At 63.3% G+C, this 55,474-nt stretch carries 54 protein-coding genes and 2 pseudogenes (1 of these 56 cut by a window edge); 30 read left to right on the forward strand and 26 right to left on the reverse strand.

Features of this window, described 5'->3' with window-relative positions:
• A pseudogene (locus BLR77_RS22615) lies at positions 1–242 on the reverse strand (IS110 family transposase); the annotation flags it as partial.
• 142 nt (positions 243–384) lie between these two features.
• On the opposite strand from BLR77_RS22615, the gene BLR77_RS22620 reads away from it, so the two are divergent.
• From BLR77_RS22620 to BLR77_RS25330, 4 genes are all read left to right on the forward strand, one after another.
• A complete protein-coding gene (locus BLR77_RS22620) occupies positions 385–804 on the forward strand; it encodes a hypothetical protein (protein WP_074682111.1) in 420 nt (139 codons plus the stop codon).
• A gap of 133 nt (positions 805–937) precedes the next feature.
• Positions 938–1,369 (forward strand): hypothetical protein, encoded by a 432-nt coding sequence (locus tag BLR77_RS22625; protein WP_074682113.1) that lies wholly within the window; start codon positions 938–940, stop codon positions 1,367–1,369.
• 80 nt (positions 1,370–1,449) lie between these two features.
• The gene (locus BLR77_RS25325; RefSeq protein ID WP_074682115.1) at positions 1,450–2,010 is read left to right on the forward strand and encodes a hypothetical protein; all 561 of its coding nucleotides are present in this window, start codon (positions 1,450–1,452) and stop codon (positions 2,008–2,010) included.
• A gap of 108 nt (positions 2,011–2,118) precedes the next feature.
• Entirely contained in the window at positions 2,119–2,850 is a 732-nt protein-coding gene (locus tag BLR77_RS25330) for an SEL1-like repeat protein (protein WP_139203079.1), read from the forward strand.
• 184 nt (positions 2,851–3,034) lie between these two features.
• Here BLR77_RS25330 and BLR77_RS22640 read toward each other — a convergent pair whose 3' ends face one another.
• The gene (locus BLR77_RS22640; protein ID WP_074682119.1) at positions 3,035–3,904 is read right to left on the reverse strand and encodes a LysR family transcriptional regulator; all 870 of its coding nucleotides are present in this window, start codon (positions 3,902–3,904) and stop codon (positions 3,035–3,037) included.
• A gap of 150 nt (positions 3,905–4,054) precedes the next feature.
• Here BLR77_RS22640 and BLR77_RS22645 point away from each other — a divergent pair, with 150 nt between their 5' ends.
• Both BLR77_RS22645 and BLR77_RS22650 read left to right on the forward strand, forming a co-directional pair.
• Positions 4,055–5,032, forward strand: a complete 978-nt coding sequence (locus tag BLR77_RS22645; protein WP_074682121.1) for a hypothetical protein — start codon at positions 4,055–4,057, stop codon at positions 5,030–5,032.
• 128 nt (positions 5,033–5,160) lie between these two features.
• On the forward strand, positions 5,161–5,928 hold the full coding sequence (locus BLR77_RS22650) for a sulfite exporter TauE/SafE family protein (RefSeq protein ID WP_074682123.1): 768 nt from the start codon (positions 5,161–5,163) through the stop codon (positions 5,926–5,928).
• 166 nt (positions 5,929–6,094) lie between these two features.
• Here the strand turns inward: BLR77_RS22650 and BLR77_RS22655 are convergent, their stop codons facing one another.
• Together BLR77_RS22655 and BLR77_RS22660 are read right to left on the reverse strand one after the other, a co-directional pair.
• Positions 6,095–7,336: an MFS transporter gene (locus BLR77_RS22655; protein ID WP_074682125.1), complete on the reverse strand. Its 1,242-nt coding sequence runs from the start codon at positions 7,334–7,336 to the stop codon at positions 6,095–6,097.
• Positions 7,337–7,690: 354 nt separating this feature from the next.
• Positions 7,691–7,975, reverse strand: a complete 285-nt coding sequence (locus tag BLR77_RS22660; protein WP_074682127.1) for a hypothetical protein — start codon at positions 7,973–7,975, stop codon at positions 7,691–7,693.
• A 173-nt stretch (positions 7,976–8,148) separates the two neighbouring features.
• Here BLR77_RS22660 and BLR77_RS22665 point away from each other — a divergent pair, with 173 nt between their 5' ends.
• A complete protein-coding gene (locus BLR77_RS22665; RefSeq protein ID WP_074682129.1) occupies positions 8,149–8,778 on the forward strand; it encodes a class I SAM-dependent methyltransferase in 630 nt (209 codons plus the stop codon).
• 85 nt (positions 8,779–8,863) lie between these two features.
• Here BLR77_RS22665 and BLR77_RS22670 read toward each other — a convergent pair whose 3' ends face one another.
• The 6 genes from BLR77_RS22670 to BLR77_RS22695 all read right to left on the reverse strand — a co-directional run bounded on the left by BLR77_RS22670 (position 8,864) and on the right by BLR77_RS22695 (position 14,418).
• Positions 8,864–9,169, reverse strand: coding sequence for an NIPSNAP family protein (locus BLR77_RS22670; protein WP_074682131.1), 306 nt, complete (start codon positions 9,167–9,169; stop codon positions 8,864–8,866).
• Between the two features lie 200 nt (positions 9,170–9,369).
• Positions 9,370–10,452, reverse strand: coding sequence for a DmpA family aminopeptidase (locus BLR77_RS22675; protein WP_074682134.1), 1,083 nt, complete (start codon positions 10,450–10,452; stop codon positions 9,370–9,372).
• Positions 10,445–11,305, reverse strand: coding sequence for an ABC transporter permease (locus tag BLR77_RS22680; protein WP_074682136.1), 861 nt, complete (start codon positions 11,303–11,305; stop codon positions 10,445–10,447). The genes BLR77_RS22675 and BLR77_RS22680 overlap by 8 nt, the downstream gene beginning before the upstream one ends.
• Positions 11,302–12,189, reverse strand: coding sequence for an ABC transporter permease (locus BLR77_RS22685; RefSeq protein WP_074682138.1), 888 nt, complete (start codon positions 12,187–12,189; stop codon positions 11,302–11,304). Before BLR77_RS22685 ends, BLR77_RS22680 begins: the two co-directional genes overlap by 4 nt.
• Positions 12,189–13,304, reverse strand: coding sequence for an ABC transporter ATP-binding protein (locus tag BLR77_RS22690; protein ID WP_074682140.1), 1,116 nt, complete (start codon positions 13,302–13,304; stop codon positions 12,189–12,191). Before BLR77_RS22690 ends, BLR77_RS22685 begins: the two co-directional genes overlap by 1 nt.
• Before the next feature lie 76 nt (positions 13,305–13,380).
• A complete protein-coding gene (locus tag BLR77_RS22695) occupies positions 13,381–14,418 on the reverse strand; it encodes a polyamine ABC transporter substrate-binding protein (RefSeq protein ID WP_074682142.1) in 1,038 nt (345 codons plus the stop codon).
• A 212-nt stretch (positions 14,419–14,630) separates the two neighbouring features.
• On the opposite strand from BLR77_RS22695, the gene BLR77_RS22700 reads away from it, so the two are divergent.
• Complete coding sequence (locus BLR77_RS22700) at positions 14,631–15,482, forward strand: MurR/RpiR family transcriptional regulator (RefSeq protein WP_238380612.1); 852 nt, start codon at positions 14,631–14,633, stop codon at positions 15,480–15,482.
• Here BLR77_RS22700 and BLR77_RS22705 read toward each other — a convergent pair.
• Both BLR77_RS22705 and BLR77_RS22710 read right to left on the reverse strand, forming a co-directional pair.
• On the reverse strand, positions 15,463–16,110 hold the full coding sequence (locus BLR77_RS22705; RefSeq protein WP_074682146.1) for a DUF998 domain-containing protein: 648 nt from the start codon (positions 16,108–16,110) through the stop codon (positions 15,463–15,465). The genes BLR77_RS22700 and BLR77_RS22705 overlap by 20 nt on opposite strands.
• A 29-nt stretch (positions 16,111–16,139) precedes the next feature.
• Positions 16,140–17,357, reverse strand: a complete 1,218-nt coding sequence (locus BLR77_RS22710; RefSeq protein WP_074682148.1) for an MFS transporter — start codon at positions 17,355–17,357, stop codon at positions 16,140–16,142.
• A 104-nt stretch (positions 17,358–17,461) separates the two neighbouring features.
• Here BLR77_RS22710 and BLR77_RS22715 point away from each other — a divergent pair, with 104 nt between their 5' ends.
• The 4 genes from BLR77_RS22715 to modC all read left to right on the forward strand — a co-directional run bounded on the left by BLR77_RS22715 (position 17,462) and on the right by modC (position 20,985).
• A complete protein-coding gene (locus BLR77_RS22715) occupies positions 17,462–18,235 on the forward strand; it encodes an AraC family transcriptional regulator (RefSeq protein ID WP_074682150.1) in 774 nt (257 codons plus the stop codon).
• Between the two features lie 110 nt (positions 18,236–18,345).
• Complete coding sequence (modA, locus tag BLR77_RS22720; protein ID WP_074682152.1) at positions 18,346–19,101, forward strand: molybdate ABC transporter substrate-binding protein; 756 nt, start codon at positions 18,346–18,348, stop codon at positions 19,099–19,101.
• 79 nt (positions 19,102–19,180) lie between these two features.
• The gene (gene modB, locus BLR77_RS22725; protein WP_074682154.1) at positions 19,181–19,861 is read left to right on the forward strand and encodes a molybdate ABC transporter permease subunit; all 681 of its coding nucleotides are present in this window, start codon (positions 19,181–19,183) and stop codon (positions 19,859–19,861) included.
• Positions 19,861–20,985 (forward strand): molybdenum ABC transporter ATP-binding protein, encoded by a 1,125-nt coding sequence (gene modC, locus BLR77_RS22730; RefSeq protein WP_074682156.1) that lies wholly within the window; start codon positions 19,861–19,863, stop codon positions 20,983–20,985. The genes modB and modC overlap by 1 nt, the downstream gene beginning before the upstream one ends.
• Before the next feature lie 150 nt (positions 20,986–21,135).
• On the opposite strand, the gene BLR77_RS22735 is transcribed toward modC, so the two are convergent.
• Both BLR77_RS22735 and BLR77_RS22740 read right to left on the reverse strand, forming a co-directional pair.
• Positions 21,136–21,960, reverse strand: a complete 825-nt coding sequence (locus BLR77_RS22735) for a sigma 54-interacting transcriptional regulator (RefSeq protein ID WP_074682158.1) — start codon at positions 21,958–21,960, stop codon at positions 21,136–21,138.
• 189 nt (positions 21,961–22,149) lie between these two features.
• On the reverse strand, positions 22,150–22,731 hold the full coding sequence (locus tag BLR77_RS22740) for an RBBP9/YdeN family alpha/beta hydrolase (RefSeq protein ID WP_074682160.1): 582 nt from the start codon (positions 22,729–22,731) through the stop codon (positions 22,150–22,152).
• Positions 22,732–22,976: 245 nt separating this feature from the next.
• On the opposite strand from BLR77_RS22740, the gene oscA reads away from it, so the two are divergent.
• The 5 genes from oscA (at position 22,977) to BLR77_RS22765 (ending at position 27,084) form a co-directional block, all read left to right on the forward strand.
• Positions 22,977–23,159 (forward strand): sulfur starvation response protein OscA, encoded by a 183-nt coding sequence (gene oscA, locus BLR77_RS22745; protein WP_074682162.1) that lies wholly within the window; start codon positions 22,977–22,979, stop codon positions 23,157–23,159.
• 102 nt (positions 23,160–23,261) lie between these two features.
• A complete protein-coding gene (locus BLR77_RS22750; protein WP_074682164.1) occupies positions 23,262–24,260 on the forward strand; it encodes a sulfate ABC transporter substrate-binding protein in 999 nt (332 codons plus the stop codon).
• A 126-nt stretch (positions 24,261–24,386) separates the two neighbouring features.
• On the forward strand, positions 24,387–25,205 hold the full coding sequence (cysT, locus tag BLR77_RS22755) for a sulfate ABC transporter permease subunit CysT (RefSeq protein WP_074682166.1): 819 nt from the start codon (positions 24,387–24,389) through the stop codon (positions 25,203–25,205).
• 10 nt (positions 25,206–25,215) lie between these two features.
• Positions 25,216–26,088, forward strand: a complete 873-nt coding sequence (gene cysW, locus BLR77_RS22760; protein WP_074682168.1) for a sulfate ABC transporter permease subunit CysW — start codon at positions 25,216–25,218, stop codon at positions 26,086–26,088.
• Positions 26,089–26,091: 3 nt separating this feature from the next.
• Complete coding sequence (locus BLR77_RS22765) at positions 26,092–27,084, forward strand: sulfate/molybdate ABC transporter ATP-binding protein (RefSeq protein WP_074682170.1); 993 nt, start codon at positions 26,092–26,094, stop codon at positions 27,082–27,084.
• A gap of 146 nt (positions 27,085–27,230) precedes the next feature.
• On the opposite strand, the gene BLR77_RS22770 is transcribed toward BLR77_RS22765, so the two are convergent.
• Complete coding sequence (locus BLR77_RS22770; RefSeq protein WP_074682172.1) at positions 27,231–27,923, reverse strand: ArsR/SmtB family transcription factor; 693 nt, start codon at positions 27,921–27,923, stop codon at positions 27,231–27,233.
• 81 nt (positions 27,924–28,004) lie between these two features.
• Here BLR77_RS22770 and BLR77_RS22775 point away from each other — a divergent pair, with 81 nt between their 5' ends.
• Together BLR77_RS22775 and BLR77_RS22780 are read left to right on the forward strand one after the other, a co-directional pair.
• Complete coding sequence (locus BLR77_RS22775; RefSeq protein ID WP_074682174.1) at positions 28,005–28,364, forward strand: antibiotic biosynthesis monooxygenase family protein; 360 nt, start codon at positions 28,005–28,007, stop codon at positions 28,362–28,364.
• Entirely contained in the window at positions 28,361–29,098 is a 738-nt protein-coding gene (locus tag BLR77_RS22780) for a sulfite exporter TauE/SafE family protein (protein WP_074682176.1), read from the forward strand. The genes BLR77_RS22775 and BLR77_RS22780 overlap by 4 nt, the downstream gene beginning before the upstream one ends.
• Before the next feature lie 9 nt (positions 29,099–29,107).
• On the opposite strand, the gene BLR77_RS22785 is transcribed toward BLR77_RS22780, so the two are convergent.
• Positions 29,108–29,509 carry a hypothetical protein gene (locus BLR77_RS22785; protein WP_074682178.1) on the reverse strand — a complete coding sequence of 134 codons (402 nt, stop codon included), beginning with the start codon at positions 29,507–29,509 and terminating at the stop codon, positions 29,108–29,110.
• A gap of 122 nt (positions 29,510–29,631) precedes the next feature.
• Here BLR77_RS22785 and BLR77_RS22790 point away from each other — a divergent pair, with 122 nt between their 5' ends.
• A complete protein-coding gene (locus BLR77_RS22790) occupies positions 29,632–30,426 on the forward strand; it encodes an MmyB family transcriptional regulator (protein ID WP_074682180.1) in 795 nt (264 codons plus the stop codon).
• Between the two features lie 123 nt (positions 30,427–30,549).
• Complete coding sequence (locus BLR77_RS22795) at positions 30,550–31,296, forward strand: hypothetical protein (protein ID WP_074682182.1); 747 nt, start codon at positions 30,550–30,552, stop codon at positions 31,294–31,296.
• A gap of 81 nt (positions 31,297–31,377) precedes the next feature.
• Here the strand turns inward: BLR77_RS22795 and BLR77_RS22800 are convergent, their stop codons facing one another.
• Entirely contained in the window at positions 31,378–31,902 is a 525-nt protein-coding gene (locus BLR77_RS22800) for an Mpo1 family 2-hydroxy fatty acid dioxygenase (protein ID WP_074682184.1), read from the reverse strand.
• A 123-nt stretch (positions 31,903–32,025) separates the two neighbouring features.
• Between BLR77_RS22800 and BLR77_RS22805 the strand changes: the two genes are divergently transcribed.
• From BLR77_RS22805 to BLR77_RS22815, 3 genes are all read left to right on the forward strand, one after another.
• The gene (locus BLR77_RS22805; RefSeq protein WP_074682186.1) at positions 32,026–32,709 is read left to right on the forward strand and encodes a Crp/Fnr family transcriptional regulator; all 684 of its coding nucleotides are present in this window, start codon (positions 32,026–32,028) and stop codon (positions 32,707–32,709) included.
• Positions 32,710–32,770: 61 nt separating this feature from the next.
• Complete coding sequence (locus tag BLR77_RS22810) at positions 32,771–34,765, forward strand: metallophosphoesterase family protein (RefSeq protein ID WP_074682188.1); 1,995 nt, start codon at positions 32,771–32,773, stop codon at positions 34,763–34,765.
• A 187-nt stretch (positions 34,766–34,952) separates the two neighbouring features.
• Positions 34,953–35,378, forward strand: coding sequence for a GNAT family N-acetyltransferase (locus BLR77_RS22815; RefSeq protein WP_074682190.1), 426 nt, complete (start codon positions 34,953–34,955; stop codon positions 35,376–35,378).
• Between the two features lie 106 nt (positions 35,379–35,484).
• Here the strand turns inward: BLR77_RS22815 and BLR77_RS22820 are convergent, their stop codons facing one another.
• From BLR77_RS22820 to BLR77_RS22845, 5 genes are all read right to left on the reverse strand, one after another.
• Entirely contained in the window at positions 35,485–36,798 is a 1,314-nt protein-coding gene (locus BLR77_RS22820; protein WP_074682192.1) for an NAD(P)/FAD-dependent oxidoreductase, read from the reverse strand.
• Positions 36,799–36,950: 152 nt separating this feature from the next.
• Entirely contained in the window at positions 36,951–38,318 is a 1,368-nt protein-coding gene (locus tag BLR77_RS22825; protein WP_074682194.1) for a glutamine synthetase family protein, read from the reverse strand.
• 376 nt (positions 38,319–38,694) lie between these two features.
• Positions 38,695–40,266, reverse strand: coding sequence for a methyl-accepting chemotaxis protein (locus BLR77_RS22835; RefSeq protein ID WP_074682198.1), 1,572 nt, complete (start codon positions 40,264–40,266; stop codon positions 38,695–38,697).
• A gap of 372 nt (positions 40,267–40,638) precedes the next feature.
• The gene (locus BLR77_RS22840) at positions 40,639–41,715 is read right to left on the reverse strand and encodes an FAD-dependent oxidoreductase (RefSeq protein WP_074682200.1); all 1,077 of its coding nucleotides are present in this window, start codon (positions 41,713–41,715) and stop codon (positions 40,639–40,641) included.
• Entirely contained in the window at positions 41,712–42,725 is a 1,014-nt protein-coding gene (locus tag BLR77_RS22845) for an AraC family transcriptional regulator (protein WP_074682202.1), read from the reverse strand. Before BLR77_RS22845 ends, BLR77_RS22840 begins: the two co-directional genes overlap by 4 nt.
• 103 nt (positions 42,726–42,828) lie before the next feature.
• Between BLR77_RS22845 and BLR77_RS22850 the strand changes: the two genes are divergently transcribed.
• Both BLR77_RS22850 and BLR77_RS22855 read left to right on the forward strand, forming a co-directional pair.
• The gene (locus BLR77_RS22850) at positions 42,829–43,887 is read left to right on the forward strand and encodes a fatty acid desaturase (RefSeq protein WP_074682204.1); all 1,059 of its coding nucleotides are present in this window, start codon (positions 42,829–42,831) and stop codon (positions 43,885–43,887) included.
• 172 nt (positions 43,888–44,059) lie between these two features.
• Complete coding sequence (locus BLR77_RS22855; protein WP_074682206.1) at positions 44,060–46,942, forward strand: EAL domain-containing protein; 2,883 nt, start codon at positions 44,060–44,062, stop codon at positions 46,940–46,942.
• Here the strand turns inward: BLR77_RS22855 and BLR77_RS22860 are convergent.
• The 3 genes and pseudogenes from BLR77_RS22860 to rpmB form a co-directional block, all read right to left on the reverse strand.
• Positions 46,927–48,142 (reverse strand): annotated as a pseudogene (locus tag BLR77_RS22860) (HDOD domain-containing protein). The gene BLR77_RS22855 and the pseudogene BLR77_RS22860 overlap by 16 nt on opposite strands.
• 290 nt (positions 48,143–48,432) lie before the next feature.
• Positions 48,433–48,588, reverse strand: coding sequence for a 50S ribosomal protein L33 (gene rpmG, locus BLR77_RS22865; protein WP_003464575.1), 156 nt, complete (start codon positions 48,586–48,588; stop codon positions 48,433–48,435).
• 10 nt (positions 48,589–48,598) lie between these two features.
• The gene (gene rpmB / locus BLR77_RS22870; protein ID WP_003242523.1) at positions 48,599–48,835 is read right to left on the reverse strand and encodes a 50S ribosomal protein L28; all 237 of its coding nucleotides are present in this window, start codon (positions 48,833–48,835) and stop codon (positions 48,599–48,601) included.
• 345 nt (positions 48,836–49,180) lie between these two features.
• On the opposite strand from rpmB, the gene BLR77_RS22880 reads away from it, so the two are divergent.
• A complete protein-coding gene (locus tag BLR77_RS22880; RefSeq protein WP_074682211.1) occupies positions 49,181–50,758 on the forward strand; it encodes an ABC transporter substrate-binding protein in 1,578 nt (525 codons plus the stop codon).
• A gap of 123 nt (positions 50,759–50,881) precedes the next feature.
• Here BLR77_RS22880 and radC read toward each other — a convergent pair whose 3' ends face one another.
• A complete protein-coding gene (radC, locus tag BLR77_RS22885) occupies positions 50,882–51,556 on the reverse strand; it encodes a RadC family protein (protein WP_074682213.1) in 675 nt (224 codons plus the stop codon).
• A gap of 139 nt (positions 51,557–51,695) precedes the next feature.
• On the opposite strand from radC, the gene coaBC reads away from it, so the two are divergent.
• The 3 genes from coaBC to algC all read left to right on the forward strand — a co-directional run.
• Complete coding sequence (coaBC, locus tag BLR77_RS22890; RefSeq protein WP_074682215.1) at positions 51,696–52,904, forward strand: bifunctional phosphopantothenoylcysteine decarboxylase/phosphopantothenate--cysteine ligase CoaBC; 1,209 nt, start codon at positions 51,696–51,698, stop codon at positions 52,902–52,904.
• A gap of 2 nt (positions 52,905–52,906) precedes the next feature.
• Positions 52,907–53,362, forward strand: a complete 456-nt coding sequence (gene dut / locus BLR77_RS22895; RefSeq protein ID WP_074682220.1) for a dUTP diphosphatase — start codon at positions 52,907–52,909, stop codon at positions 53,360–53,362.
• A 1,235-nt stretch (positions 53,363–54,597) separates the two neighbouring features.
• A protein-coding gene (algC, locus tag BLR77_RS25630; RefSeq protein WP_202907462.1) for a phosphomannomutase/phosphoglucomutase crosses the window boundary here: on the forward strand, positions 54,598–55,474 show its 5' portion. The gene runs 518 nt beyond the window's last position; the window shows 877 of its 1,395 coding nt (coding positions 1–877); it begins with the start codon at positions 54,598–54,600; the stop codon falls past the right edge of the window.

A 55,474-nucleotide genomic window follows, 5' to 3' on the forward strand; every position in this document is an offset into this window, starting at 1 on the left:
TAGGGCCGCACGTAACGTGGATGCAGCAACTTCACCTGATGGCCGAGCGATTGCGCCAGTCGCCCCCAATAGTGCGCTGTGCCACAGGCTTCCATCACCCACTCGACCGACTCGGTCTGCTCCTGTATATATCGCCGGAACGCCTCTCGGTTCAGCCGCTTGCGCTGCACCACCTGGCCGGAACGGACACTCTCGGCAACTTGGTAAACGGACTTGGCCAGATCAACTGCAATTCGCTTCATCACGACACTCCCAATTTCAGTCACCACCGTTCTCGGTATAGAACTGTGGCGCGGAGAGAGTCCATTACAGCATTCAAATCGTTCGCTTCGCTCTCTGGGACGGGCTAAAGCCCGCCCCTTAACCAAACGTTAGCCTGCTCAAATGAATCCAGTAATTGCAAGTGCCTTTGAGGCAATCTGTAAAGAACGAGATGATCGAGAATATGATGAGTCTTTCGACCTAGTACGCAAGGTGGCAGAGACTTTTGGCGAGCTAAATCTTGCGGAACGGCTTTACAGTGAGATCCCTAGGAATGTCCCATTCGAGTTGGTCGCAGAACTATTCAATCTTCTTGCTTGGCAAACTGAGGACAATGGCTCAGCGATAGCCAGAACGGCAGAGCGCTGGCTAAGAGAGAGTTCAGATACGCGTAAGCTTTTAATTGCTCTTAATCTAGATATATTTCCATTTGCTGACCCTAGAGAAATGGAATCGGTGTTATCTAGAGTTGCAAGCTCCAAGCCTCGTGTGGCCATATACTGCAAAAAGCTGATCGAAGCTAGAAAAGTGATGAGCGTATAGGCTAACAACTGGTATATCCAGAAAAGGGGACAGATTTATTTTCGGGCACCAGTGATGCGGGTCAATAAATAAATTCACCCCCTTTTTCCCTCTTTCTCCCTAACCAAACGCTATGTGCCCACGGAGTTAAAGCATGAGTTACGACTTAATGGTATTTGAGCCGACGGCGGCGCCAAAAGAAAGAAAAGATTTTATGGTGTGGTATGCCAAACAAACCGAGTGGGCAGAAGATCATTCGTACCAAGATCACGAAGTATCGACTGAGGGACTGCAAGCGTGGTTCAAAGAAATGATCGAGCATTTCCCTCCAATGAATGGTCCGTTTGCTTCTGAGGATGATGACAACCCCAAAGTAACTGACCATTGCATAGGCAAGCACGTAATATATTCGGCATTTTCTTGGTCGGTAGCCGAAGAGGCTTATTTAAAAATGCGGGAGTTAGCCATAAAGCACTCCGTAGGCTTTTTCGACGTAAGCGCAGACAATGGAGAAATATTATTTCCAAACTCACCGGTCAAAATTGCAAAAGTAAAACCGTGGTGGAAATTTTGGAAAAGCACATAACAAGTCAACTAATTTCGCGCCCACGACGCCGGACGTAGCAAAGCTGTGCTGGTTATTGAGGCGCTAGGGACGCACAGCACATGCACAGACAAAAAACATCTTCCCCTGCAATTTTTTTATTATTTTTGATTTGTACAAGCTGCACTTCTTACGAAATCAGCCCACAGATAGATAACAACACTCCCGTCGCAACAGGGCAAGAAATCTCTAACTTCACTTACAGCATTACGTCACCTTGGGAAAACACCCGTTTCGGCAAGAGTGCTTACGAGGCAACGACGCTAATACTTCCAAGAGCAAAAGACATTAGCAATACAGCAACGACAATGCCGGATCAGACGTTAGAAATCATAATACTAGAGCGTTCATCAGGCGGTGCCTGTACACAAGAGTACCTGACCGGACTTTCTTTAGGCCTGATACCAAGCACCTGTAAGCGCCACGAAATATATAAATTCAGCTTTGTCTTAGCCAATAGCGGCAGCATATGCTCGCATGAAACCTACTCCGTCAACTCCAAGACTTTCTCACACATACTGGCTTTGCCTTCTAGAGTATTCAACAGTGGTGACACCCCGCTAACGCTATACAAATCAGCACTGAAGAGCTTCATCAAAAATGGCAAATGTGAAAGCCTCTAACAACTAAACACACAACAAAGGTAACAAGTTTACTTACAGCACAACATCGTTAACCAACGATTAAATCTGTCCAACTTTCTTCGCAACCAAGATAAAAGCACATCCCACATGAAGAAAATCCAAACAAACACCATAATCCTGCTGGCAGCTCTGTCGGCGTGCAAGTCTATACCGCCAGAGAGCAGTGATTACCTAGAAGCCAAACGTCATCTTGAATCAGCCCAATTAAGCATAGAGCAATTGGACGCCCTCACCTCGCCGCACATACCAACGCCAGATAAAAAAGAGCTTATGAGTAATTTCTTGAAGGAAACTCATAATGCCATACCAGCACTGGAAAGACTGGCATCAAAAAACAATGCATGGGCCCAGTACAGACTCGGCCTGGCACTTACAGTACCATTTACGCCCCCAGAAGAGCGAAATCGATCCTGCCCTCTTTTCAAGAAAAGTGCGAACCAAGGGTATTTACCTGCGATTTATGCCCTAGCAGGGATGTGCTCTAAAGAGATCACACAAGCGCAACTCACCATGCTACTAGAGCAGTCGCTCAACGATTCCGAAAAATTTAATACATACTACCCTGCCCCTGCAATAATATATCGGCGATGCCATAAAAATATGCCATATGCGCTGGCAATGCCCAACCTTACGAGAAGTGCTTTTGAGGCAGAGGCCTATTTCGATCTAAGCATGGCAATGCCAGCCGCCAAGACACCTGAGCAGCGAGAAAAAAGACTTGCTTACCTTGAAGCAGCAAAAGATCGTGACTGCCCCGCAGCTCAACGTCACATAGATAACCTGCCGCCCCTTAAGAACCCAATTGAGACGAAAAAATAGTAAAAATAAACGGGATAGGATAAGTAAGGATAAGGGGACAGATTTATTTTCGGGCACCAGTGACGCGGGTCAATAAATAAATCTGTCCTCTTTCCCCTTTCCCCGAGGTAGGAGGCTTCGTCGAGGTCATGGGTGACCAGCAGCACGGCGATCTCATAGTGGGCGGCCAGTTCCACCACCAGATTTATAGCCTTTTAAACTCATTCTGCAGCAACTCAGCAAATACATCCTTGGCTCGATGAAAGCCTACATGCTTGTTCCATACGAAATAATTCTGCACAGGCGATAACTGGCTAAAGGTATAGCCACTGATATTCCCAATTTTCTTGAACTGTTCGAAAACCCCTACAGGTACTAGGGAAACGCCTGCCCCGGCACTGACGCAACCGAGGATGGTTCCATAACTGGCGATGCTGGTGATGGCAGCCGATACGTGGTGCTCATTCAGCCATCCTTCAAGTGCACGTCGATATGGGCACCCCTCAGGCCACATGAATATGTTCATCTGCTCCAAATCCTGTGGTGCACGTATTGCACCGACAGAGGGAGATGCAATCATGACCAGCGGTTCCTTATAGACCTCTACCTGAGCAATATCTGGATGTGTTGTATTGACTGCGATGATTGCACCATCCAGGTTATGCCCTACCACATCATTTATTAATTGAGACCATGTCCCAGTGCTGAATTGCATCTGCACATCGGGATAAAGATGATGGTACTTGGATAATAAAATCGGTAATCGCCCTGTGGCTGCGGACTCGATAGCACCGATCTTCAGCACACCAGAGGGCACTGCATCCGGGGCGAGTGCTCTTTTGGCTTCCTGACACACAGCCAGAATCTTATTAGCATAGCCGAGAAACAACTCGCCCGAGGGACTGATGACAAGCCCTCGGCCTTTGCGAATGAACAGCGCCACCCCCAACTCCTGCTCAAGGAGTTTGAGTCGATTCGTTATATTGGATGGAACACAGTGCAGCACTCTAGCGGCCTGTACGATGCTGCCATGGTCGGCAACCACCTTGAACATTTTCAGCTGTGACAATTCCATTGCAACACCGCTCACTAAAAGTGAATAGACAACTAACTATAAGTTACTTGTTCAGTGCATTCAATCAACTTAGCGTTATCGGGCCAACTCGGCTGCATTGAGCAACCACCGCATTTAATTAGTGACTCCTTTAAGGATAAAGGTAAAACGATGACCTCCACTCTACTGAAAAATCATTTTTCGGCAATTCACCAGCACATGTCCATGCAGCAACTGGGCGAAACGTTCATCGAGGCTCTACCCCAAAATATTGCCGCATTGAAGATACCTGGCCGCCTGATCACCAGCGACTCTCGCAGGGCTCCCATTCCAGCTTATGTCGAGCATGTTCCCAGCATTCAGCTGGTCATGCACGAAGTTCTCTGCCATGACACGACCCAGGAAGCCCAATCTTGGGCAGAGCAATGTTTCCATGCGTTTCTGGCCAAGCAGGAAGCGGATGATGGCGTTCTGAGATTTTTCAACGGCTGGAATGAGACCCACAAGACAACCAGTTTGGTATCCGCAAAGATCATCATGCGCCTGGCGGCAGATGCCGTCTCGATCCCTACCGAAAGGCATCTTGGCTATAGCAATGTGATGGCGCACATGCATGAAGTCGCGAAAGATGACTTCGGACTTGGCCATGAAGGGCACGATGGCATGTATGACTACATGACCGATGCCTTCAACGCCTCTCGTTGGAAAGAAGCCCCCTTCATCGTAAGCGAGTGCAATGAATTCTCCGAATTTCTTTACAACGTGGGTGTAGCGGGACACAAGTTCCCCATGGACACAACCGAGCACAAGCAGTCCATATTGAACGCCATGATGACATCCATCGCTTCGGAGCTATGGAATGGCCGGGAGTACAACTTCATTGCGCAATATGTCGAAGAAAAACTCCTCTCCTACACCCCCTCCCTGAGTGCCGATAACCGTGCCTTGCGCAATGCCAAAGGCTATGTCATGGGGCACTCTGGCGAGGTCGAGAACAGGCACGGCCTGCATGCATTAGCTGCAGCGCAGGCCTATAGTCGCAACACCGCTATCGCATTCGACATTACCAAACTCAAGGAAGTAATGCTGGATTACAACCAACGAGTGGGCAATGCCTTCCATGGACTTCACCGTGCGCTAACCGCATGACGACATCCGTTTAAATACGCGCGTGGGTATTCCGTTTCGCCCTGCAAGCGAAATACCCACACCCTTACCTGTAAATGGATAGCCCTGTATGTCACCGCCCCTAATATCCCCAAACTGGGAAATGCATGATGAGTTTTGAGTACGCCATTGTTGCACTCGGTTTCTTTGCGTTCTGCGGTGGATTGATTGATGCGGCAGTTGGCGGCGGCGGCCTTGTGCAAGTGCCTGCACTTTTGCATGCATTACCGCAACATAGTTTGGCTACCGTGTTCGGCACAAACAAACTGGCGGTATTACTGGGAAATATTTCGTCTATCTCGGGTTACCTGAGAAGAATAAATATCGTCTGGACGCTCATGCTACCCACGATGATCTCTGCCTTCGTATTTTCTTTCTTGGGTGCTCTTTCGGTATCACTCATTCCCAAGACGCTCATGGAATATGCCGTCTTTGTGCTCCTGATCGCCATGGCCGTCCACACCTTTATCAGGAAGGACTTTGGGCAACACCAAGGCAACCAGCAACATGGCAGGCGAGAAGTTCTGCTCGGCATATTCTTCGGTGCACTACTCGGTTTCTACGATGGCGTATTCGGCCCCGGCAGTGGCAGCCTCTTGCTTTTCGTATTCGTCAGGTTTTTCGGTTTTGATTTCCTGAACGCTTCGGCTTCCGCCAAGCTCATCAACTTGGGGACGTTCAGCGCGGCGCTGCTGTTCTTCGCGCCATCAGGCAATGTGTTATGGCTGGCAGGTGGCATCGTAGGCCTGTGCAATATCGCTGGGTCTCTGACAGGCGTTTTCCTGGCACTGCGTTATGGAAGCGGATTCATCCGTATCTTTTTCCTGATTTTGCTGTTGTTTCTGATCGGCAGAATGGGGCTGTCCCTATTTTTCTGATCATTCAAACCTCCTGAAGGGCATCGCTATCCAACCAGGTCGATGGACCTTCAAGATTGAAGGTTCATCGCAGTGAAACTATCAGTTTCATGCCCACCATTCCCTCGATGCTCCGAACAGACAAAGCACCCGGATTTCATCCGGGCTACGCCTTGAAACGGAGGCGCTAGGTCACCTTCCCCGGCGAAGCATCCTCGAAGCGATTCACCTTGCGCAGGCTCTTGAAGCCGAGCATCCAGCCACCGGTCACCGTCAGGGTGCAGGCGCAGCCGATCAGCGCGGCCGGCACCACGCCGAACCACGCCGCGCTGGTGCCGGCGCGGAATTCGCCCAGCTCGTTGGAGGAGCCGATGAACAGCATGTTCACAGCGTTGACCCGACCGCGCATGGTGTCCGGTGTGGAGAACTGCACCAGGGATGAGCGGATGTACATGCTCACCATGTCCGCGCCGCCGGCCACTACCAGCGCGGCGAAGGACAGCCAGAACAGGCTGGACAGGGCGAACACCAGGTTGGCGACACCGAACAGCGCCACAGCACCGAACATCACCAGGCCGACATGGCGGTTGAACGGCTTCATGCTCAGGTACAGACCCACCGATACTTCGCCAATGGCCATGGCGCTGCGCAGCAGGCCCAGGCCTGTCGGACCGACTTCCAGCACCTCCTGGGCGTAGATCGGCAGCAGCGCTATCACGCCGCCGAGCAGCACGGCGAACAGGTCCAGCGAGATGGTGCCGAGGATGATCGGCCGCGTGCGGATGAAGTGGATGCCGGCGGTAAAACGCGCCCAGGCGGTGGACTCCAGCGCCTGCATCTTTTCCGCGTAACGCACAGGTACCAGCGGCAGCAGTGCGCAACCGGCGAGGAAGCAGGCCAGGCACACCGAATAGGTCAGCCCGCCCCCCCCTATGGCGTACAGACCGCCACCGATCACCGGCCCGGAAATGGTCGCGCCGCGCATGATCATGCTGTTGGCGGCAATGGCTGCGGCCAGGCGCTCGCGCGGCACGATCTGCGGCAGCAGGCTGGACAACGCCGGCCCGGTAAAGGCGCGGCCGCAGCCGTAGAGCACCAGCACCGCGTAGTACCAACTGACGGCCGCCTCGCTCAGCGACAACCACAGCAACGCCGCCGCACACACGCCTTCGACCAGCCAGCTGAGCATGAGGATCCGCTTGCGGTCGTAGCGGTCGATCAGGTCGCCGGCCGGCATCAACAGCACCAGCATGGGAATGAACTGGGCCAGGCCGACATAGGCCAGCGACAGTGGATCGCGGGTCAGGTCGTAGACCTGCCAGGCCACCACGATGGCCTGGATCTGAACGGCGAATACCACCACGATGCGGGCGATGAGAAACGGTAGGAAACCGGGAAGCCGGTAGACGGAAACGGGAGCAGCGGACACGGCGAAAATCTCGAGGCATGACCGGGCAGTGCCGGTCGAGGTTAGCCGGCCAATCTAAGGCAAAGCTCCGCCACGGGGCAAACCCGGGAACAGGCTGTTGCGCAGATTGCGCCATGGACAGCGCGGAGGGTCAGAGACACACGACCCGCTTTACCCCGGCCATACACCTTGCATGGGACCACTTGCGACACAGCGCCTCGACCGGTCACTGTGGGAGCGCCGCCCCGGCGCGAAGACGAATGCGGCCGTACAGCCATAATGAGTTGCCCGCTCCATTCGCCGCGGGGCGCGGCTCCTACAGGTGTTGGCAGCGCGTTCGGATGCAGGAGGTAATCCCTCCTGCAACTTCCCAGGCTAGACGAATGCCTGATCGCCGAAACCACGGGGCAGGCGCTGCAGACCAGGCAAGGCAGCCAGACGCGCCTCCCAGGACGTGCGCCAGTCGTTGACAGCGTGAGCGACCTTCTCGCGGCGAGCGGCACGGCGCGCGGCGTTGCGTGAGTTACGTCGAGCTTCGGTGAAGACTTCAGTCTTGCGGCAATTGCGGCATTTGACCTTGGCCAGCTCGGTGGTGGAGGGCAGTTTTTCACCATGAGAGCCACAGGCGAGGTGGCCAGAGACTTTGTAGTGCGTAACCATCGCGTTATCTCCTGATTGTGGGCGTTCGACTGCAACCAGTCGGTCTACCCCCCTCAGAAATGGGACTGCGCAAGCGGTACGCGGGTTCATTGGTTGACGCCCAAGCGGCATGCAGCCCTGGCCGCGCGCCTCGATAAGCGGTTTTAATGCGCTCTTTTGCCGGAACACTCGCCATGCCCCTGAGCCCTGACGAACTTGCCCAGATAAGCGCCCTTACCCTGGCCCACTATCAGAGCAGCGCCGAAGATTTTCGCGAGGGCACCCGCGACCATGACGTCAGCCAGAACATCGCCGCCCTGCTGCGCCATATCGAGGCTGAAAAGCCCTGGCGCATCCTCGATTTCGGCTGTGGGCCGGGGCGTGACCTGCGCACCTTCAGCGGGCTCGGCCACGAGGCCATCGGCCTGGATGGCTGCGCCGAGTTCGTCGCCATGGCGCGCGCCGACAGCGGCTGCCAGGTGTGGCAACAGAGCTTTCTCGAACTGGACCTGCCGGCCGAGCATTTCGACGGCATCTTCGCCAACGCCAGCCTGTTCCATGTGCCCGACCAGGAGCTGCCACGCGTGCTCGGCCAGTTGCACGCGGCGCTCAAGCCCGGCGGCGTGCTGTTCAGCTCCAACCCGCGCGGCGAGAATCAGGAAGGCTGGAACGGCCCGCGCTACGGCAGCTACCACGACCTCGAACGCTGGCGCGCGCGGCTCACGGCCACCGGCTTCGCAGAGCTGGAGCACTACTACCGCCCCCCGGGCCTGCCACGCGACCAGCAACCCTGGCTGGCCAGCGTATGGCGGCGGATCGGTTGACGCACGTTCAAGCCAGTGCAGCACGACAGGCACACCAGAACGCCCCTCGATACTGCCAAGTGGCCCGCCAGGGCCATGCCTCGACTTACTCGAACACGGGCCGGAAGAAGCTGCGTTCGTAGCTGAGGATGCAACGCGTCTGTTCGGCGTAACGGAAGGCCGCCTGGCAATCGGCGTCGACGAACGAATCCTGACGATAGCGCTCGTAGTCGGCCAGGCTGGGGAAGCTGAACAGCGCCAGGGCCACGTCATTGGCGCCCTCGGAGGGCAGGAAGTAGCCATGATGCGTGCCGCCGAACTTCCCTACCAACGGAATCCACAGCTTGGCGTAGTGCTCGAATTCCTTGAGTTTGTAGGGATCGACGATGTAGCGCAGGTAGCAGGTGATCATGGCTGTCCTTCCTTGCAGGCGGTTGCGATGAGAGCGCGATATAAACACGGCGAAAAATCCACACGCCATTCTTTTCCAGCATCACGCCAGCAACCGTTGGTGCGCACGGCGCACCCTACCCGGTGACCAGCTTCACGTAGCCCGGATGAAATCCGGGGAACGGACGATACCGAGTCCCCGGATTGCATCCGGGCTACGCATCACGCCCCGACCACCAGTTCACGCAGGCGCTGGCCATCGATGGCGCGGCAGATGCCTTCTGGCTTCTGCATCGGCGAGTCCTCGGCGGCGAGCATGGCGTTGAGCACCGCCTCGTCGGTGGCCTGCACGGCGGCCAGATACAGGGCGTCGAAACACTCGTCGTTGAGATATTCGAGGTTCAGCCGCGTTTGCGAGACCTGCGGCAATGGCCGCGGGTTGGCCACACTGAAAGCCAGGAAGATGTCGCCGGAGTTGTTGCCACCCGGCGTGCCGGCCAGGGCGATGCCGAGGCCGGCGCGCTGCGCCAGACGCTTGAGCTGGTGCGGCAGCAGCGGCGCATCGGTGGCGAGGATGACGATGATCGAACCACGCTCGCGATCCAGCCCGGCCGGCAGCTCATCTTCCAGACGCTCGCCGACCGGTACGCCGCAGACCTTGAGCCATGCGCGCTGGCCATGGTTGGCCTGTACCAGGGCACCGAGGGTGTAGGTCTGGCCGTCGATCTCGATCAGGCGCGAGGCACTGCCGGTGCCGCCCTTGTAGCCGTAGCAGATCATGCCATTGCCGCCGCCGACGTTGCCCTCGGCGATGGCGCCGCCCTTTGCCGCGTCCAGTGCGGCCAGGGCGTCGGCCTCGCTGACGTGCTGGCCGTTGATGTCGTTGATCACCCCGTCATAGGTCTCGGCCACCACCGGCATGGCCCACAGGTGCTCGCGCTGCCAGGCGTCGGCGTACTGGCGAATGGTCCAGCGCGTGGCGGCGTGATGGACGATGCCGACGCTGTGCGAGTTGGTGATGCACAGCGGACCGACGAAGTAGCCGCCGTGTTCGATCCAGTGGGTACCGGTCATCTCGCCGTTGCCGTTGAGCGCATGAAAGCCCGCCCACACCGGCTGCGCTTCGGCATCGCGGCCACGCGGCAGGATGGCGGTGACGCCGGTCTGGATGCGCCGGCCGTTGTCGGCCACGCCGTCCAAGGTGCGGTAGCCGACCAGCACGCCGGGTACGTCGGTGATGGCGTTGTACGGGCCGGGGGTGCCGGGCAGCGGCAGGCCGAGTTCGCGGGCGCGAGGTTTAGCCATGGGAGTCATCCTGGGAAGTGGCGGGCTTGCGGCCCCGCAAGTACAGGCCGAGGGCGGCGATCAGCAGCGAAGCGATCAGCAGCAGGGTGGCGATGGCGTTGATCTCGGGCTTGATGCCGCGGCGGATCATGCCGTAGATGAAGACCGGCAGCGTGGTGGAGTCGACCCCGGCGATGAAGTAGGTGATCACCAGGTCGTCCATCGAGATGATGAACGCCAGCAGCGCGCCGCCAACCACCCCGGGCAGGATCTGCGGCAAGGTCACACGGCGGAAGGTGGTCCACGGCGAGGCACCGAGATCGGCCGAGGCCTCTTCCAGCCGGGTGTCCATGCCGGCCAGGCGCGCACTGACGATAAGGAACACGTAGCTGATCAGGAAGGTGCAGTGGCCGATGATGATCGACACCTTGCCCAGCGGCAGGCCGACGCCGACGAAGAAGATCAGCAGGGCGATGCCGAGCACGATGTCGGGCATCAGCATCGGCATGAACAGCAGCACCCGGTAGAACTTCTGCAAACGGAAGCGATAACGCGCCACGGCCAGCGCGGTGAGCGTGCCGATCACCGTGGAGATCGCCGTGGTGGTCAGCGCCACCACCAGGCTGGTGCGCAGCGCGGCCAGCAACTGGTCGGTGGACTCGACGTATAGCGCGTTCTCGCTGAGGCTGGTGGACAGGCCGAACAGCGAGCGGTACCAGTCCAGGCTGAAGCCGTCCCAGATCATCATGTTGATCGGGTTGCTGTTGAACGAGTAGGCGACGATCAGGCCGATCGGTAGGTACAGGAAGACGAAGAAGGCCAAGCTGTAGCCGCCCAGCAGGCGGCGCCCTAGGCGTGCGAGCAAGGCGTTCATCGGCTGGCCTCCTGTGCGCTGTTGCGCCCCTGGGCCAGCACGTAGAGCACCAGGCACACCAGTACGGCGGCCATCAGCAGCATCGCCAGGGCCGCGCCGAACGGCCAGTTGCGCGCGGCGAGGAACTGCTGCTCGACCAGGCTGCCGATCATCAGCACGCGCGCGCCGCCAAGCAGCGACGGCACGATGAAGTTGCCCAGGCTGGGGATGAACACGATGATCGAGCCAGCGGCGATGCCCGGCAGGGTCAGCGGGAAGATCACCTTCCAGAAGCTTTGCCAGCGGCTCGCGCCGAGGTCGGCCGAGGCTTCCAGCAGGCGCTTGTCGAGCTTCTCGACGCTGGCGTAGACGGGCATGAACATGAACGGGATGAAGATGTAGGTCATGCCGATCAGCACCGCTGTCTCGGTGTAGATCAGCTCCACCGGGTTGTGGATGCCCAGCGCCAGCAGCGTGGTGTTGATGAAGCCGCTGGGTCGCAGGATCAGCAGCCAGGCGTAGAGGCGCACGATCAGGCTGGTGAAGAACGGCAGGGTGATCAGAAACAGGCAGAAGTTGCGCATCCGCTCCGGCTGGCGCGCCACCCAGAAGGCCGCCGGGTAGCATAGCGCCAGGGTCGCCAGCACAGTCAGCCCGGCCAGCTTGAACGAGCGCAGGATGATTTCCAGGTAGACCGGATCGAAGTCCTCATTGGTGCCATCGGCCCAGCCCAGCACCCGGCCGAAGTTGTCCGGGTAGAAGCTCCACTCGACGCCGCCATAGAGCCCCGGCTCAAGCAGGCTGTAGACCGCCATGATGCTCAGCGGGGCGAGGAAGAACACGCCGATGATCAGCGTCACCGGGGTCAGCAGGCCGACCAGGCGCAGGTGCTCGCGCAATAGCATCAGGCACCTCCGGGGATCAGGTGCGCGGCCTCCAGGCCGTACCAGAGCTGCACGCTGTCGCCCGTGCGCAGACGTTGCAGGCCCTGCTGCGCGGCATCACGCAGCACCGCCTTGACCGTGCGACCGTGCGCGGTGCGCAGCAGCAGCTCGAAATCCTTGCCGATGAACAGCAGTTGTTCGAGGCGCCCTTCCAGCGCGGCGAAACCTCCGCCGGGACACTGCAGATGGAACTGCTCGGGGCGCAGCATGAGCTGGGCGTTCTGGCCGACGCGCAGGTCAGGGTGGCACGCCTGCAGCAGGTCGCCCTGGCTGTCGAGCAGGTAGGCGACGCCGTCATTGACCGAGCCGACGTGCACGTCGAACAGGTTGCTCTCGCCGATGAAGCCGGCGACGAAGGCGTTGGCCGGGCGGTGGTAGATCTCCGCCGGAGCGCCGATCTGCTGAATATGACCGCCATTGAGCACGACGATGCGGTCGCTCATGGTCAGCGCTTCTTCCTGATCGTGGGTGACGAAGACGAAGGCGATGCCCAATTCGTGCTGCAGAGTCTTCAGTTCACGCTGCATGGCCTGGCGCAGTTGGCGGTCGAGCGCCGACAGCGGCTCGTCGAGCAGCAGCAAGGCCGGGCGGTCGACGATGGCGCGGGCCAGCGCCACGCGCTGCTGTTGGCCGCCGGAGAGCTGACCAGGCTTGCGCCGCTCCATGCCGGCCAGGCCGACCATCTCCAGCGCCGCGCCGACGCGCTGACGTTTCTCGGTCTTGCCCACGCCGCGCACGTCCAGCGCATAGCCGACGTTGTCGCCGATGCTCATGTGCGGGAACAGCGCATAACTCTGGAACACCGTGTGCACCGGGCGACGATGCGGTGGCACGAGGTTCATCGGCTGGCCCTGGATCAACAGCTCGCCGCCGTCCAGTTGCTCGAAACCGCTGATGGTGCGCAGCAGCGTGGTCTTGCCGCAGCCGGATGGCCCCAGCAGAGTGACGAACTCGTTGGCGCCAACGGCCAGATCGAGGCCATCGAGGGCGCGCACCAGATGCCCTTCGGGGGCACGGTAGTGCTTGACCGCGCCACGGATCTCGACCACCGGCGCGGTTTGGGTGAAAACGGTCATGGAGGACTCCACTGATATCGGAGTAATCGCGGCTGAAGCGGCTCCTACAGGGGGCTTCAGCCGCGACCTGGCGGGCTCAGTTGGCGGTACGTACCCGCGTCCACACCCGGTCGTACTGCCTCAGGCCCTTGCCCAGATCCTCGAAGATCTGCAGCTTGGCCATGACCTCGGCCGGCGGGTTGACCTGCGGGTTGTCGCGCAGCTCGGCCGGCAGCAGCTTCAGCGCTTCCTTGTTCGGCGTGCCGTTCATCTGCTGCGCGGTGTTCAGCGCGGCGATCTCGGGCTGCAGGAAGAAGCTCATGAAACGCTTGGCGCTGGCCTTGTTTGGCGCGCTCTTGAGCACGCACATGTCCTCCTGGTACATCGTCGCGCCTTCCTTGGGGATGACGTAGGCGAGGTTCTGCGGATCCTGCTTCACGTACATCATGGCGCCGACGAAGTAGTGCGAGGCGGCAGCGTCGCCGGACTGCACCATGGGCACGCTGTCGTAGGTGAAGGCGGAGATCAGCGGCTTGCGCTCGATCAGCCAGTCGGCGGCCTGCTTGAGCTCGTCCGGCTCGCTGCTGTTGACCGACTTGCCGTTCTTGATCAAGCCGACGCCGAGGGTCTCGCGCATGTCGTCGAGCATGATGACCTTGTTGCCGGCCTTGGCCTCGGCGAAGAAGTCGTCCCAGCTCTCGATCGGCTTGGAGACCTTGTTCCTGTTGTAGAAGATGCCCACCGTGCCCCAGGCGTAGGGCATGCAGTATTCGCCCTTGGGGTCGGATTTGGCGCGCAGGAAAGCCGGATCGATGTTGGCGAAGGCGGGATCCTGGTTGATGTCGGTCTTCTCCAGCAGGCCGAGGGCGGACAAGGTGTCGTGCATGTGCACCGAGGGGAAGACGATGTCGTAACCTTTGGCTCCGGCCTGCAGCTTGGCCAGCATCTCTTCGTTGCTGCCGTAGGTATCGAGTGACACCTTGATGCCGGTCTCGGCGGTGAAGCGGGTCAGCACCTCGGGGTTGATGTAGTCGCCCCAGTTGTACAGGCGCAGTTGTTCGGCGGCCTGGGCGGCGCCAGTGACGAGGCCGCTGCCAAGAGCGACGCACAGGGTGAGATGACGCAGTGTGGGCATGTTCCTGTTCTCCACTGTTGTGGCCGCGCAGGGCGCGACATTTGCTTGTTGCGGCAGGAAGCGTGAGCGTCGACTGCGTAGCGGAAAGGCTCTACCGGCTTTCTTCGCCCAGGTAACGGCCAATCGACAGCTCTTTGCGTTACGACTGCAGAGTAGAATATATTTCTTCCAAAGATCAACACATTGACATTTAAATGTCAGAACGATTTGGCATGGCAGGGGAATCGGACATGCTCGATGGCAAGATGCAACACCTGGAAGGCAAGCTGACGCCGGCCGAGCGCACCCTGTGGGTCTATATCCAGGCCAACCTGGAGACCCTGGCCTTCGAGAACGGCGCCAGCCTGGCGGCCAAGAGCGGGGTCAGCCCCAATACCGTCAGCCGCTTCCTGCGCCGGCTCGGCTATAAGGGCCTGAAAAGCCTGAAGGACGAGCTGCGCGACGAAGTGCGCGTGCAATCGCTGCTCAACCCGGCGCTGATCGAACGGGTCGAGCAGCCGGAAGACCTGGTGGCCCACCTCAACGAGGAAATCGAAGCCCTGCGCGCCTTCGCCGAGCTGCTCGGCAGCCAGCACTGGCGCGATATCGTGGCGCGCGTGGGAGAGGCCGAACGGGTCTTCGTCTGCGGCTTCCAGACCATTCGCGGGCTGGCCGAGGACTTCGCCAACCGCCTGGCCCTGGTGCGCTCCGGGGTGGAATTTCTCGACCTCTACAGCGGCGTGCTGGGCCAGTGGCTGGACAGCCACAACCAGCGTTGCTGCGTGATCCTGATCGACATCGCGCCCTATGCCGACGCAGGCATCGCCTTCGCCAACAACTGCCTGCAGCAGCACACCGACCTGGTGGTGTTCACCGACGAATACGGCATCGCCCGCCATATCGACACGCCGCACATCGTCACCATGAAAACCAAGACCGGCCTGATCCTCGAATCCACCGGCGGCCTGACCAGCGCGCTGAACGTGCTGCTGCACTGCGTCGCCAGCGCCCGCAAGGATCAGCTCAAGGAGCGCCTCGGCGCCTACCGGGCGCGGGTGGAGAGCCTCAAGCTGTATCGAACCTGAGGGAACCAGCACGACTTCGCGACAGCATCAGCGCCAGGCCTGCGACCCAGACCACCGAGATACCGTAGTTGATCCGCTGATACAGGCCGAACCACTGCCCGACCTCGACGGCCTGGGCCATCAGCACCACAGTGGCCACGCCCAACGCGGTGCAGGCGACGGAGAACAGAGCGAAGCCGCGCGAGCCCAGCAGGCGCTTGCTCAAAAGGCCCCAGAGCAGGCTGGCCAGAGTCAGCGAGAGGAACATCACCAGACCGGCCAGGTTGTGCATATGCTGCGAGAAGGATGGCTGTGCCGGCGCGCAACCCTGGTCGCAGGCGAAGTAGCCGGTGGCGAAGCTGGCCAGCCCATGGACGAGGATCAGCCCGGCACTGAACGACGCCAGCCGCGAGCCGCGCACCCGGCGCATCACGCCCACGGCGAAGAGCACGAAAAACACGCCCAGCGGCAGGTTGTTGACCCAGGCCGAGAAGCCCTGGGTGGGTGAACCCTGCGCCCCCAGCTGACTCATGGCCTGATCCAGGTGGCTGTAACCAGGATAGGCCAGCGCTGTCAGCAACACACCGAGGAACAGCCAGAACGGTATTAATACGCCCAGGCCAAGCAGCATCCGATCAACGTCTTTCATTCGTCCCTGTTCCTTTTCCTTGCGGGTAGTTAATGCGCCTTCAGCGACGGCAGCAGCGCGGTGAGGATGCCCAGCAGCGGCAGGAAGGAGCACAGCAGGAACACCTCCTCGATGCCGTGGATGTCCGCCAGATAACCCAGCAGCGCCCCGCCGATGCCGCCGAAGCCGAACATCAGGCCGAAGAACAGCCCGGCGATCATGCCGACGTTGCCCGGCATCAGTTCCTGAGCAAAGACCACGATGGCGGAGAACGCCGAGGCCAGGATGAAGCCGATCAGCATGCTCAGCACGCCGGTCCAGAACAGGTCGACATGCGGCAGCAACAGGGAGAACGGCGCCACGCCGAGGATGGAGAACCAGATCACCTGCTTGCGCCCGATGCGGTCGCCGATCGGCCCGCCGAAGAAGGTGCCGGCCGCCACTGCGCCGAGGAACAGGAACAGATAGAGCTGCGAGCTGGCCACCGACAGGTCGAACTTCTCGATCAGAAAGAAGGTGAAGTAGCTGGTGAAACTGGCCATGTAGAAATACTTGGAGAACACCAGCAGCGCCAGGATCAGCAGGGCGAACTTCACCCGCCCGGCCGACAGGCCGTGAGTGGCCACGCCGCCCTGCTTGAGCTTGAACAGCGTCAGGTGGTGCCGATACCAGCGGCTCAGCCCGTACAGCACGACAATGGCGAAGACGGCGAACAGACCGAACCAGGCGACGTTGCCCTGGCCGTAGGGAATGATGATGGCCGCCGCCAGCAGCGGGCCGAAGGCAGTACCGGCGTTACCGCCGACCTGAAAGGTGGACTGCGCCAGGCCGTAACGGCCGCCCGAGGCCAGGCGGGCGATGCGCGACGCCTCGGGGTGGAAGGTCGAGGAGCCGATGCCCACCAGCGCCGAGGCCAGGAGAATCGCCGGGAAGCTGCCGACGAAGGCCAGCATGAGGATGCCGACCAGGGTGCACAGCGAGCCGGCCGGCAGCAGCCAGGGCTTGGGATGGCGGTCGGTGTGATAACCCACCCAGGGCTGCAGCAGCGAGGCGGTGAGCTGGAAGGTCAGGGTGATCAGGCCGATCTGGGCGAAGCTCAGGCCGTAGTTGAACTTGAGCATCGGATAGATGGCGGGCAACACCGCCTGGATCAGGTCGTTGATCAGGTGCGCCAGGGCGCAGGCGCCGATCACGCGCATCACCAGGGGGCTGGCCTGACTGACGGGCGAGGCGCCGGCCAGGGAGGTAGCGGCAGGGCTGCTGGACATGCTTGAAGCTTCCGGACGAGGTGAGGAACGGCGCTATGCTAGGCTGCGCCCAACCGCCTGTCTCACGAAGACAAGGCAACAACCTTCGCAAAAAGGGCATAGGTATGCGATTACCCGAAAAGCTGCTGGCCGAGATCGACGCCTCGCCCTGGCTGGTCAGTAGCAGCGCCACCGATTACCCGCTCAACGCCGTCATCGAGCCGCACTCGCACCGCAACAAGCACCAGCTGATCTACGCCATCTCCGGGGTGATGGTGGTGACCTCGGTGATGAACCAGTGGACGGTGCCGCCGAGCCGGGGCATCTGGATGCCCTGCGGCCAGGTGCACGCGATCCGCTGCATCGGCAGCGTGCGGATGCGCAGCGTCTTCGTACGCCCCGACAGCCTGACGGACATGCCCGCCGAGTGCCGCGCCGTGGCCATCTCGCCGCTACTCAGCGAGCTGATCCGCGCTGCCGTAGCGATCAGCCAACCCTACGCCGACGACTCGCGCGAGGCGCGGGTGATGCGCCTGATCCTCGATGAACTGCGCATTCTGCCGACCCTGCCGCTGCACCTGCCGCAGCCGGCCGATCCGCGCATCCAGACGATCTGCACGACGCTGCAGGACAACCCCGGCGACGCCTCCACCCTGGCCGACTGGAGCACCCGCCTGGGCCTGGACGAGAAGACCATCCAGCGCCTGTTCCAGAAAGGCACCGGCATGACCTTTGGCCAGTGGCGCCAGCAGGCGCGTCTGTTGCTGGCGCTGGAGCGCATCGCCCTGGGCGAGAAGATCATCGACATCGCCGGAGAGCTGGGCTACGACAGCCCCAGCGCCTTCGCCACCATGTTCAAGAAGCAGTTCGGCACCACGCCCAGCCAGTTCTTCAAGTGATGCTGACGCCGCCCGTTAGCCAATTCAGCGACCGCTATATATAAATGAACATAACGATGTAGGATTGCGCATCCGGTCTGTCATCAGGATCGATTCCACAAGGAATCCTCATGCTCAAGCCTCTCAAGCACAGCCTGCTCGCCCTCGGCCTGCTGTCCGCCAGCGGCGCCATCGCCGACGAAGTCAAAGTCGCGGTAGCCGCCAACTTCACCGCACCGATGCAGGCCATCGCGGCTGAATTCGAGAAAGCCACCGGGCACAAGCTGGTGGCCTCCTTCGGCGCCACCGGGCAGTTCTATGCGCAGATCAAGCATGGCGCGCCGTTCGATGTGCTGCTCGCCGCCGACGACACGACGCCGGCCAGGCTGGAGCGCGAGGGCGCGACCGTGCCCGGCTCGCGTTTCACCTACGCCATCGGCAGCCTGGTGCTGTGGTCGGCCGATGCCGGCTACCTCGACGGCACCGATGCGGCCTTGAAGGCCGGCCAGTTCAGGCACCTGGCCATCGCCAATCCGAAGGCCGCGCCCTATGGCCTGGCAGCGATGCAGGTGCTGGCCAAGCTGGGCCTGAGCGAGGCGGTGAAAACCAAGCTGGTCGAGGGGCAGAACATCACCCAGGCGCATCAGTTCGTCTCCACCGGTAACGCCGAACTGGGCTTCGTCGCGCTGTCGCAGGTGTACAAGGACGGCAAGGTCAGCAGCGGCTCGGCCTGGATCGTGCCGGACACCATGTACGACCCGATCAAGCAGGACGCGGTGATCCTCGAGCAGGGCGCGAACAACCCGGCCGCGACTGCATTGGTCGAGTACCTGCAGGGCGCGGAAGCGACCAGGGTGATCGAATCGTTCGGCTATAAACTGCCGTAGCCCGGATGAAATCCGGGGGCCTCCTGCCTGTACATGCCCCGGATTGCATCCGGGCTACGTCTGCCACCGGAACCCACTCATGCCGCTGTCCAAGAACGACCTCGACGCCATCCTCCTGACCCTGGAGCTGGCCTCGCTGACCACCGTGCTGCTGCTGATCATCGGCACGCCCATTGCCTTGTGGCTGGCGCGCACCGACTCCTGGCTCAAGCGCCCGGTCGGCGCCATTGTCGCGCTGCCGCTGGTGCTGCCGCCGACGGTGATCGGCTTCTACCTGCTGGTGAGCATGGGGCCCAACGGTTTCTTCGGCCAACTGACGCAAAGCCTTGGTCTCGGCACCTTCACTTTCACGTTCACCGGTTTGGTGATCGGTTCGATCTTCTACTCCCTGCCCTTCGTCGTGCAGCCGCTGCAGAACGCCTTCGAGGCCATCGGCCGTGGCCCGCTGGAGGCAGCGGCGACCTTGCGCGCCAATCCCTGGGACAGCTTCTTCAGCGTCGTGCTGCCGCTGGCTCGCCCGGGTTTCATCACCGCCGCAATCCTGGCCTTCGCTCATACCATTGGTGAGTTCGGCGTGGTGCTGATGATCGGCGGCAATATCCCCGGCAAGACCCAGGTGGTGTCGGTGCAGATCTACAACCACGTGGAAACCATGAACTACGCCCAGGCGCACTGGCTGGCCGGTGGCATGGTGGCGTTCTCCTTCATCGTCCTGCTCGCGCTGTATGGCGGGCGCGCCGGCAAGCTGAGGGCCTGGTGATGTTCGGATTCGCCAAGACCGCGCCCCAGCCCATGGCAGATGACGGACGCATCCACGCACGCTTTCTGCTGCAGCACACCGGCTTTCATCTGGACGTGAACCTCGACCTGCCCGCCCGTGGCGTCAGCGCGCTGTTCGGCCATTCCGGTTCGGGCAAGACCAGTTGCCTGCGCTGCTTCGCCGGGCTGGATCGCCCGCAGCAAGGCTACCTGCAAGTGGCCGGTGAGCTCTGGCAGGACAGTGAACGCGGCTTCTTTTTGCCGGCGCACAAACGGGCCATCGGCTACGTGTTCCAGGACGCCAACCTGTTCCCCCACCTGAGCGTGCGCGGGAATCTGGAGTACGGCCAACGGCGCATCCCGGCCACGCAGCGCAGGGTGGCGCTGGATCAGGCGCTGCAGCTGCTGGGCATCGGCCACCTGCTCGAACGCATGCCGGCGGCACTGTCCGGTGGCGAACGCCAACGTGTCGGCATCGCCCGTGCGCTGGTCACCAGCCCGCGCCTGCTGCTGATGGACGAACCGCTGGCTTCGCTGGATCTCAAACGCAAGCAGGAGGTGCTGCCTTATCTGGAGCGCCTGCACGAGGAACTGGACATCCCCGTGCTCTATGTCAGCCACGCGCCCGATGAAGTGGCGCGGCTGGCCGATCATCTGGTGCTGCTCGACGAAGGCCAGGTGCGCGCCAGCGGCCCGCTCAAGGAAATCCTGCTGCGCGCCGACCTGCCCTTCGCCAGCGACGAGGATGCCGAGGCGGTGATCGACGGCGAGGTCTGCGGTCATGATGCCGCCTACGCTCTGCTGGAGCTTCAGCTGCCTGGCAGCGAGGCGCGCCTGCGCCTGCCCCATTCGGCGCTGCCCAGCGGCCATCAGGTACGGGTGAAGATCAAGGCACGCGACGTCAGCCTCGGCCTGCAACGCGCCGAGGGCAGCAGCCTGCTCAACCTGCTGCCGGCGACGGTGGAAAGCTGGCAGGCGCTCGATGCCCAGATGCTGCTGACCCTGCGCATCGGCGAGCAGCGTCTGCTGGCACGGATCACTCGCTATTCATTCGATCAGTTGGGCATTCACGCCGGGCAGGCGCTCTGGGCGCAGATCAAGTCGGTGTCGTTGCTGGCGCCGTAATTCCTAGCTGTGCTACCGCGGAGCCCCCGGTGCGCATGGCGCACCCTACGCTAGAGCCGGCACACCCCGTAGGGTGCGCCGCGCGCACCGACCACGCGTAGGTTGATAGCTCCCACGCGCAGCGCAAGGAAGATCGGCCTCACCCATCCATTACGCAATACCTGGCAACTCCAGATGCTCCGGCCCTATTTCGGCATTGCCGGCCAGCAGCAATGCGAAGTGGATGACGTTCTCCAGCTCGCGGGTATTGCCCGGCCAGCGGTGTCCCTCCAGCACCGCCTGCGCCGCCGGGCTGATCGACGGAATGGTCAGGCCCAGGCGCGAGGCATGGATGCCGAGGAAGTATTCGGCCAGCGGCAGGATATCGCCGACCCGCTGACGCAGCGCCGGGAACAGCAGCTGGCCGTCGCACAGGTAGGCGTACAGGCGCTCATCGAAAGTGCCGGCGGCCACCGCACGGGACAGGTCGATGCTGCTCGCCGCCACCAGACGCACATCCACCGGCAGCGCCTGGCTGGCGCCTACGCGATACACCTCGCGGGTTTCCAGTGCGGCCAGCAACTTGGCCTGCAGAGGGCGCGAGAGATCGGCGATTTCGTCCAGGTAGAGCGTGCCGCCATTGGCCGAACCGAACCAGCCGGCGCGGCTGCTGGCGGCTCCGACATGGGCGCCGCCGACATGGCCGAACAACTCGGCCTCACCCCACTGCGGGCTGATCGCTGCGCAGCTGACAGCCACGAACAGGCCAGCGCGCTCACTGTGGCGATGGATATAGCGCGCCAGCAGCTCCTTGCCGGTACCGGTCTCACCGAAAATCAGCAGCGGCTGGCCATTGCCCGCCAAGGCTTCGGCACGCTCGCGCAACTGGCGCGAACGCGCATCGACGAATACCAGCGCCTTGGCCCGAATGCTCAGCGGGCTCTTGTCCGAGTCAGCGAAGGTCAATGGCGATGGGAAGTCAGGTGGAAAACTCATGATGTGCAGCTCCTGAGCCACACCTCGCCGGCGCAGCCTTTACACGAATATAAAAATTGCCTGGAGCAATTTTTAACCTTGCCCCGCAACGGCCCGAAGGGTGGCCGCCATGGATGGCAGGCCATAAAAAAGAGCGGGCGGCTGCCTGGCCCGACCCCGCTCCGAAAAGGTTGTCCCGCAATGCCGGGCTCAGGCGCGCAAGCGCGCCTGCTGTTCGATGCGGCTCTGCAGGCGATACAGATAACCGAAGCCATGCTCCCAGTAACGGTGCCCGGACTTCACGTTGATATGCCCGGCACCGGTCAGAATCGCCGCCTCGCTGCCCCATGCCCGCGCCAGCTCCATGGCGCGCAGGGCGCTGGCCGCTGCATCGTTGTCGGAGCCCACCAGCAGGCTGGGAAAGGGCAGCAGAGCACGCGGCATCGGCGCGAAGTTCTGCAGCGGCTCGGGGCAGCCTGCCCGCTCGACATCGGCCGGTGCCACCAGCAGCGCGCCACGCACACGGCGCAGCAGTTCGACCGGTGCCTGCGCGGCCCAATGCGCCGCCGTCACGCAGCCCAGGCTATGGGCGATAAGGATGACCGGACGCGGATCAGCGGCAATCGCCTGGTTCAACGCGCCGACCCAGTCGCCACGTTGCGGGTTGAACCAGTCCTGCTGCTCCACACGCACGCTGTTCGGCAGGCTGCGCTGCCAGTGGCTTTGCCAGTGTTCTTCGGGTGAGCCCTGCCAGCCCGGCAGGATCAGATAACGGATTGCTTCGCTGCCCATGACGGCGCCTCCTTGAATCGAATGGCGTCAGTCTAGGCAGCACGAATAAATTACAAAAAGAATAAGAACTTATTTGCTTATTCCATATAAGCAAGAAATCGCACCACGCCTTATATTTCCAAAAAGCATATAAATGTTCTTAAACAATATTTTTAAGAATATTTCCGTCTCTCTACTATCCGCTCCACGCCAGCGTCGGTACTCCATACCGCCGCCGTGGCGACCTGTTCACAAGGAGCCTGGAAATGACCGCGACGCTGAGAAACCTGGAAGGACAGGACGAAGCCGTGATCCTGCGCGAGATCCAGACCGCCCTGCATGGCCTGAAATTCGGTTCGGTGGAAATCACCGTGCACAACGGCCAGGTGGTGCAGATCGAGCGCAAGGAAAAGATTCGCCTGCAACAACCGAGCACCAAGAACAGCTGAAACATGATGCGGCCCGACTGGACCACCAGAGGGCTCGAGAAAGATCGCCCCGCCTGACACCCAATACGCCAACACAAGAATTTCACAGTTAGGAGCTGCACCATGTCCCTTCGTCGTTTTGCCCTGGCCGCGCTGGCCAGTGCCCTGATCGCCGGCCCGGTGGCCGCTGCACAAACCCTGCTCAACGTGTCCTACGACCCGACCCGCGAGCTCTATACCGAATTCAACGCCGCGTTCAACAAGCACTGGCAGGCCGAGGGCAACGAAGCGGTGACCATCCAGCAATCCCACGGCGGTTCGGGCAAGCAGGCCCGCGCGGTGATCGACGGGCTGCGCGCCGACGTTGTGACCCTGGCCCTGGCCGGCGATATAGACGAGCTGTACAAGCTCGGCAAGCTGATCCCGGAAAACTGGCAGGAGCGTCTGCCGGACGCCAGCACCCCCTACACCTCGACCATCGTGTTCCTGGTGCGCAAGGGCAACCCGAAAGGCCTGAAGGACTGGGATGACCTGGTCAAGCCGGGCGTGGAAGTGATTACCCCCAACCCGAAAACCTCCGGTGGCGCGCGCTGGAACTTCCTCGCCGCCTGGGCCTATGCCCAGCAGAAGTACGGCAGCGAAGCCGAGGCCAAGGCCTTCACCGAGAAGCTCTACAAGAACGTCCCGGTGCTCGATACCGGCGCCCGCGGCTCGACCATCACCTTCGTCAACAACGGCATCGGTGACGTGCTGCTGGCCTGGGAGAACGAGGCCTTCCTGGCGCTCAAGGAAGAAGGCGGAGAGAACTTCGAGATCGTCGCGCCTTCGCTGTCGATCCTCGCCGAACCGCCGGTGAGCGTGGTCGATCAGAACGTCGACAAGAAAGGCACCCGCAAAGTAGCCGAGGCCTACCTCAACTACCTGTACAGCGAGGAAGGCCAGCGTATCGCCGCCAAGCACTTCTACCGCCCACGCAATCAGGCGGTGGCGGCCGAGTTCGCCCAGCAGTTCCCGCAGCTCAAGCTGGTGACTATCGACGCTGACTTCGACGGCTGGAAGAGCGCGCAGCCGAAGTTCTTCAACGATGGCGGCATCTTCGACCAGATCTACCAGGCCCATTGATCCGTAGGGTGGATCACGCTTCACCGATCCACCATCGGCCTCTGCGAGCGCCGCTGGTGGAAGTGAAAAGCGACTTCCACTCTACACACAGCACGTCTTTCTTTCGCCCTACGCCAAGGCCAAATCATGTCTCGTCGTACTTCCCCCGTCATACCCGGCTTCGGGCTGACGCTGGGTTACACCCTGGTGTACCTCAGCCTGTTGGTGCTGATTCCCCTGGGTGCCATGTTCGTCCACGCTGCCCAGCTCACCTGGGATCAGTTCTGGGCAATCATTTCCTCACCGCGCGTGCTGGCCGCGCTGAAGCTGAGCTTCGGCACCGCTTTTCTCGCGGCTGTTATCAACGGCGTGATTGGCACCCTGCTGGCCTGGGTGCTGGTGCGCTACACCTTCCCCGGTCGCAAGATCATCGAAGCGATGATCGACCTGCCGTTCGCCCTGCCCACCGCCGTCGCCGGTATCGCCCTGACCGCGCTCTATGCGCCTAACGGTTTGATCGGCCAGTTCGCCACCGCCCTGGGTTTCAAGATCGCCTACACCCCGTTGGGCATCACCCTGGCGCTGACCTTCGTCACCCTGCCCTTCGTCGTGCGCACCCTGCAGCCGGTACTGGCCGACATCCCGCGCGAGGTCGAGGAAGCCGCCGCCTGCCTCGGTGCCAAGCCGCTGCAGGTGGCGCGCCACGTGCTGCTGCCGGCGCTGCTGCCGGCCTGGCTGACCGGCTTCGCCCTGGCCTTCGCCCGTGGCGTTGGCGAGTACGGATCCGTCATTTTTATAGCCGGCAATATGCCGATGAAGACCGAGATCCTGCCGCTGCTGATCATGGTGCAGCTGGACCAGTACAACTACGCCGGCGCCACCGCCATTGGCGTGCTGATGCTGGTGGTGTCGTTCATCCTGCTGCTGCTGATCAACCTGCTGCAGCGCCGCATCAGCCGTTCTTGAGGAGCCAGGCATGTCATCTGCAACCCTGACGGCCAGCGCCGCCAACAACGCCGCGCGTCGCGGCAACGCCCTGGGCCGCCGCCTGCTGATCATTTCGGCCTGGCTGGTGTTCGCCTTCTTCCTGCTGCTGCCCTTGTTCGTGGTGGCGACCGAGGCGCTCAAACAGGGCGTCGGCGTGTTCGTCGCTTCGATCCTCGAACCCGACGCCATCAGCGCGCTGAAACTGACCCTGCTCGCCGTGGGCATCGCCGTGCCGCTCAACCTGGTGTTCGGCGTGGCCGCCGCCTGGTGCGTGAGCAAGTACGAGTTTCGCGGCAAGAGCATTCTGGTGACCCTGATCGACCTGCCGTTCTCGGTGTCGCCGGTAATCGCCGGCCTGATCTACGTGCTACTGTTCGGCGCCCAGGGCTTCTTCGGCCCCTGGCTGCGCGAGCACGACATCCAGATCATCTTCGCCCTGCCCGGCATCGTCCTCGCCACCGTGTTCGTCACCGTACCCTTCGTCGCCCGCGAGCTGATCCCACTGATGCAGGAACAGGGCACGCAGGAGGAAGAGGCGGCGCGCCTGCTCGGTGCCAATGGCTGGCAGATGTTCTGGCACGTCACCCTGCCCAACATCAAATGGGGCCTGGTCTACGGCGTGGTGCTGTGTACCGCGCGGGCGATGGGCGAGTTCGGCGCGGTATCGGTGGTGTCCGGGCACATCCGCGGCTACACCAACACCCTGCCGCTGCATGTCGAGATTCTCTATAACGAATACAATCACGTCGCCGCCTTCAGCGTTGCCAGCCTGCTGCTGCTTCTGGCGCTGTTCATCCTGCTGCTCAAGCAGTGGAGCGAGTCCCGTATCAACCGCCGTAAAGCCAGTGCTGGCGAGGAATAAACCATGAGTATCGAAATCCGCAACGTCAGCAAGAACTTCAATGCGTTCAAGGCGTTGAACGAGATCAACCTGAACATCCAGAGTGGCGAGCTGGTCGCCCTGCTCGGCCCGTCCGGCTGCGGCAAGACCACCCTGCTGCGCATCATCGCCGGCCTGGAAACCCCGGACAGCGGCACCATCGAGTTCCACGGCGAGGACGTTTCCAACCACGACGTGCGCGATCGCAACGTCGGCTTCGTGTTCCAGCACTACGCGCTGTTCCGCCACATGACGGTGTTCGACAACGTCGCCTTTGGCCTGCGCATGAAGCCCAAGCGCGGGCGCCCGAGCGAAGACGTGATCCAGCAGAAGGTGCACGAACTGCTCAATCTGGTGCAGCTCGACTGGCTGGGCGACCGCTACCCGGAACAGCTCTCCGGCGGTCAGCGCCAGCGCATCGCCCTGGCCCGCGCCCTGGCGGTGGAACCCAAGGTACTGCTGCTCGACGAACCCTTCGGCGCGCTCGACGCCAAGGTGCGCAAGGAGCTGCGTCGCTGGCTAGCGCGCCTGCACGAGGACGTGCACCTGACGTCTGTATTCGTCACCCACGATCAGGAAGAAGCCATGGAAGTGGCCGACCGCATCGTGGTGATGAACAAGGGCGTGATCGAGCAGATCGGCACGCCGGCCGAGGTCTACGAGTACCCGGCCAGCGACTTCGTCTATCACTTCCTGGGGGACGCCAACCGCCTCTACGTCGGCAACGACCACCACGTGCTGTTCCGCCCGCATGAGGTCGACCTGTCCAGCGAACCGAGCCCGGAACACAAGGCCGGCGAGGTGCGCGACATCCGCCTGCTCGGCGCGATCACCCGCATCACCCTCAAGGTCGAAGGCCAGGACGAGCTGATCGAGGCCGAGGTGGCCAAGGATCACATCAGCCTGGACAACCTCGCCCGCGGCACCACCCTGTACTTCAAGCCCAAGGGCGGCAAGCCGGTCAGCGCCCAAGCCTGAATGAAGCCTCACCTGTAGTACGTAGGGTGGGCGTAGGGTGGGCTTCAGCCCACAGAAACAGAGCTCAGCCTTTATTTGGTGGGCTAAAGCCCACCCTACGAATCTAAAGCGGATCGTCGCCCGGCCCACCCTACGGAGCTACGAAGCTACGGAGCCGCGATCGCCATGATCGCCCTACGCCCCTGCGGTGAAACCTGCAGCGCACGCGAACCCGTGCTGCGCCGCAGCCAGCCCTCGCCTTCGCACAGACTCAGCAACGCCGCGCCCAGCGCACCACCGAGATGCGGTTTGCGCTCGCTCCAGTCCGGGCAGGCACAGAGTCGCTGGCGGCGCTGACGGTTGACCTGATGCAGATCGATCCCCAACGCCTGCAGCCCCTGCTCGCCGCTTGCCGTCAGCTTCAGCGCACCGCCCTCCTCGCTCAGCCAGTCAGCCGCGCGCATGCGCGCGAACACGCCTACCGCCAGTTCGCCGGCCAGATGGTCATAGCAGGTACGTGCCTCACGCATGGCCTGCGGCGTACCGCGTGAGGCCGGCACCGCGCGGGGTTGCCGTGGCTGCGCGGCGAGCGCGGCACTGGCCAGGGCTTCGACAAGTTGCCCGACTTCCGGCCCGGCCAGGCGGTAATAGCGATTGCGCCCATGGCGCTGCTGCACCAGCAGGCCGCCTTCCACCAGTTTGGCCAGGTGCGCGCTGGTCGATGACGGCGACAATCCCGCGAGCAAGGCCAACTCACCGGCCGGTCGCGCACTGCCGTCCATCAGTGCCCAGACCATGCTGGCGCGCCCGGCATCGGCGAGCAGGGCGGCAATCGAACTGAATCCCGGCGCGTATTCCATAATTCACCTCATGACGAAACATGGCGTGCAGTAAGTATGGATACTGGCAGGCAACGTCAACCAGAGCCAGGGAGAAACTCGATGCTCGCCGTGATCTTCGAAGTTCAGGCCAAGCCGGGCCAGCAGCAGGACTATCTCGACCTTGCCGGTGAGTTGCGCCCGCTGCTCGCCGAGCAGCCCGGCTTCATCTCCATCGAGCGCTTCCAGAGCCTCACCCAGCCGGGGAAGCTCCTGTCGCTGTCGTTCTGGCAGGACGAAGCCTCGATCCAGGCCTGGCGCCAGCGCGAGGAACACCGGCGCGCACAGACGGCAGGACGCGAGGAGGTCTTCAGTCACTATCGGTTGCGCGTGGCCCAGGTACTGCGCGACTACGGCATGCACGAGCGCGAACAAGCGCCGGCCGACAGCCGCGCGGCTCTCGAACAGAAGGCAGCTCGATGACCGAGCACCTGCCCCTGATCCTCGCCACCTTCCTGCTCGCCGGCATGGTCAAGGGCGTGGTCGGCCTCGGCCTGCCAACCATCGCCGTCGGTCTGCTCGGCCTGGTGATGGCGCCATTGCAGGCCGCCGCGCTGCTGATCATCCCGTCGATGGTGACCAACATCTGGCAGCTGTGCGACGGTCGCAGCCCACAGCCGATGCTGCGCCGGCTGTGGCCGATGCTGCTGGGAATCCTGTTCGGCACGCTGCTGGTCGCCGCTGTACTGCAGAGTCTCGACCTGCCCGGCGCCACCCGCTGGCTGGGCGTTGCACTGGTAGTCTATGCACTGCTTGGCCTGGCCAAGGTGCACTTTCGTGTGGAGCGGGCCAAGGAAGGCTGGCTGGGTCCGGTGATCGGTGCGATCACCGGTGCAATCACCGCGGTCACCGGCGTGTTCGTGATTCCCGCCGTGCCCTATCTGCAGGCCATCGGCCTGGAGAAGGACGATCTGGTCCAGGCCCTTGGGCTGTCCTTCAGCGTCTCCACCCTGGCCCTGGCGGCAGCGCTCGGTCACAGCGGTGAACTGCTGCAACCGGCGGTGCTGGGCCTGTCGTCGCTTGCTCTGCTGCCCGCACTGCTGGGCATGGCCGCCGGCCAGTGGCTGCGCAAGCGCATCAGCGCGGAGCGCTTCAAGCGCTGGTTCTTCATCGGCCTGTTGCTGCTTGGGGCCGAACTGGCACTGCGCGGTCTCTGAGCCTGGCCATCAAACGGCGGCAGCCTGCGACTGCTTGAGGCCGAACCATTGCAGCTCGGCCAGCAGCGCCACCGCCAGCGCCTGGCCGATGATGAAGGCGTAACCAAACAGATTCGGCGACACCCAGCCGATCACCAGAACCAGCAGACTGTCGATCACCCACAGCGCGTTGATCGCAATCACCGCCCAGATGGCCTGACGGCTGATTTCGGCGCGGTTGGACAACCACACCAGCAGCGCGGCGAAGGGCAGCAGGGCGCTACCGGCGACCAGCAACAGCAGGCGCGGCAATTCGAGAAAGGCGCCCAGCCAGCCGGCCGCCAGGACCAGCAGCAGGCCAGTGACGCCGCTGAGCAGGCCGTCGAGCAGAAGAGCATTGCGCAGCATCGGGTTGGGTTGCAGTGCGTTCATGACGAATCCTCCATAAGGGCACCGGAGTGATGCCTGGCCTACAGATTTCGCCGAAACGCACGGGTCGTCGATTACCTGTCAGGTAATGGCCGACATGACCTGACTGCACTATCGTGCAGGCCATGAATACCAACTCCCAGACCGCCGGCGCCCTGTTGCGCCAATGGCGCCAGCGGCGCCGCCTGAGCCAGCTCGACCTCGCCTGTGAGGCACAGATATCCACCCGCCACCTGAGCTTCGTCGAGACCGGACGCGCGCAACCCAGTCGCGAGATGCTGCTGCACCTGGCCGAGCAGCTGGAGATTCCCCTGCGCGAGCGCAATCGCCTGCTCAGCGCCGCCGGTTTCGCCCCGCTGTACAGCCAGCACGAGCTGAGCGACCCGGCGCTGGCGCCCGCGCGTCAGGCCATCGAACAACTGCTCAAGGCCCACGAGCCCTATCCGGCGCTGGCCATCGACCGGCAATGGAACCTGCTGGCGGCCAACGCTGCGCTCGGCCCCTTTCTCGCCGGCATGCCGGACTTTCTCCTCGGCCCGCCGCTCAATGTGATGCGCCTGTCGCTGCACCCCGAAGGCCTGGCACCGCGCATCGCCAACCTGGCGCTGTGGCGCGCGCACCTGCTGATGCGCCTGCAGCGCGACGCCGAGATCAGCGGCGACGAAGCCCTGTTCGACCTGCTCGACGAGCTGCGCGGCTATCCGGAGCCGGCGGAAGTCGCTGCGCCACCGAGCGACGCCGTGCTGGTGCCGCTGCAACTGCACAGCGAGCAAGGCGTGCTCAGCCTGATCAGCACCATCACGGTGTTCGGCACGCCGAATGACGTGACCCTCGCCGAACTGGCGCTGGAAACCTTCTTCCCCGCCGACGCGTTCACCGCCGAGTACCTGCGTAATCTGATGAAAGCCCCTGAACGGTAGCGATTTCCGACGAAATCACTCTTTCGGGTCATGCTCCGCTGCGCTTGGCGCAGTAGTCTTGATGCTGCGTCGTTGACGCCGCCAATGCATACCTGCTCAAAACAATAACAAGGAGCACCCCGGATGCGCTGTAAAGCACTGTTGCGTCATGCTTTTTTCTGGTCGCTCGGACTCTTCGTCGGGCTCTCGCCCATAGCCTTCGCCGAGGCCGTCAGCCCGCAGGAACAGATTCAGATATACGCCAGCCGCGCCACCAGCAGCCTGATGCTGTTACGTGGCGAAGGTTTCCAGAAGACGCATCAGCAGCGTCTGGAGGCCGACCTGGCCGCTCTGGCCGGCGCCATGCAGAGCCTTCCGCAGGCCAGCGCCGAACTCACCAGCGCCCATCAGGCCCTCGTTACCCAGTTACGCAACGGTGTTTCCTATGGCCCCGGTGACGAGAACGTGCCCTGGCGCTTCCCCGAAGACCTCAGCCGGGCCCTGCGCGATTTTCTCAGCGCGGCCCGCGCATTACCCGGTGCTGAGGGCCAAAGCGAGCTGGCGGCCAAGATCGAGTACCTCAGCGTGCAGTACCTCAGTCGCTCCTATCTGGGCACCTTCGAGATTGCCCGTGAACAACCCGATACCTATCTCGGCCAGGACGAACGCCTGCTACTGCCGGCCATCGACAGCGAACTGCAGGCAATCGAGGACCCCTCCGACCCACAGATAACCAAGCTGCAGACCCGCTGGAGCTACCTGCGTGCGGCACTGGCCGACATGAACAGCCAGAGCAACACCCTGCAGAGCGTCTCCGGCCGCCCCTTCGCCCCCATCACCGTGGATCGCCACGCGCGTTCGATGACGGCGCAGTGGATGGCGATGTTCTAGAAAGGCTCGCGGCTGAAGCCCCTCCCACAAAACCGAGTGACCGTGGGAGGGGCTTCAGCCGCGACGAACAGCAGCACGTGCTCAGGCCAGCGCCTTCTTCTCGCGAATGCAGGTCGGCCCGGCGATCTCCACCACGGCGTGCTCGACCTCCTTGCGCAGGCCGAGCAGGAAGGCCAGTTCGGCGACCACGAACAGCGGGCCGACCACCAGGCCCATGACATCATCGACGAACGCCGGCTTGCGCCCTTCGTAGTAATGACCGACGAACTGAATGATCCAGCCGACCACGAACAGGCCGATACCGGCCGTGAGCCACAGCGCGGTCGAGGCATTCGCCAGCGCGGCGCCCGCCCACAGGCAAAGCCCCAGCAGCACGGCCATGAGCAGGCCGAAGCGGGTATCCAAACGCAGGTAGAACACGGCGGCAGCCAGAGCAGTCAGCGTGGCAGGCGCCAGCCACAGGCCGGCGATTTCGAAACCGGGCCGCGACAGCAGCACGGCGACGGCCAGCACGATCATCGGGATGCCGATGAAGTGGCTGGCGATATTGCGCCGGTCGCGATGGTAGGCGGCATACTGAGCCAGGTGATCGACGAGGGTTTTCATTGTTATCGTCCTCATGTGTGAAACGGGCCCGAGCATGATCGCCTCGCCCGGGCTCGTCGCACTGTCGGCTAGCCGACAATGGCAGGGATCGCCACACCGCCGCGCAACCTTGCAGGAGCCGCAATGCACGATCCTCGTCACTACAGCAGCCAGCTGAACCAGGGCCACTGGTTCGCCTCGCTGCCCCAGGCACTCAGCCAGAGCCTGCTGGGCATGGCCCAGGTGCAGCATCTGGACGCCGGCCAGCGGCTGTTTCGCCGTGGCGACAAACCCAGAGGGCTGTATGCGGTGGTGGAGGGCGCGGTGCGCATCGGCGCGGTCAGCGAGAACGGCAAGGAGGCGCTGCTGACGCTGGTCGAGCCACCCTACTGGTTCGGCGAGATTTCCCTGTTCGATGGCCTGCCGCGCACCCACGATGCCTTCGCCGAAAGCGCCAGCACCCTGCTGCTGCTGCCCCAGCACGAATTGCTCGCGCTGCTCGAACGTCAGCCGCAGTACTGGCGCGACTTCGCCCTGCTGATGAGCCACAAGCTGCGCCTGGCCTTCATCGCGCTGGAGGACATGAGCCTGCTGCCCGCCGCGCCGCGCCTGGCCCGACGCCTGCTGCTGATCGCCGAGAACTACGGCGAGAGCGAACCACGCCGAGTGCTGCACCTGGCCCAGGAACAGCTGGCGCTGATGCTCTCGCTGTCGCGCCAGACCACCAACCAGATCCTCAAGGAGCTGCAGGCGCAGGGCGTGGTTCACCTGACCTACGGCGAGATCGAAATTCTCGACTTCGAGCGCCTGCGCCAGCTGGCCTCCTGAACCGCTAGCGTCCGGCCACTGTCCAACCCCTGTCGTTTTTTCTGCCGGAAGTGCCGTACCGATGCCAGACAACGCTCACGCTCCGCTGCCCGATGCGCTCGCCGGCCCGCTGCTGCGCCGTCTCGAGCCCGGCCGCCTGGTGCTGTGGCTGGTGGCCAGCCGTGAACTGAGCCTGCAACTCTGGCTACAGCCCGAGGGCCAGGCGCAGCAGACGCATGCACTGAATGAGCACTGCCAGCAGCTACCGCTGGGCCGACAGGCCGTGCTGCACCTGATCGACCTGCCACTGCAGCAGGCGCTGCCACAGGACGTGCGCATCGCCTATGACCTGCAGATCATCGATGACAATGACACGCAGGGCATGCGCGCCTGGGCGCCGCATCTGCTTTACCAAGGCGCCGAGCATGCCGATTTCGTCCTGCGCTCGCGCGTCGAGCAAATGCTTCATGGCTCCTGCCGCAAGCCCCACCATGCTGCCGATGACGGCCTGCTCTGCGCCGACCGTCTGCTGGCCGAACAGACCGATCCCGCGCAGCGCCCGGCACTGCTGCTGATGAGCGGCGACCAGGTCTACATCGACGATGTCGCCGGCCCGCTGCTGTGCGCCATCCATCAACTGATCGCCCGCCTCGGCCTGTTCGACGAGTTTCTCGAGGGCGCCGTGGTCGAGAACAGCCAGGCGCTGTATGGCCACCCGGTCGGCTACTACCAACGCGCCGACCTGCTACCGGCGGTGAAGAGCAACCAGACCCTGCGCGACAAGTTCTTCGGCGGCGTGGAAAAGCCGGTGTTCACCAGCAACAGCGCCGACAACCATCTGGTGACCTTCGCCGAGATGATCGCCATGTACCTGCTGGTCTGGTCGCCACTGCCCTGGACGCTGATCAGCGAAGAACAGCCGCCGCTGGACGAGGAGCAACAGCAGCGCTATGCCAACGAACGCCAGCGCATCGACGCCTTCCGCCAGAGTCTCGACCAGGCCGCGCGGGTATTCGCCCACCTGCCGACGCTGATGATCTTCGACGACCACGACGTCACCGATGACTGGAACCTCTCCGCGCGCTGGGAGCAGACCGCCTACGGCCACCCGTTCTCCAAGCGCATCATCGGCAATGCCCTGCTCGCTTATCTGCTGTGCCAGGGCTGGGGTAACAACCCGGACGTGTTCGAACAGCCGCTGAATGCCTTTGCCGAACTGCTGCAGCAGCGCCAGGACGATCACTTGCAGGCCAAGGCGCAGGACGCGCTGATCGACCAGGTGCTGCATTTCGAGCAATGGCACTACGTGCTGCCGACCACACCAGCACTACTGGTGCTGGATACCCGCACGCGCCGCTGGCGCAGCGAAGGGCATCTGTCGAAGCCCTCGGGGCTGATGGACTGGGAGGCGCTGTGTGACTTCCAGCAGGCACTGCTCGACCACCCCAGTTGCATCATCGTCTCGCCCGCCCCGATGTTCGGCGTGAAGCTGATCGAGGGCATCCAGAAGCTGTTCACCCTGGCCGGCCATCCGCTGATGGTTGATGCGGAAAACTGGATGGCCCATCGCGGCGCGGCCAGCGTGATGATGAACATCTTCCGCCACTCGCGCACGCCGGGTGATTTCGTGATCCTGTCCGGCGACGTGCACTACTCCTTCGTTTACCGCGTGAACATCCGCCATCGCCGCGCCAGCCCGACCATCTGGCAAATCACCAGCAGCGGCATCAAGAACGAATTCCCGGCCGAGCTACTGGACTGGTTCGACCGTCTCAACCGCTGGCTCTACGCGCCCTGGTCACCGCTCAACTGGCTGACCAAGCGCCGGCGCATGCGCGTCACCCCGCTGATTCCTGATCGCAGCCGCTCAGGCGAGCGCCTGTGGAACAGTGCCGGCCTCGGCCAGGTATTCTTCGACGAACAGGGCCGACCGAAGCGCATCCTCCAGCTCAACGCCGATGGCTCACCGCCGGCCGCGTTCGTGGCCGAGCGTGAATCAGGCGCGGCGACGGCACCACTGCTCGGGCATCCAGATAGCAGTGCAGCACCGCGGGACGGTGGCGCAAGCCACCCGTGAGCCGATCGCATACGCCAAAGCTCAACGCCAAATGGCGCCGAAGCAGATGACATGCAAATTGACGACAGACGGTAGGATCGAAAAAACAGGCGTTACTGGAGTGCTCCGATTTGCTCAATGAACCCTCTGCACTCTCTAATTGGGTTCAAATTGGCGCCACAAGAACTCTTCTAATTCGGAGATTCCATTGAGCATTTACTCCTGCCTGTTAGAAACGCCATCCGCTCAGGTCTATCAAGCGCTTCGAATTGGCTCTGGCCTTAGCGCAAAGACCGATGAGGCCGCCGCACGGGGCTTACCTAACAGCCTTTTTGCCGTGCAAATCCTGCATGGCGCCCAACCCGTGGGAATGGGCCGCGTGATCGGTGACGGTGGCTGTTTCTTTCAAGTCGTGGACATCGCTGTTCTCAGGGAACATCAGGGCAAGGGGCTCGGCAAGCGCATCATGGGCGAAATCCTGCGGTTCATCGAAACCCATGTACCGGAAAGCGGCTACGTGAGCCTTATCGCGGATGGGCCAGCACAGGATCTGTACGCGCAGTTTGGCTTCGTTCGCACCGCGCCGCGCTCTGTTGGTATGGCTTACAAACGCCCGAGGCCTGCAGATACCTGATGTAAGAGTCAGGCCGCTCCAGAAATGACTCCAACCGTCTCTACGTTGATGACCTGAGCGGAGCGCGCCTGCCGCCAATCGCTACCGCTCGGTCATCCCCTGCGCTTCAGCGCAGCTTCTCCAGCATCTGGTAGTACCACATGCCGGCGGCCAGCATCGGGTTGCCGAGCTGGTCGCCCAGCGGCACCTTGATGTGCTTGCAGGCGGCGAAGGTGTCGTACTGCTCCAGGTCGCCGGTGATCGCCTTGGCCATGATCTCGCCCATGATGTGGGTGGTGGCGATGCCGTGGCCGGAGTAGCCCTGGCAGTACCAGACATTGGACGAGAGCTTGCCCAGCTGCGGGATGCGGTTCATTACGATGCCCATGGCGCAGCTCCACTGGTAGTCGATCTGCACGCCCTTGAGCTGCGGGAAGGTGCGCTCGATGCACGGACGCAGTTCACCGGCGATATCGCGCGAATCACGCCCGGAGTAGTTGCAGCCGCCGCCGAACAGCAGGCGGCCATCGGCGGTGAGGCGGTAGTAGTCGAGCACGAAGCGGCAGTCGTACACCGCCAGGTCCTGCGGGTTGATCTCTTTCGCCATGTCACCGAGCGGCGCGGTGGTGACGATGCCGCCCATGGCCGGAAAGATCAGGCCCTTGAGCTTGCGCCGCTCCAGCTTGTGGTAGACGTCGCCGGCCAGCAGCACCTGCTTGGCCTCGATCCGCCCACCGGTGGTGACCACCGCCGGACGCGGGCCGTGGACGATATCCAGCACCTCGGAATGCTCGAAGATCAACGCGCCCAGGCTCTCGGCGGCCTTGGCCTCACCGATGCACAGGTTGAGTGGATGCAGGTGCATGTTGCGGGTGTTCTTCAGGGCGCCGCAATACAGATCGCTGCCGAGTTGAGCACGTACTCCAGCCGCGTCGAGCAGGCTGACATCCTCGCCCATGCCACGGCGCAACGCCTCGTCATAAGTCGCCTTGAGCTCATCCATATGGCTGGCTTTCATCGCGGTATGCAGATGGCCGTGTTTGAGGTCGCAGTCGATGCCGTATTTGGCCACGCGGTTCTTGATAATCTCGTGGCCGCGCCAGCGCAGGTGCCAGATGAAGTCGTCCACCTCCTCGCCCAGGGTGTTGCGCATCTGCTTGCGCATGGCCTCGTCGCCAGAAAGGCTGCCAGTGACCTGGCCGCCGTTGCGCCCGCTGGCGCCCCAGCCGACCTTGTTGGTTTCCACCACGGCTACCTTGAGGCCACGCTCGGCCAGCTCCACCGCCGTGGCGATGCCGGTGAAGCCACCGCCGATGATGGCCACGTCCACCGTCACACTGCCCTGCAGCGTCGGGTAGTCGGTCTCGTAATTGAGCGAGGCCGAGTAGTAGGACGGCGCACGCTCGGCGGCAGGTTTGACGGCTTGGTTGATCGCGTTCATTGCATGTCCTTGGGGCGGCTGCACCGCCGTAGGGTGCGCTGTGCGCACCGATGAATCACTCGTCGCGGCTAAAGCCCCTCCCACAGGGGGCACCCACAATCTCCGCACTTTGTGGGAGGGGCTTTAGCCGCGAGTTTTTTGATTAAGAGCCTTCAGGCATTACTCAGATACCAGCGCCAATCCTGCTCGCCGACCTCGCCCATGAACTGGCGGTACTCGGCACGCTTGACCGCGAGAAAGACTTTGAGAAAGTCCGCGCCAAAGGCGTCGCGCGCCCAGTCGGAGCGCTCCAGCGCCTGGATCGAAGCCAGCCATTCGGTCGGCAGCAGAGTCTTGGCCTGAGCGTAGCCATTGCCTTCCACCGGCGCGCCGGGGTCGAGGCGATCAGCGATGCCACGGTGAATCCCGGCGAGAATCGCCGCCGCCGCGAGATAGGGGTTGGCATCGGCGCCGCAGATCCGGTGCTCGACGTGCCGAGTACCCGCCGGGCCGCCGGGCACGCGCAGGCTGACGGTGCGGTTGTCGACGCCCCAGGTCGGCGCCAGCGGCGCATAGCTGTTGGCCTGGAAGCGGCGGTAGGAATTGGCGTTGGGGCAGAACAGCAGCAGCGAATCGAGCAGGCTGGCCAGCATGCCAGCGACCGCATGGCGCAGCAGTGGCGTACCGGCAGGATCGATGCTAGCGAACAGGTTGTCACCCGCCGCATCAGCCAGGCTGACGTGCATATGCATGCCGGTACCGGCCAGATCATCGAAGGGTTTGGCCATAAAGCAGGCCTGCATCCCGTGGGCATGGGCCACACCCTTGACCAGACGCTTGTAGCGCACCGCCTGATCCATCGCCGCCAGCACCGGGCCGTGCTCCAGGGTGATTTCCACCTGGCCGGGGGCGTACTCGGAGATCGCCGTGCGCGCCGGAATGCCCTGCGCCTTGCAGGCTGCATAGAGATCACGCAGGAACGGCTCAATCTGCTCCAGCTCGCGCAGGCCGTAGACCTGCGTCTGCCGTGGACGGCCGCCGTCGGCGTCCAGCGCCGGCTGCGGGCGGCCCTGGGCATCGCGCTTCTGGTCGAGCAGGTAGAACTCCAGTTCGCAGGCCATCACCGGGTGATAGCCGTCGGCTTCGAGCTGCTCGATCACGCGGACCAGCAACTGGCGCGGATCGGCCGGCGTGGCCGGCAGGCCTTCGCTCGGGTGCATCGATACCTGCACGGCGGCGGTGGGCATCTGCCGCCAGGGCAGGCGCACCAGGCTGCCGGGCAGCGGATAGGCGCGGCAGTCGATATCACCCACCTCCCAGACCAGACCGGAGTCCTCGACATCCTCGCCCTGGATGGACAGGCCGAGCATGGTGCTCGGCAGCGGCCGGCCGCTCTGGTACAGCGCCAGCAGCTCCTCACGGTGCAGCAGCTTGCCGCGGGGTACGCCATTGGCGTCGAGGATGAACAGCTCGATCAGCTCGATATCGGGATTGCTGGCCAGGAAATCCTGGGCTTCCTGCACAGCAGCGAAAGTCGTCATATCGCACTCGCTTGCGCCAGTTGGGCGCTCGGTGTCCGCACGGCCCGTTCGATTCTCGAACAGGTTGCACAGGCAGACAAATGGGCATCAGCGGCTGCGGACATGGCGCAGCCATCGGTGTCAGCGGGCGGGGACGGCGTCCGGTGGGCGGGCGTGGCGGCAGTGCCACAGCGCCCAGAAGGCAAGGATGATGGTCAGCAGCGGGTTGAGTCGCTCCAACAGCCGCCGCCGCGCAGGCGCGCGGTACAGCGGAACATGGACTTGGCAGGCCAGGGAGATCATGGCTTGGCAGCGTCGCACAGGGTTTGACGTGAGTTAAATCGGGTTTTCCATACGCTTGGTTATGCGTTGGCTAAACAATCCCCCCAGCCCAACCCTACGGCTCCGGTCGATAGCCCAGACGCAAACCGCCCCAATGCTTGCCCTGCACCATGATCGGCACCGACAGGTCGTGCATCAGCTCGCCGGTATCGCGCATGTAGGTCTGTAGCAATAGCGCCTGTGTGTGGCTGCCGCAGCGGATGCCGGTGCGGTCGTTGAACAGGCGCTTGCCGCGGCTGCGGGTAGCGTCCACAGCCGGGTCGCCACTGGGCGGATGGTTGAACGCGGCGTTGTGCGTGGGCACGTAGCCTTGCGGGGTGGTGGCGATGGCGAAGACCAGCCCCTCATGGCGCTTGAGCAAGGGCTCCTGCAGCGCCGGCAGCACCTGATCCGCGTACTGATCGAAGCGCGTGCGGTATTTCTGCGGCTGGGTGCCGGCAATCGGCTGGTAGTGACGGTCGAACAGGTCGTCGAGGCTGATGCGGCCGCCCTGCAGGTCCTGCTCGAATTGCGCGGCGATAGCGGCGGCGCCCTCACGAGCCAGGTCGTAGGCGCGCTGGTGATAGTCGTCCAGCCCCACTTCGGCGAGCTGTTCACTGACCGTCTCGGCCTGCCCTACCAACTGCTCGGCGGCCTCGGCCAGCTGCCGCGTCTGCCCTTCACTGCCCTGCACATCGTCCTGCAATTGCAGTGCAGCAGCCGACAGGCTGGCAAGGCGCTGGTGATTGTCCGCCGTGCCGGCACTGATCTGCGCCACCTGCTGCTCGACCTCCTCGGCCTGGTCGGCGATACCGTGCAGGCGGCTGCCGGCCGTTTCGATCTGCTGCGCGGCCTGTTCCAGTTCGACGCTCTGGCGCTGGATATGGGTGACCACCGCCGTGCTCTGCTGGCGGATATCGGCGACCATCTGGCTGACTTCTTCGGTGGCGCTGGCGGTGCGCGCGGCAAGGTTGCGCACCTCGTCGGCGACCACGGCGAAACCCCGGCCCATCTCGCCGGCGCGCGCCGCCTCGATGGCGGCATTGAGCGCCAGCAGGTTGGTCTGGCTGGCGATGGACTGGATCACCTGGGTGACCTGCTCGATCTGTTCGGTACGGCTACCGAGACCATCGATCAGCTCACGACTGGCCAGGGTCTGGGCGCTGAGTTGCTGCATGCGTTCGATGGCCTGATTGAGTTCGGCCTGACCATTGGCGCTGGCATCACGCACATGGCGGGCCGCGGCCAGGGTCTGCTCGGCACGGGCGGCGCTGTCCTGTTCGGTGTGGGTGATGGCCTCGGCGGCCTGGCTGACCTGCTGCACCGCCGTCAGCTGCGATTGCAGGCGACCGGCCAGGTGCTTGACCGCATGGGCCACCTTGGCTGCGGACAGCGCGTTGTGGCAGGTGTGTCGCGACAGCCCGCGGCTGAGCTCGACGAAGTCGCCAGTCGCTCGTTGCTGGACGGCCTGCGCCGGCTCGTCGCGGCGTTGCCAAGGGCCGAGCCAGGGCCACAGCGCCAGCAGCAGGAAGGACAGCACGCTGACATAGGGCGGTAGTTGCACCTGCTGGTAGACCAGCATCAGCGCGCCCAAGCCCAGGGCGTGGAGCAGACAGGCAACCGGTGAACGGATAAAGGCAACTTGCATGACCGACCTCAGAGTTCTTGTTCTGGTGCGCGGCGAGGCGCGGTAGGCGGACGGGGTCACGACGGGTTCTCTCCTTGAATATCCCACGCAACCTGGGCAGCAGGCTACGTGTACGACAGGCCCGACGAAAATAAGCGTACGACCGGGCACCATGACCCGGATTCGAACAGCCTGGAAGCACCTGCACCATCAAACTTTGGTAGTACGCCGTCATGAATTTAGACGGTCCGTCCCCTGGCAGGCTGATCGAAATGCTTCCTGCGCCGCCCTCGGTGGGTGCACCCAGTCACTGTATCGACGCCTAGCCGCTGGGCATTAGCAGCGGGTGGGAAACGGTTCCGGCGTAAGCGCCCCGGCCTGGGTCTTCGGTGGCTAACCCACCATGCGATGGCGTTTGACGAAACGTCGGTCCAGCCAGTCCTTGCAGTGCCCGTACAACTGCCCGCCGGCACTCCAGTCGTGCCAACCGAGCAGCGCCCCGCCATCACCGGTGGCGAGCAGGGCGAGGCTCTGCCATTGCGCCCGATACTGGCGCAACGGGCGCCCCTGCAGCGCGGCCTGTAGATTGGTGCTCAGTACCGGCGCCTGACGCACCGCGAAACGCCCACTGCGGCGCATGCCATCGAGACTGGCACTGTCGCCGACGGCGAAGATCTGCGCGTGGGATTCGCATTGCAGGGTCGGACGAATGGCGATGAATCCGGCGGCGTCGCTGGCCAGCTGGCTCGACGTCAGCCACGGCCAGGGCCGTGCACCGCTGGCCAGCAGCAGGCGTCGCCCGCGCCACACGGGCTCGTCGCCGCTGAGCAACCAGTCATCCTCGATACGGCCGATCGGGCAATGCTCGCGCACCTGCACACCGCGCTGACGCAGATGGCCCAGTGCGCGCAGGCGCAGCCCAGGCCCCAGCCCGTCGAGCAAGGTTCCGCCGCAGAACAGCGCCAGCGCCGGTACCTTGTCGGCCAGCGCCAGGGCCAGCTCCACACCACCGGCACCACCACCGAGAATCGCCATGCGGCGTGGCTCGGTCTGCCATTGCTGCCAGCCTTCGAGCAGCCGGTCGATAGGCCTGGCAGCCAGCACCTGCATGCCATCGCCCTGCTGCGGCGGAATGGCCATGCCGGCGCCAACATTGAGCGACAGCCACTCGCTCTGCAGGCTGCGGCCGTCTGCGAGCTGCAGGATGCGCGCATCGGCGTCGAGCGAAGCGATTTCGCCCTCGATCAGCTCGACCTTCGCCGCCCGGCACAGCGGCTGCAACTCCACGCGGCAGTCCGCGGGGCTGAAACGACCACTGATCAGCCCCGGCAGCATGCCTGCATACCAGGCCTCCGGCCCGGGGCTGAGCAGGCCGATACGGCCTGGCGGGCGCTCCACCAGCGCCCAGCGGCGCAATACACCAAGGTGGGCATGGCCGGCCCCGGCCAGGATCAGGTCGTACTGGGTCATGCGTTGTTGCATCCATCGCGGTATTGACTCGGCGTCTGGCCGGTCCAGCGTTTGAAGGCTCGGCCGAAGCTGCTGCTGTCGCTGAAGCCGAGCAGATAGGCAATTTCACTGATCGAACAGCGCGGGTCGCGCATGTGCCGTAACGCCAGCGCGTGGCGCGTCTCGCCGAGCAGCGCCTCGTAGCTGGTGCCCTCCTCGGCCAGGTGACGCTGCAGGCTGCGCAGGCTCAGATGCAGGGTCTGGGCAATACGCTCGGCAGACGGCTCACCGTCGGGCAGTTGAGCTTCCAGACACGTGCGCACCCGCTCGCTGCAACTGGCCGCCTGCAGTTGCTCCAGATTGCGCCGCAGTACCGTCTCGTTGTGCTCGGCCAGCTCCGGGTTGCCATCGTCCAGGCGCTGCTCGAACGCGGCACGAGGAAAGCGCAGCAGGCTTTCCTCGGCATCGAACTGCAGCGGTGCGCGAAATACCGCCTGCCAGGGGGCCGGGTCGGTTGGCTGTGGACGCTGCAGTTGCACCAGTAGCGGCGAGAACTCGCGGTTCAGGCGATTACGACAGCTGCGCACGTAGATCGCGGCAAAGGCGTCCAGCGCTTCGGGCGCGGGCGCCGGGCTACCCGGCGGAACGCGAAAACGAAACTCGTAGACGTCATCCAGCTGGCGCAACTCCAGCTGCAGCGCATCGCTGACCACACGGTGATAGCGCACGATGCGCTCGAACATTTCACGCAGGCTGCTGCTGGCGATCAGCGCATAGCCCAGGGCGTGGAAAGTGGTCGGGCTGACGAACTGCGAGGTCTTCAGCCCCAGCGCCGGGTCACCACTGGCGGCCACCGCCAACTGCCACAGGCGCGTGGTGAGCGACAGCGGACAGCGCGCGTTGGGGTCGTCAAGCACTGCCGGATCAAGCCCCGCCTCGCGGCACAGGGCAGCGCTGTCCAGCCCGAGGGCATCGAGCTGCTTGCGCAGGGCGCGGGTCCAGCTGGCCAGGGTGGTGGGTTCGGCGGTCATGCAGATTGGCGTATCCGGTAGGCAGGTTGGCGTGCTCGGTCGGGCGCTATGACGACCGTCACGGCACAGTGAAGTCACAACCCAATAACAAGAGGATGTCGGCATGTCCCCCTCCCCCGCAAGCCTTAATGACCAGCAACGCGCTGCACATATCCGTGAACAGGTGATGGCCCACGGTAACGCCCTGCGCCAGCGCTACCCGATCCTGCAACATCAGGACGCGCTCGGCGCCGGTATTCTCGCGTTCGCGCTGCTCGGCATGGTCGGCTCGGCTGCACTGTATATCGGCGGCCATCTGGCCTGGTGGGCGTGCCTGCTGCTCAACGCCTTCTTCGCCTCGCTGACCCACGAGCTGGAACACGACCTGATCCACTCGATGTACTTCCGCAAGCGGCCGCTGCCGCACAACCTGATGATGGCACTGGTCTGGCTGGCGCGGCCGAGCACCATCAACCCCTGGGTACGCCGCCATCTGCATCTCAACCATCACAAGGTTTCCGGCAGTGAAGCGGACATGGAGGAGCGCGCCATCACCAACGGCGAGCCCTGGGGCATCGCCCGCCTGCTGATGGTCGGCGACAACATGATGAGCTCCTTCATCCGCTGGCTGCGGGCGAAGAATCCCGAGCACCGGCGGATGATTCTGACCCGCACGCTGAAGGTCTACGCACCGCTGGGGCTGCTGAACTGGGCGACCTGGTACCTGTTCCTCGGTTTCCATCTGCTGGACTGGGCCAGCGCTGCGCTCGGTGCGCCCATCGCCTGGTCGGCCAGCACGCTGAGCGTGATGGCAGTGGTGAACATCGCCGTGGTGGTGCTGGTCGGGCCCAACGTGCTGCGCACCTTCTGCCTGCACTTCGTCAGCTCCAACATGCACTACTACGGCGATGTCGAGCCGGGCAACGTGATCCAGCAGACCCAGGTGCTCAACCCCTGGTGGCTGTGGCCGCTGCAGGCGTTCTGCTTCAACTTCGGCAGCAGCCATGCGATCCACCATTTCGTGGTCAAGGAGCCGTTCTATATCCGCCAACTGACCGTGCCTTTCGCCCACCGGGTGATGCGCGAGATGGGCGTACGCTTCAACGACTTCGGCACCTTCGCCCGTGCCAATCGCTGGACGCGTCGTCAGAAGGCGACCGAGGAGCACACGCAGACTGCCTGAACCCGGCTCGAGAGGCCGCGCAGTCATTCACCAGGCGATCCCGACGGATGAGACTCGCAGCGCAATCATAGCGCCAGTAGTCGGCTAGAATTGCCCTGCGCCCAACCGCTCCCCAGACCCGACAGCGTCCACCGGACTTCGGCGCCCTCGTAGTAGCCATGAGGCGCCCAGGATGCTTCGACCGCTTCGCTCACTGATATTGCTGCTTTGCCTGGCCTGCGTCGTGCCGGCCTGGGCGAGCAGTGCGCTGCCGCTGCTCAAGCTCAGCGCCGCCGACCTGGCCGAACCGGTGAGCATCGAGCGCAGCCTGCTGCTGGAAGACCCCAGTGGCCAGCTGACCGCCAGTGAAGTGCTGCAGCGCATCACCGAGCAAGGCAGGGAGGTGCAGGGTACCGCGCGCATCGGCTACACGCGTAGCGCCTGGTGGCTTGCCGTACAACTGCAAACACCACCGGCCGAACGTCTGCAGCTGATCATCGGCCAGACCTTCCTCGATGATCTGGAAGTCTGGCTGTTCGATGGAGAACAAGCTCTGGGTCCGCTGTACAGCGGGACAACACGATCGTTCCTGGAGCGTGGCGAGCCCTACCCGCAGTTTCTGCTCAACCTGCCGCGCCTGGGCGAAGGCCCACACAGCCTGCTGCTGCGCGTACAGAGCCATTCGGCGATCAACCTGCCACTGCAGGTGGTCGGCGCCGAGCAGGGCCAACAGCTGATCGCCCACAGCTGGCTGCAAAGCGGTCTGTTGATCGGCGCCCTGCTCGCCCTGGCACTGTTCTATCTGGTCAAGTACAGCACCCTGCGCGAAACGCAACTGGCCTATTTCAGCCTCACCTCGCTGTGCGTGGCGTTGTACAACACCAGCCTGTACAACATCGCCGGACTGCTCTGGCCGCAGTGGACGCTGCTACCCAAGTTGCTGGTCAACCTGACCACCGCGGGCATGCTGATCTTCAGCTCGCTGTTTCTCGCCAGCGCTCTGCGCCTGCAGCTTGGACGCCTGCGCTGGCTGCGAGACGCCCTGTTCGCCGCCATCCTGCTGGTGTGCATTGGCGGCCTGGCCAGCAGTCACGCCTATACCTACCAGACGCTCAATCTGCTGATCCTCTGCACTGGCCTCTACCAGTTGCTGGTGATGTGCCTGGGCGTCCACCAGCGCCGCCCCTATGCGCCGGGTTATCTGCTGTGCTGGAGCGCGGTGCTGGTGCTGATGCTGCTGGTGCCGCTGAGCCGGGTCGGTCTGGTTCCGCTGCCTGCCGGCTTTCATGCCCTGTATGCCTACCTGCCGGCGCTGAGCATGCTGCTGTTCGGTGCCCTGCTCGACAAACAGCTGGAGCGCGTGCGCCGGGTCCTGCTGAGCAGCCAGGCGCAGGCCATCGACAACCTGGAACAGTACCAGGCGCTGTTTCGCAACAGCGGTGAGGGCATATTCCGCTGCCAGCGCGACGGCCGCCTGCTGGAGGCCAACCCGAGCCTGGCGCGTCTGCTCGGCAGTGCCAGCCTGCCGGATGACATCGACCAGCTCTCCCTGCAGCGTCTGCTGGGTGAAGCGCAGTGGCGCGCGCTGCTGCGCCAGCTCGACGAGCAGGCCGGCATGGTCAGCTGCGAATGTGAACTCTACGACCTCAAGCAGCGCCCGCTATGGGTCTACCTGTCACTGCACCTGCGCCCACAGCGGGACTGCATCGAGGGCATCGTGGTCGATCTCAGCGAGCGCCGCGCCCTTGAGGAACGCCTGCAGCAACTGGCCGCGCATGACGCGCTGACCGGTCTGCTCAACCGCCGCGAACTGGAAAGGCTGCTCTCGGAAACCCTGGGCGGCACCGCCAAACGCCGCTTCAGCCATTTGCTGCACCTGAGCCTGGACCGCTTCAAGCAGGTCAACGACCTCTGCGGCCACTCTGCCGGCGACCAGTTGCTCAGACAACTGGCAACCCAGCTCGCGCACCAGTTGCCGCGCCATGCCGAACTGGCCCGCGTCGGCGGTGACGAGTTTGCCGTACTGCTGCGCGAGGTCGATGACGACGCCGCTCTCAAACAGGCCGAGGCCCTGCGCCGGGCGGTCGAGCAGTTCGTCTTCACCTGGCAGGGGCGCCCCTTCCGTCTGCACACCAGCATCGGCCTGCTCGCCCTCGGCTCCGGCGTACGCGACTGGGAGACCGCACTGACCTGGGCCAGCAGCGCCAGCCAGCTGGCCAAGCATCAGGGCCGCAACCGCGTGTGCCAGTTCAACCCGGAAGATGGCGCGCTGCTCGAGCATCAACGCCAGCTGCAGTGGATCACCCGCTTGCGCGAAGCCTGCGAACGCGGCCATTTCGAGCTGTTCTACCAACCGGTACAGGCGCTGCAGAGTGCCACCGCCGGCCTGCACTACGAAGTCCTGCTGCGCTACCGCGACCCGCAGAGCGGCGAGTGGATCAGCCCGGCGCAGTTTCTCGACGCAGCGGCGCGTTATGACTTTCTCGGCGCCATCGACCGCTGGGTCGTCCAGCACCTGTGCGCCTGGCTGGCAGCCAACCCGCGACACCTGGCGCAACTGGCTCAGGTCAACGTCAACCTCAGCGCCAGCTCCCTGCTCGATTGCGACTTCCACCGTTTGCTGCAGGACGAACTGCAGCGCCACGGCCTGCCGCCGGGAAAATTCTGCATCGAAGTGACGGAAATGGTCGCCCTCGGTGAGCTGGGCGTCTCCGCGCAGTGGATCGAGGAGCTGCGCAGCAAGGGGCTGAAAGTCGCCCTGGACGATTTCGGCAGCGGCTTCGCCTCCTACGCTTATCTGCGTCACCTGCCGCTGGACATCCTCAAGATCGACGGCAGCTTCATCAGCGGCATCGAGAACGACCCGATCAACCAGGCCATGGTCGGCTCGATGCGGCAGATCGCCGGGCAATTGGGCCTGCTCACCGTCGCCGAATTCGTCGAAACCCAGGCCAGCCTGGACTGCCTGCGCCGCCTCGGCATCGACTACGCCCAGGGCTACTTCGTTGGCCGCCCGCAGCCCTTGCGGCAACAGGCCGACGACGCGCGTCGCCCCGATACTCAGGAAGCCTGGTAGAGCTCCACCGGCACGCGCTCGAGCAGCGCCAGATCCAAGCGCAACATGCGCACGCTGCGCGCCTCGGCCAGGCTGGCTGGCAGCTCGTTGCTTGGCAAGGCCAGCAACAGGCCGGTGAGATTGAGCACCAGTGCCTCACGCGAGAACACGCCACTGCCCAGGCTGTAGAGCGCGGCGATCAGCTCGCGCAGGCCGAACGGCAAACGCCAGCGGATACGCAGTGCCGAACCGAAACTCGCCGAGCGGCGCTGCATCGCATCGTCGATCTGCTCATTGCTCAGTTCACCACCTGCTTCCTGCCAGTCCTGCAGGCTGCGCAGCAGGGCCAGTTCGCCCAGATTGTGCAGCAGGCCGGCGGTGTAGCAGAGCTCGGCGTCCAGTTTCAGCTCGAGCGCCAGCCAGCGTGCCAGCTCGGCACTGCGTCGCGCTCGTTGCCAGGTATGCGCGGCCAACTCGGCCAATCGCGGGTCACGCAGCTGTGCATTGCGCTGCAGAGCCAGCCCCAGCACCAGGTTCAGTGTGCGCGCCACACCCAGGCGATGCAGCGCCTGCGTCAGGGTATGACAAGGCACCCCCCTGATGCTGCGCGGCAGTGCTGGCGGCGGCAATCAGCAGCGCGGTGATCTGCGGGTCGCTACCGAACACGGTCTCCAGCTCGCCCAGGTCCTGCTCGCCGGTCTGCAATCCCTGGCTCACGGCATTACGTACGTCGCTGAGCAGCGGCGCGCCCTGCCCCTCTTCGCGCACCGTATCGAGAAAGTCACGCAGCTCGCTGACCAGCAGCGGCTCGCGCACCACCACCGCTGCCGCAGGCGAGGGCAACAACGTGCGCAGCCGCTGCCGCAGACTCTCGGCATTGAAGGGTTTGCCCAGGTAGGCACTGGGCGCCAGCGGCCGAGCGGCGCGGACGCTGCTGGCATCCAGGCGACCACTGATGAGCACGAACGGCAGCGCCGGTGTACGCGGGTGACGGCGCAACTGGCGCAGCAGCTCCAGGCCATCGAGCCCCGGCAGCTCGCCATCGGCGATCACCAGGTCGGGCAAACGGCGTTTGCAGCGCGCCAGTGCCGCCTGGCCATCGCTGACCTGCAACACACGGGCATCGCCACACACATCGAGCACCAGTTGCTGCAGCAGGCTGGAGGTCCAGGGGTCCGCCTCGGCAATCAGGACTTCCACACTATGAGCTGAAGCGGTCATGCGAGCCTCTGGGCGAATGACGAACGGAGGGTGCCCGAACCCCATGTGCCCACATCCACGGCAAAGCTGATGGATGAGTCAGTTCCAGGGCAGCAGCGCAGTCTAAACCTGGGTTTTGCGTGACGTAAGTCGCAGTTGGTCGAGTAGCGCAAAAAAATGCGCGACCAATAGTCGCGCGACCGGCCAGCACGAATGAGCCGTGCAATCGCTAGCCCCGGGGCCGCCAGGAAATACGGGGCATAAAAAAGCCCGCCGGTTAGGGCGGGCTTCTTCGACAGGCAGCCGATCAATTACTTGATCTTGGCTTCCTTGTACATCACGTGCTTGCGTACGACCGGATCGAATTTCTTGATTTCGATCTTGTCAGGGGTGGTGCGCTTGTTCTTGTCGGTGGTGTAGAAGTGGCCGGTACCGGCGCTGGACACCAAACGGATCAGTTCACGCATGACTCTCTCCTTAAACCTTTTCGCCGCGAGCGCGCAGCTCAGCCAGCACTACGTCGATGCCACGCTTGTCGATAACACGCATGCCTTTGGCAGATACGCGCAGACGCACGAAGCGCTTCTCGGACTCGACCCAGAAGCGATGGTGCTGCAGGTTCGGCAGGAAACGACGACGGGTTTTGTTGTTTGCGTGGGAAATGTTGTTCCCGGTTACCGGACCCTTACCGGTAACTTGACAGACTCTCGACATGCCTCAGCCCTCTAAAACCACATGCCCAACCCGGCATGGGTTGGCCGCTTAAACTCAATGTCATTGGCGCTCGGCGCCGCGTTTCTCGAGGGTCTTACCGGGCGCACTGGATAGCGCAAGAACCGGGCCCCTAGAAAAGAGCGCTGCTTTATACCAGAAAGCCCTGAGAGCAACAAGGAAAAACGCAGGATAGAACTCAAGCCCGAGCAAGCACACCTGCGGGGAGCCGGGCCCTTGGGGCCTGATCAAGATTTGACCGCTCGTCGCCTCGATCGGGTATTCAGCGCCCGGCAAATCGACTAGGGTTGCAAGCTTGCCGTTCACGCCAGGAATGAGGACTTCACCATGCGCCTGTTGCTCGCTGCTCTACTGTGCTCCCCGATCCTGGCTCAGGCCGCCACCCTCAGCGTCTGCACCGAAGCCAGCCCGGAGGGTTTCGACGTGGTGCAGTACAACTCGCTGACCACCACCAATGCCTCGGCCGACATGCTGATGAACCGCCTGGTGGAGTTCGATGCCGAGCAGGGCAAGCTGCTGCCGAGCCTGGCGCGCAGCTGGTCGATCTCCGCCGACGGCCTGGTCTACGACTTCGAACTGCGCGACGACGTGCAGTTTCACCACAGCGCCGATTTCTCGCCCAGCCGCAACCTCGACGCTCAGGACGTGCTGTTCAGCTTCCAGCGCATGCTCGATCCTCAGCACCCCTGGCACGCGGTCGCCACCAGCGGTTATCCCCACGCCCAGTCGATGCAGTGGCCAAGCCTGATCGCCAAGGTCGAGGCGCCGGATGCACATAGCGTGCGCATCACCCTGAACCGCCGCGATGCGACCTTCCTCGCCACCCTGAGCATGGGCTTCGCCTCTATCTACTCCGCCGAATATGCCGACAAGCTCCTGGCCGCCGGTACACCGCAGAGGCTCAACAGCGCGCCAGTGGGCAGCGGCCCGTTCGTTTTCGAGCGTTTCCAGAAGGATGCCGCGGTGCGCTACCGCGCCAATCCCGATTACTTTGGCGGCAAGCCGGGCGTGGACCGGGTGATCTTCGCCATCACCCCGGACAGCAACGTGCGCCTGCAGAAACTGCGCCGTGGCGAATGCCAGATCGCCCTGTCGCCGAAACCGCAGGACGTGCAGGCCATCGCTGGCGACGCCAAGCTGAAAAGTGCGCAGACCGCCGCCTTCATGACCGCCTTCGTCGGCATCAACAGCCAGCACCCGCCGCTGGACAAACCGCAAGTGCGCCAGGCGATCAACCTGGCGTTCGACAAGGCCAGCTACGTCAAGGCCGTGTTCGAAGGCAGTGCCGAGCCGGCCAATGGCCCTTACCCGCCGAATACCTGGAGCTACGCCAGCGAGCTGCCTGGCTATGCGCATGAGCCAGACAAGGCCCGCGCCCTGCTGGCCGAGGCTGGTCTGGCAGAGGGTTTCAAAACCACCATCTGGACCCGCCCCAGTGGCAGCCTGCTCAACCCCAATCCCAGCCTCGGCGCGCAATTGCTGCAGGCGGATCTGGCCAAGGTGGGCATCGCTGCCGGGATTCGTGTGATCGAGTGGGGCGAGCTGATCCGCCGCGCCAAGGCCGGCGAGCATGACCTGCTGTTCATGGGCTGGGCCGGCGACAATGGTGACCCGGACAATTTCCTCACCCCGCAATTTTCCTGCGCCTCAGTGGAATCCGGGCTGAACTTCGCCCGCTACTGCGACGCAGCGCTGGACAAGCTGATCGCCGATGGCAAAGCCAGCAGCGACCAGGATGAACGCAGCCGCCTTTATCATCAGGCGCAGACGATCATTCAGGAGCAGGCGCTCTGGCTGCCGCTAGCCCACCCCACCGCCTTCGCGCTGCTCAGCAGCAAGGTCGAGGGCTACCAGGTCAGTCCGTTCGGCCGGCAGAATTTCGCCTCGGTACAACTGGCACCATAAGCCGTCATCGTGGTGGGCTAAAGCCCACCCTACACACTGTAGGAGCGGATTTATCCGCGATGGGGCTGGCACCGAGCCGCCAGGATCGCGGATAAATCCGCTCCTACCGTCAGTGCGCCGCACCTACATCCAGCCCAACTCGGCCATGGACAGCGGCTCGCCATCGCCGACGATGAAGTGATCGAGCACGCGCACCTCCACCAACGCCAGGGCATCCTTGAGGCGCTGAGTCAGCACGCGGTCGGCCTGGCTGGGCTCCGATACACCTGATGGATGGTTGTGGGTAAGGATTACTGCGGCGGCATTGTTGGCCAGCGAACGCTTGACCACCTGCCGCGGATAAACACTGGCGCTGTCGATACTGCCGCGAAACAACACCTCGAACGCCAGCACACGGTGCTTGGCATCGAGGAACAGGCAGCCAAATACCTCATGCGGTTCGTGACGCAGCTGCGCCTTGAGGTAGTCGCGTACCGCCTGCGGGCTTTCCAGCGCCGAATCGCGACGCAGGCGCTCGGCCAGATGGCGCCGCGACATCTCCAGCACCGCCTGCAGTTGCGCGTATTTGGCGGGGCCCAGCCCGAGGTGCCGGCTGAAGCCTGGCAGATCGGCTTCCAGCAAGGCTCTCAGGCTGCCGAATTCGCTGAGCAGATAGCGCGCCAGATCCACCGCACTCTTGCCGGTCACCCCGGTACGCAGAAAGATCGCCAGCAGCTCGGCGTCGGTCAGCGACGCCGCGCCCTGCTCCAGCAGTTTCTCCCGCGGACGCTCTGCTGCGGGCCAATCGCGAATGCTCATGTACACCTCCCTATTGAGCCAGACGCCCGCTGTTCCGCTGCGGGCGCTGTGCTATCGTAGCCCATCTTTTTACACGGGGCCGGCCTGGGGAGGCGTTGGCCACGTGGTGCACATCCACCGGTATATAAAAGGCAAGCCTATGCAGCGGCTGTATCGCAAACGCATCATCGTCGGCGTGGGGGGCGGTATTGCTGCCTACAAGAGCGCCGAACTGGTTCGCCGACTCAAGGATCAGGGCGCCGAAGTCCGCGTGGTGATGACCCAGGGCGGGCGCGAGTTCATCACCCCGCTGACCCTGCAGGCCCTTTCGGGCCACCCCGTCCATCTCGACCTGCTCGACCCGGCCGCCGAAGCGGCGATGGGCCATATCGAACTGGCGCGCTGGGCCGATCTGATTCTCATCGCCCCGGCCACCGCCGACCTGATCGCGCGCCTGGCCCAGGGCGTGGCCAACGACCTGCTGACCACCCTGGTACTGGCTACCGATGCGCCGATTGCCCTGGCTCCGGCAATGAACCAGGCGATGTGGCGCGACGACGCCACCCAGGCCAACCTCGGTCTGCTGCAGCAACGCGGCATGCGCCTGTTCGGCCCGGCATCCGGCAGCCAGGCCTGCGGCGATGTCGGCCTCGGTCGCATGCTCGAGCCCGACGACCTCGCCCATCTCGCCGCCGACTGCTTCCAGCGCCAGGCGCTCGATGGCGTGCATATCCTGATCACTGCCGGGCCGACCCAGGAAAACATCGACCCGGTGCGTTACATCACCAACCACAGCTCCGGCAAGATGGGCTTCGCCCTGGCCGAGGCCGCCGCCGAAGCCGGCGCGCGGGTAACGCTGGTCAGCGGCCCGGTGCACCTGCCGACGCCGGACCGGGTCAGCCGCATCGATGTGGTCAGCGCCCGCGACATGCTTGCCGCCTGCGAAGCCGCCATGCCCTGCGACGTGTTGATCGCCGCTGCAGCAGTGGCCGACTACCGCCCAGAAGTGGTAGCCCAGCACAAATTGAAGAAAGACCCCACCAGCGGCGAGGGGATGCTCCTGCAAATGGTGCGCAACCCGGATATCCTCGCCACCATCGCCGGCCGCGAGGATCGTCCGTTCAGCGTGGGCTTCGCCGCCGAAACCGAGAACCTGCTCGAATACGCCTCGCGCAAGCTGCGCGACAAGAATCTCGACCTGATCGTCGCCAATGATGTGGCCAACCCCAGCATCGGCTTCAATAGTGAAGAGAACGCCATCACCGTGATCGACCGCGAGCTGCAGCAAACCAGCTTCGCCCAGACCAGCAAGGGCAAGATCGCCCGCCAGTTGATCACCCTTATCGCCGAACGACTGAACAAGAACTGACCATGCACGCTCTGCAAGCCAAGATCCTCGACCCCCGCCTCGGCCAGGAATTCCCTCTGCCGCAATACGCCACGCCCGGCTCCGCCGGCCTCGACCTGCGCGCCATGCTCAAGGAGGAGATCGTCCTCGAGCCAGGCCAGACCGTGCTGATCCCGACGGGCCTGTCGATCTACATCGGCGACCCCGGCCTGGCGGCGATGATCCTGCCGCGCTCGGGCCTGGGCCACAAACACGGCATCGTGCTCGGCAACCTGGTCGGTCTGATCGACTCGGACTACCAGGGCGAGCTGATGGTGTCGTGCTGGAACCGTGGTCAGACGCCCTTCACCATCGCCATCGGCGAGCGTATCGCGCAGTTGGTGCTGGTGCCGGTGGTGCAGGCCCACTTCGAGCTGGTCGAGCAGTTCGACGAGACCCAGCGTGGCGCCGGCGGCTTCGGCCACTCCGGTAGCCACTGACTCATACCCCACAGGACGACCCGCCGAGGAGCACCTACGTGAAACTCTTCAAGCGTACCGCCAAGGAAGCCGACACGGCTGCCAGCCTGGTGCCGAGCAAGCCCAAGAGCAAGACGGCGAACCCCTCACTGGGCGCCCTGCTACCCGGTCTGCTGGCCGCCCTGATCGGCGGCGTCGCTGGCGCCGCGCTGCTGTGGCTTGCCGACAACAGCAGCAGCCAGGCACGCCAGGCAGCGCTGGTGCAAGCTATCGGCAGCAACCAGGCCGCTGCCGTGCAACAGGCGCTCAAGCAATTACAGGCCGACAGCCTCGCCGCGGCGCGCAACCCGGAGCTGTTGCAAGCACTGCAGAGCGGCGACAACCTGCGGGTCAGCGAAGTCGAACGACGCCTGGGCTACTGGGATGGCGTGATCGATGCCCATCTCAACCGCCGCGGCGAAGCGGTACAGAACACCTCCCGCGCCGCGCCGATGAACTTCGCCGGCCTGGATATGCTGCGCCGTACTGAAAGCGGCCAGCAACCCGCCGCCGAAGCCTATCGCGTGGGCGAGCGCTGGCTGGCCTACAGCGCCGTGGCGCTGCGCCTGAGTGAGAACCAACCGGCCCAGGGTACGCTGCTGCTGGCCTTCGACCTGCAGCGACTGCTCGCAGCTCTTCCGGCGCTACCCGCCGAGTATGGCCAGGTGCAGCTGGTGCAGCAGTTCGCCAACACACCAGCGCAGGTGCTGCTGCAACGCGGTCAGGCAGGCGACGCAGCCGCCGCGCAGACCTTCGCCACCGGCAACCCTTACTGGACGATCAGCTTCACCCCAGGCCCCGGCCTGGCTCAGGGCAGCATTCCTCCGGCGATGCTCGGCCTCGCGTTCCTGCTTGCACTGGGCGGCGCGATGATCGGCATGATCCTGGTGCAGGGCGCGCTGCAGCGGCGCGTCAACCTCGACGCCCAGCAACTCGGACAAATGCTGAAAGAACTCTCTGCGGGTAAGAACGTCAAAGCCTTCAGCCTCAGCATACCGGCTCTCGATGCACTGGCCCAAAGCCTGGCACGGTTGCCGCGCCGCAGTAGCCCTGAAGGCAACAGTACCCCTGTTAAAGGAACAGCCGCGGCACCCACCGCTCAGCCGGCACCCAAGCCAGCCGAGCTGGTCGACCCGCTGTTTCAGGACACCGATATCCTCGATATCGACATTCTCGATGAAGACCAGGATCTCCTGGGACTGGAGCAGAGCCCCGCAATGAGCACTAGCCAAAGCGCCCCCAAACTTCCCGCCGACATCTTCCGCGCCTACGACATCCGTGGCGTGGTGGGTGACACCCTGACCGCCGAATACGCCTACTGGATTGGCCGCGCCATCGGCTCGCAGAGCCTGGCACAGGGCGAACCCAAGGTCATCGTCGGCCGCGACGGCCGCCTGTCCGGCCCGGAACTGCTGCAGCAACTGGTACAGGGCCTGCTCGACTGCGGCTGCGAAGTCACTGACGTCGGCATGGTGCCGACGCCGGTGGTGTACTTCGCCGCCAACGTGCTGGAAGGCCGTTCCGCCGTGATGCTCACCGGCAGCCACAACCCGCCGGATTACAACGGCTTCAAGATCATCATCGCCGGCGACACCCTGGCCAACGAACAGATCCTCGCGCTGAAGACACGCCTGGACAACAACGACCTGGCCACGGGCGTCGGCAGCGTGCAGCAGGTCGACGTGCTGCAACGCTACTTCAAGACCATTCGTGACGACATCGCCCTGGCCAAGCCAATGCGCGTAGTCGTGGACTGCGGCAACGGCGCCGCCGGCGTGATCGCCCCGCAACTGATCGAAGCCCTGGGCTGCAGCGTGATTCCACTGTTTTGCGAAGTGGACGGCACCTTCCCCAACCACCATCCTGATCCAGGCAAACCGGAAAACCTGGTCGACCTGATCGCCCGCGTCAAGGCAGAAGATGCCGACCTCGGCCTGGCCTTCGACGGCGACGGCGACCGCGTCGGCGTGGTGACCAACACCGGCACCATCGTCTACCCCGATCGCCTGCTGATGCTGTTCGCCAAGGACGTGGTGTCGCGCAACCCCGGTGCCGACATCATCTTCGACGTCAAATGCACCCGCCGCCTGACCC

Origin of the sequence: Ectopseudomonas alcaliphila (assembly GCF_900101755.1) — a bacterium.
Lineage (GTDB): Bacteria > Pseudomonadota > Gammaproteobacteria > Pseudomonadales > Pseudomonadaceae > Aquipseudomonas > Aquipseudomonas alcaliphila.

Coding starts and splice junctions, on each gene's coding strand:
- BLR77_RS22850 (WP_074682204.1), top strand. CDS start 42,829: ATGTCCCCCTCCCCCGCAAGCCTTAATGACCAGCAACGCGCTGCACAT.
- BLR77_RS22845 (WP_074682202.1), bottom strand. CDS start 42,725: ATGACCGCCGAACCCACCACCCTGGCCAGCTGGACCCGCGCCCTGCGC.
- BLR77_RS22670 (WP_074682131.1), bottom strand. CDS start 9,169: ATGATCACCTGCTACCTGCGCTACATCGTCGATCCCTACAAACTCAAG.
- BLR77_RS22715 (WP_074682150.1), top strand. CDS start 17,462: ATGCGATTACCCGAAAAGCTGCTGGCCGAGATCGACGCCTCGCCCTGG.
- BLR77_RS22785 (WP_074682178.1), bottom strand. CDS start 29,509: ATGAACGCACTGCAACCCAACCCGATGCTGCGCAATGCTCTTCTGCTC.
- BLR77_RS22835 (WP_074682198.1), bottom strand. CDS start 40,266: ATGCAAGTTGCCTTTATCCGTTCACCGGTTGCCTGTCTGCTCCACGCC.
- BLR77_RS22735 (WP_074682158.1), bottom strand. CDS start 21,960: ATGAGTTTTCCACCTGACTTCCCATCGCCATTGACCTTCGCTGACTCG.
- BLR77_RS22775 (WP_074682174.1), top strand. CDS start 28,005: ATGCTCGCCGTGATCTTCGAAGTTCAGGCCAAGCCGGGCCAGCAGCAG.
- BLR77_RS22880 (WP_074682211.1), top strand. CDS start 49,181: ATGCGCCTGTTGCTCGCTGCTCTACTGTGCTCCCCGATCCTGGCTCAG.
- BLR77_RS22650 (WP_074682123.1), top strand. CDS start 5,161: ATGAGTTTTGAGTACGCCATTGTTGCACTCGGTTTCTTTGCGTTCTGC.
- BLR77_RS22765 (WP_074682170.1), top strand. CDS start 26,092: ATGAGTATCGAAATCCGCAACGTCAGCAAGAACTTCAATGCGTTCAAG.
- BLR77_RS22780 (WP_074682176.1), top strand. CDS start 28,361: ATGACCGAGCACCTGCCCCTGATCCTCGCCACCTTCCTGCTCGCCGGC.
- BLR77_RS22855 (WP_074682206.1), top strand. CDS start 44,060: ATGCTTCGACCGCTTCGCTCACTGATATTGCTGCTTTGCCTGGCCTGC.
- cysT (WP_074682166.1), top strand. CDS start 24,387: ATGTCTCGTCGTACTTCCCCCGTCATACCCGGCTTCGGGCTGACGCTG.
- BLR77_RS22750 (WP_074682164.1), top strand. CDS start 23,262: ATGTCCCTTCGTCGTTTTGCCCTGGCCGCGCTGGCCAGTGCCCTGATC.
- BLR77_RS22640 (WP_074682119.1), bottom strand. CDS start 3,904: ATGGAATTGTCACAGCTGAAAATGTTCAAGGTGGTTGCCGACCATGGC.
- BLR77_RS22810 (WP_074682188.1), top strand. CDS start 32,771: ATGCCAGACAACGCTCACGCTCCGCTGCCCGATGCGCTCGCCGGCCCG.
- BLR77_RS22645 (WP_074682121.1), top strand. CDS start 4,055: ATGACCTCCACTCTACTGAAAAATCATTTTTCGGCAATTCACCAGCAC.
- oscA (WP_074682162.1), top strand. CDS start 22,977: ATGACCGCGACGCTGAGAAACCTGGAAGGACAGGACGAAGCCGTGATC.
- modC (WP_074682156.1), top strand. CDS start 19,861: ATGTTCGGATTCGCCAAGACCGCGCCCCAGCCCATGGCAGATGACGGA.
- BLR77_RS22705 (WP_074682146.1), bottom strand. CDS start 16,110: ATGAAAGACGTTGATCGGATGCTGCTTGGCCTGGGCGTATTAATACCG.
- BLR77_RS22680 (WP_074682136.1), bottom strand. CDS start 11,305: ATGAACGCCTTGCTCGCACGCCTAGGGCGCCGCCTGCTGGGCGGCTAC.
- modA (WP_074682152.1), top strand. CDS start 18,346: ATGCTCAAGCCTCTCAAGCACAGCCTGCTCGCCCTCGGCCTGCTGTCC.
- BLR77_RS22625 (WP_074682113.1), top strand. CDS start 938: ATGAGTTACGACTTAATGGTATTTGAGCCGACGGCGGCGCCAAAAGAA.
- BLR77_RS22800 (WP_074682184.1), bottom strand. CDS start 31,902: ATGAAAACCCTCGTCGATCACCTGGCTCAGTATGCCGCCTACCATCGC.
- BLR77_RS22825 (WP_074682194.1), bottom strand. CDS start 38,318: ATGACGACTTTCGCTGCTGTGCAGGAAGCCCAGGATTTCCTGGCCAGC.
- BLR77_RS22805 (WP_074682186.1), top strand. CDS start 32,026: ATGCACGATCCTCGTCACTACAGCAGCCAGCTGAACCAGGGCCACTGG.
- BLR77_RS22840 (WP_074682200.1), bottom strand. CDS start 41,715: ATGACCCAGTACGACCTGATCCTGGCCGGGGCCGGCCATGCCCACCTT.
- BLR77_RS22695 (WP_074682142.1), bottom strand. CDS start 14,418: ATGCCCACACTGCGTCATCTCACCCTGTGCGTCGCTCTTGGCAGCGGC.
- rpmB (WP_003242523.1), bottom strand. CDS start 48,835: ATGTCGAGAGTCTGTCAAGTTACCGGTAAGGGTCCGGTAACCGGGAAC.
- BLR77_RS25330 (WP_139203079.1), top strand. CDS start 2,119: ATGAAGAAAATCCAAACAAACACCATAATCCTGCTGGCAGCTCTGTCG.
- rpmG (WP_003464575.1), bottom strand. CDS start 48,588: ATGCGTGAACTGATCCGTTTGGTGTCCAGCGCCGGTACCGGCCACTTC.
- radC (WP_074682213.1), bottom strand. CDS start 51,556: ATGAGCATTCGCGATTGGCCCGCAGCAGAGCGTCCGCGGGAGAAACTG.
- BLR77_RS22660 (WP_074682127.1), bottom strand. CDS start 7,975: ATGGTTACGCACTACAAAGTCTCTGGCCACCTCGCCTGTGGCTCTCAT.
- dut (WP_074682220.1), top strand. CDS start 52,907: ATGCACGCTCTGCAAGCCAAGATCCTCGACCCCCGCCTCGGCCAGGAA.
- BLR77_RS22795 (WP_074682182.1), top strand. CDS start 30,550: ATGCGCTGTAAAGCACTGTTGCGTCATGCTTTTTTCTGGTCGCTCGGA.
- BLR77_RS22620 (WP_074682111.1), top strand. CDS start 385: ATGAATCCAGTAATTGCAAGTGCCTTTGAGGCAATCTGTAAAGAACGA.
- BLR77_RS22740 (WP_074682160.1), bottom strand. CDS start 22,731: ATGGGCAGCGAAGCAATCCGTTATCTGATCCTGCCGGGCTGGCAGGGC.
- BLR77_RS22770 (WP_074682172.1), bottom strand. CDS start 27,923: ATGGAATACGCGCCGGGATTCAGTTCGATTGCCGCCCTGCTCGCCGAT.
- BLR77_RS22790 (WP_074682180.1), top strand. CDS start 29,632: ATGAATACCAACTCCCAGACCGCCGGCGCCCTGTTGCGCCAATGGCGC.
- modB (WP_074682154.1), top strand. CDS start 19,181: ATGCCGCTGTCCAAGAACGACCTCGACGCCATCCTCCTGACCCTGGAG.
- coaBC (WP_074682215.1), top strand. CDS start 51,696: ATGCAGCGGCTGTATCGCAAACGCATCATCGTCGGCGTGGGGGGCGGT.
- BLR77_RS22710 (WP_074682148.1), bottom strand. CDS start 17,357: ATGTCCAGCAGCCCTGCCGCTACCTCCCTGGCCGGCGCCTCGCCCGTC.
- BLR77_RS22665 (WP_074682129.1), top strand. CDS start 8,149: ATGCCCCTGAGCCCTGACGAACTTGCCCAGATAAGCGCCCTTACCCTG.
- BLR77_RS22690 (WP_074682140.1), bottom strand. CDS start 13,304: ATGACCGTTTTCACCCAAACCGCGCCGGTGGTCGAGATCCGTGGCGCG.
- BLR77_RS22700 (WP_238380612.1), top strand. CDS start 14,631: ATGGCAGGGGAATCGGACATGCTCGATGGCAAGATGCAACACCTGGAA.
- cysW (WP_074682168.1), top strand. CDS start 25,216: ATGTCATCTGCAACCCTGACGGCCAGCGCCGCCAACAACGCCGCGCGT.
- BLR77_RS22685 (WP_074682138.1), bottom strand. CDS start 12,189: ATGCTATTGCGCGAGCACCTGCGCCTGGTCGGCCTGCTGACCCCGGTG.
- BLR77_RS22820 (WP_074682192.1), bottom strand. CDS start 36,798: ATGAACGCGATCAACCAAGCCGTCAAACCTGCCGCCGAGCGTGCGCCG.
- BLR77_RS22675 (WP_074682134.1), bottom strand. CDS start 10,452: ATGGCTAAACCTCGCGCCCGCGAACTCGGCCTGCCGCTGCCCGGCACC.
- BLR77_RS25325 (WP_074682115.1), top strand. CDS start 1,450: ATGCACAGACAAAAAACATCTTCCCCTGCAATTTTTTTATTATTTTTG.